This window comes from Pantoea sp. y20, from assembly GCF_054903455.1.
The window spans coordinates 2,935,734-2,990,932 of record NZ_CM142816.1 but is presented as its reverse complement, the minus strand read 5'-3'; the positions used below and the strand labels follow the sequence as shown (position 1 = coordinate 2,990,932).

Genomic DNA, 55,199 nt, shown 5'->3' with positions numbered 1-55,199 from the left:
AAAGAAGAGGGCAAAGGGCTAAAGATTCTGCGCCAGAGCCTGCCATACGGCAGCGCCAGTGGCACGCATGGGCTGTACTTCATCTCTTACTGCCATCGTCTCTACAATATTGAGCAGCAATTGCTGAGCATGTTCGGCGAGCGCGACGGCAAAATGGACGCCATGCTGCGCTTCACCAAACCGGTTAGCGGCAGCTACTTTTTTGCGCCGTCGCTGGATGCTTTGCAAACGCTGTAACCTCTTTGTATTAAGGTCAACCTGGCGCGATTCATCGCGCCGCTACGGATATCAGCCCTTATTTGTCGCGGCGCAATTTATTGCGCAATGAATCGCTTAATGCCGATTTACATTTCCATTCGCCGCATAAACTCTCCCTCCGTCTTATGCCTTTTTAGACTTTGAAATCCCTAAACGATATATAAAACCGTTACAGCTTTCCCCTGAGTTATAAATACACTGACAGCATCTAATGGCATTGGCTTAACTGCCGTCTTTCAGGGTGCAGCATGACACTTCCGATTTCGAAAAAATGGCTTGGCGGTATCGCGCTGTCGTGTGCTTTAGCCGGTGCGGCGCAAGCGACCGAGTTGCTGAATAGCTCTTACGACGTTTCGCGCGAACTGTTCGTTGCCCTGAATGCACCCTTTGAAAAACAGTGGGACGCTGCCCATCCTAATGACAAGCTGACCATCAAGCAGTCGCACGCCGGTTCCTCTAAGCAGGCGCTGGCGATTCTGCAAGGGCTGCGCGCCGATGTGGTGACCTACAATCAGGTGACCGATGTGCAGGTGCTGCACGACAAAGGCCAACTGATTCCCGCTGACTGGCAACAACGTCTGCCAAACAGCAGTTCACCGTTTTACTCCACCATGGCGTTTCTGGTGCGTAAAGGTAACCCGAAGCAGATTCACAGCTGGGCCGATCTGGCGCGCGATAACGTGAAGCTGATTTTCCCTAACCCAAAAACCTCGGGTAACGGCCGCTACACTTATCTCGCCGCGTGGGGCGCTGCCGATCAGGCGGATGGCAAAGATAAAGCCAAAACCAGAGCCTTTATGGCGAAGTTCCTCAAGAACGTTGAAGTGTTTGATACCGGCGGTCGCGGTGCGACCACCACCTTTGCCGAGCGCGGTCTGGGCGATGTGCTGATCAGCTTTGAATCGGAAGTGAATAACATCCGTAATCAGTACGGCAAAGACGACTACGAAGTGATCGTGCCAAAAACCAATATTCTGGCGGAGTTCCCGGTGGCGTGGGTCGACAAAAATGTCGAGCACAACGGCACCACCGACGCGGCCAAAGCCTATCTGAATTATCTCTACACGCCTGAAGCGCAGAAAATCATCACCAATTATTATTATCGCGTGAATAACCCGCAACTGATGGCGGAGCAGAAAGATCGCTTCCCGCAGACAGAACTGTTCAACGTCAAAGACGCCTTTGGCGGCTGGGATAACGTGATGAAAGTCCATTTTGCCAATGACGGTGAGCTGGACAAATTACTGGCAGCGGGGCGCGGTTAATGTTCGCGCTCGCTCAAAAACGTGTTTTGCCGGGCTTTGGACTGAGCCTCGGCACCAGCTTACTCTTCACCTGTCTGATTCTGCTGCTGCCGATCAGCGCGCTGCTGATGCAGCTGTCGCAAATGACGCTGGCGCAATACTGGGCGGTGATTAGCCATCCACAGCTGATCGCCGCCTATAAAGTGACGATTCTGGCGGCGGGCGTGGCCTCGCTGTTCAACGCCGTCTTCGGCATGCTGATGGCGTGGATTCTGACGCGTTATCGCTTCCCCGGCCGCACGCTGCTGGATGGTTTGATGGATCTGCCATTTGCGCTGCCGACTGCGGTGGCAGGTTTAACGCTGGCGGGCCTGTTTTCGGTCAACGGCTGGTACGGTCAGTGGCTGGCGCATTTTGATATCAAAGTCTCTTACACCTGGCTCGGCATCGCTGTGGCGATGGCCTTTACCAGCATTCCGTTTGTGGTGCGTACCGTGCAGCCGGTGCTGGAAGAGTTAGGTCCGGAATATGAAGAAGCCGCGGAAACGCTGGGCGCAACGCGCTGGCAGAGCTTCCGTCGCGTGGTGCTGCCAGAAGTGGCGCCGGCATTGCTGGCCGGCACTGCGCTGTCGTTTACCCGCAGCATCGGTGAGTTCGGCGCGGTGATCTTTATCGCCGGCAACATCGCCTGGAAGACGGAAGTGACCTCGCTGATGATTTTTGTGCGTCTGCAGGAGTTTGATTATCCGGCGGCGAGCGCCATCGCCTCGGTGATCATGGCGGCTTCCCTGCTGCTGCTGTTCGCGATTAACACCTTGCAGAGCCGCTTTGGCCGTCGCTTAGGAGGCCACTGATGGCGGAGATTTCACACATCAATCACGCCGACCGCCAGCCAATCAACTGGGGCAAGTGGCTGCTGATTGGCATCGGTGCGCTGGTTTCCATCCTGCTGCTGGTGGTGCCGATGGTTTCCATCTTCTGGGAAGCGCTCAACCAGGGTTGGGTTGCCTCGCTGAGTAACCTGAAAGATGGCGACATGCTGCACGCCATCTGGCTGACCCTTTTGGTGGCGCTGATTACCGTACCGGTCAACATGGTGTTCGGTACGCTGCTGGCGTGGCTGGTGACGCGCTTCACCTTTCCCGGCCGCCAGCTGCTGTTGACGCTGTTTGATATCCCGTTTGCCGTGTCGCCGGTGGTTGCCGGTTTGATGTATCTGCTGTTCTGGGGCGTCAACGGTCCTGCCGGTGGCTGGCTGGATGCGCATAATATTCAGATTATGTTCTCCTGGCCGGGCATGGTGCTGGCCACCATCTTCGTTACCTGTCCTTTTGTGGTGCGTGAGTTGGTGCCGGTGATGCTGAGCCAGGGCAGTCACGAAGATGAAGCGGCGGTGTTGCTCGGCGCATCCGGCTGGCAGATGTTCCGCCGCGTGACGTTGCCGAATATCCGCTGGGCGCTGATGTACGGCGTGGTGCTGACCAACGCACGTGCGATTGGCGAATTTGGTGCGGTCTCGGTGGTTTCGGGATCGATTCGCGGCGAAACCTATACCTTGCCGCTTCAGGTTGAATTACTGCATCAGGATTACAACACCGTGGGCGCCTTTACTGCCGCCGCTCTGCTGACCCTGATGGCAATCGTAACGCTGTTTCTGAAAAGCGTGGTGCAGTGGCGATTAGAGCATCAGCAGAAGCGCCTACAGGAGGAAAATCATGAGCATTGAGATTAAACAAATCAACAAATCGTTTGACCGCACATCGGTTCTTAACGACATCTCTCTGGATATTCCTTCCGGCAAGATGGTGGGGCTGCTGGGGCCATCCGGTTCTGGTAAAACCACGCTGCTGCGTATCATCGCTGGGCTGGAACATCAGAATAGCGGACAGATCCATTTCAATGGCAAAGACGTCAGCCGCATCCATGCGCGCGATCGTCAGGTGGGCTTTGTGTTCCAGCACTACGCGCTGTTCCGCCACATGACAGTGTTCGACAATATCGCCTTTGGCCTTACCGTTCTGCCACGTCGCGAACGTCCAGGTGCTGCTGAGATCAAACAGCGCGTTACGCGTCTGCTTGAGATGGTACAACTTTCCCATCTGGGCAACCGCTTCCCGGCGCAGTTGTCGGGTGGACAGAAGCAGCGTGTAGCGCTGGCGCGTGCACTGGCGGTAGAACCGCAAATCCTGCTGCTGGATGAGCCGTTTGGCGCGTTGGATGCGCAGGTGCGTAAAGAGTTGCGTCGCTGGCTGCGTCAGTTACATGAAGAGTTGAAATTCACCAGCGTGTTTGTAACCCACGACCAGGAAGAAGCGATGGAAGTGGCGGACACCGTGGTGGTGATGAGCCAGGGCAACATTGAACAGGTTGGTACGCCAGACGACGTATGGCGCGACCCATCGACGCGCTTTGTGCTGGAATTCCTTGGCGAAGTGAATCGCTTTACGGGCGAAGTACACGGCTCTCAGTTCCATGTGGCCGCGCATCGCTGGCCGCTGGGCTACACGCCTGCGCATCAGGGCGAAGTTGAACTGTTCCTGCGTCCGTGGGAAATCGATATTTCACGCCAGAGCAGCCTGGAAACGCCTTTGCCGGTGCAGGTGCTGGAGATCAGCCCGCGCGGCCACTTCTGGCAGTTGGTCGTTCAGCCGAGCGGCTGGCAGGGCGAGGTGTTCTCCGTGGTGTTCGACGGCGATCACCATGCGCCGATGCGTGGTGAACGCCTGTTCGTTGGCCTGCAACAGGCGCGAATTTACCATGGCACTACGCCGCTGCGCCCGGTTGCCTTTGCCGAGAGCGCCTGATATTTTTGACACTCCTTCGGGCGGGACTTTCCCGCCCGTTTTATTTGCCCCTCTTTCGTCTGGAATTAAACCGTGACCACACTGGAAAATACCATCGGCAATACGCCGTTGATAAAGTTGCAGCGCCTGACGCCTGATAACGGCAGCGAGATCTGGCTAAAGCTGGAAGGCAACAATCCAGCCGGTTCCGTCAAAGATCGTGCGGCCTGGTCGATGATTCATCAGGCGGAGTTGCGCGGTGACATTAAACCGGGCGATACCTTAATTGAAGCCACCAGCGGCAATACCGGCATTGCGCTGGCGATGATCGCGGCGATGAAGGGCTACAAGCTAAGCCTGCTGATGCCCGACAACATGAGCCAGGAGCGCCAGGATGCGATGCGCGCCTACGGCGCTGAATTGCTGCTGGTATCGCGCGAGCAGGGCATGGAAGGGGCACGCGATTTGGCGCAGGCGATGGCCGATCGCGGCGAAGGACGCGTGCTGGATCAGTTCAACAATCCCGATAATCCGCTGGGCCACTATCTCACCACGGGCCCGGAAATCTGGCAGCAAAGCGCTGGCCGCATGACGCATTTTGTCTCCAGCATGGGCACCACCGGCACCATTACCGGCGTTGGGCGTTACCTGAAAGAGTTCGCGCCAGCGGTGCAGATAATTGGCCTGCAGCCGCAAGAGGGCAGCAGCATTCCCGGTATACGTCGCTGGCCGGAAGCCTATCTGCCCGGCATTTTCCGTCCGGAGTTAGTGGATGAGGTAATAGATATGGCGCAGCGCGAGGCGGAAGAGACCATGCGCGCGCTGGCGCAGCGTGAAGGGATTTTCTGTGGCGTCAGCTCTGGCGGCGCGGTGGCCGGCGCATTGCGTATCGCCACGGCCCAGCCTGGCAGCGTGGTGGTGGCGATTGTGTGCGATCGCGGCGACCGCTATCTCTCAACCGGCGTTTTCCACTGATCCCACTTTCCCACCGATGATTTGGCCTGCGCGTACTGTGATGGTACGTCCAGGCCATTTTTGTCTATAGTCTTCGTAATAATCGTCTGACGTAAGCAACGTAAGGATCGCGTAAAACCGGCTGCGTTCGTTGTGGACTCAGGACAAAATAGCGGCAATTTACACGAGAGATAACGATGAAAATTCTGCTGGTTGATGATGATGTAGAACTTGGCACCATGTTGAGCCAATACCTGATTGCTGAAGGTTTTGAAACACAACTGGTTTTAACCGGTAGCGCCGGGGTGGAAGGCGCGTTATCGGGCAACTATACCGCAATGATTCTCGACATCATGCTGCCTGATATGAGCGGCATCGATGTGCTGCGCCAGGTGCGGCAGAACAGCCGATTACCGGTAATTATGCTGACGGCGAAAGGCGACAATATTGATCGGGTGATCGGCCTGGAAATGGGGGCGGATGATTACATGCCGAAACCGTGCTATCCGCGTGAACTGGTGGCCCGTCTGCGCGCCGTGCTGCGTCGTTTTGAAGATCAGACCCCGCTGCCGGATAAGAAAGAGCTGCTGCGCTGGGGCGATCTCAGCCTCAATCCCGCCACGCGTATTACCGAATGGCAGGGCAAAGCGTTCGATCTGACGGCTTCAGAGTTTAACTTGCTGGATCTGCTGCTGCGTGCGCCGGATCGCGTGGTGTCGAAAGATGAGCTGTCGGAAAAAGGCCTTGGCCGTCCGCGCGAAGCTTACGATCGTAGCGTTGATGTGCATATCAGCAACATCCGTCAAAAGCTGGCAGCGTTAACTGCCGACAGCGTCAACATTGAAACTGTGCGCAGTATTGGTTATCGCATTCGATGAAACACAGCTATCGTGGCCGCATGTTCTGGAAAATTTTGCTGGGCTTCTGGATTGTGTTTGTCATCATCAGCCAGCTGTTGTGGCTAGGCTTTACGCTCTCCGGTAATCGACATGAGCCGCCAGAGCTGGTGGCGATTCGGCGTATCGTTAATCTGCAAATGGCGTCAGCGGTTTCAGTGCTGGAGCGCGGTGGTCCCAGCTCGCTTGATGACATGATGGCCGACTGGGAACCGAACGATCGGCAATTCTTCTCGGTGATCCAGCACGAAAAGCCCGCTGCGACGCCCAACAATGCGCCGCCAGAAAGCATCAACGAACCCTTTCAGGGACCGTTTCCTGATGTGATTGTGCGTTGGGTAAAAGGGCAGGATGGCAAACAGTACGAGCTGCGTTACGACGTTAAAGGTCTGCGCGAAGACAGCTCAATGGGCGGCGGCCGCCCGCGCCGCATCCTGAATATCCCCGAACCGATGTTTACCTTCGCTGGCGCATTGGGGCTGCTGTTTAGCCTGCTGCTGGCGTGGAACCTGACGCGACCAATGCGGCAGCTGCGTGAGGGCTTTGCGCGCGTCTCCAGCGGTGATTTGTCGGTACGGCTCTATCCGGTGATGCGCAAACGCCATGATGAGCTCTCGAACGTTGCGCAGGATTTTGATGCGATGGTGGAGCGCCTCGATACGCTGGTGAAAGCGCGTGAGGAGCTGCTGCATGATATCTCCCACGAGCTGCGTTCACCGCTGGCGCGCTTGCAGCTGGCGACCGGCCTGGCGCGGCAGACGCCGGAATCCGTCGAATCCTCGCTCAATCGCATTGATGAGGAAGCCCGACGCCTCGACAAGATGATTGGCGAGCTGCTGACGCTTTCGCGCGCTGAGCACGAAAGTATGCCGGGAGAACAATATTTCGACCTTACCGGCCTGCTGCATGCGGTGGTGACCGATGTGCGCTACGAAGCGCAAATTCCCGGCGTGATTGTCGATTTCCAGGTGGATGAGAATGCCGATTACACCGTTCACGGCAATGCGGAACTGATTCGTCGTGGTGTGGAGAATGTGCTGCGCAATGCGCTGCGTTTCTCGCACAAAGGGCAGCACATCAACGTGCGGCTGCAGGCGGAAAATCAGTGGCTGGCAATTAGCGTGCGCGATCAAGGGCCGGGCGTGGACGATGAGAAGCTTTCGAGCATCTTCGATCCTTTTGTACGGGTTAATTCTCCGCTGATGGGCAAAGGCTACGGTTTGGGGCTATCGATTGTGCGTAAGGTGATTCTGGCGCATCACGGTGAAGTTCAGGCGGTAAATCGCCCGGAAGGTGGTCTGGAGTTAACGTTAAGGTTACCGCGCTGGAAACAGGAATAAGGCTTAGTGCAGTCGGTCAGGACAATGGGGCAGATCATAAAGACGGCATAAACCGTCCCTGGGCCTCGGCTCGCGCCTTCCCTGGCGCGAGACGCTTTACTCCTCTGCCCCGTCGTCCCGACCTCCTCCCGCATTGTGCGCGTTGAGAGATGCAAGAGTAGGGCAGACTTAAACAAAAAACGGCACCCTTTGGGTGCCGTTTTGCAATTCTCACGAATCAGCCGAAGCTTACTTTTTAATGCGGATAACCGGAGTCTCGCCCACAGTTACCTGACCGGAGAGTTTGATCAGGTCTTTAATCTCGTCCATGTTCGAGATTACAACCGGCGTCAGCGTGGATTTCGCTTTCTCTTCCAGCAGTGCCAGATCAAACTCGATCACCACGTCGCCTTTCTTAACCTTCTGGCCTTCTTCAGCGATGCGTTTGAAACCTTCACCTTTGAGCTCAACCGTGTCGATACCGAAGTGAACAAACAGTTCGATACCGTTATCAGACTCGATTGAAAATGCGTGGTTAGTTTCGAAAATCTTGCCGATAGTACCATCAACCGGTGCAACCATTTTGTTGCCGGTTGGTTTGATTGCGATACCGTCACCCACGATTTTCTCAGCGAATACCACATCAGGTACGTCTTCGATATTTACGATTTCGCCTGACAGAGGCGCAACGATATCAATAGTGCCTGACGCGCTCTCTGATTTTTCGCCAAAAAGTTTAGAAAACAAACCCATGATCTTCTCCTAAGCAGTAATTTGAGGCTAGCGTCCGTGGATCAGCAGAGCGTTTTTTCTTTAATGAACTTGTTGACCAAATTCATCAAATCATCCGCTGTTGGTTGATCCAGAGCCTGCTCCGCCAATGCCTTCGCATCTTCGAAATTAGTATTACGAATGATTTTCTTGATGCTTGGGATTGAAATGGCGCTCATGCTGAATTCGTCCAGCCCCATTCCCAGTAACAGTAGTGTAGCACGTTCATCACCAGCCAGCTCACCACACATGCCGGTCCATTTCCCTTCGGCATGTGATGCGTCGATCACTTGCTTAATGAGGCCAAGAACAGACGGCGTCATTGGGTTATAGAGGTGTGAAATCAAATCATTACCACGATCGACCGCCAGAGTATACTGCGTCAGGTCATTTGTCCCAATACTAAAGAAGTCGACTTCTTTCGCCAGATGGCGAGCAATCACTGCGGATGCTGGCGTTTCAACCATGATGCCGACTTCGATGGTCTCATCAAAGGATTTGCCTTCTTCACGCAGTTGCGCTTTCAACAGCTCCAGTTCGCCTTTCAGAATGCGAACTTCTTCTACTGAAATGATCATTGGGAACATGATGCGCAGTTTACCGAATGAGGATGCACGCAGAATCGCGCGCAGCTGCGCATGCAGAATCTCTTTACGGTCCATGGCGATACGAATCGCGCGCCAGCCGAGGAACGGGTTGTCTTCTTTCGGCAGGTTCATGTAAGGCAGATCTTTGTCGCCGCCGATGTCCATGGTACGCACGATAACCGCCTGCGAACCCACGGCTTCAGCCACGGCTTTATACGCCTGGAATTGTTCTTCTTCGGTTGGCAGTGAATCACGGTCCATAAACAGGAACTCGGTACGATACAGGCCAACACCTTCCGCACCGTTGCGTTCAGCACCGGCAACATCACGCACGGTACCGATGTTAGCGCAGACTTCAACCTGATGGCCGTCCAGCGTAATGGCTGGCAGATCTTTCAGTTTCGCCAGTTCATGCTTTTCAGACAGATATTGAGTCTGAATTGCTTTCAGTTCTTCCTGCACGTCATCAGTTGGATTGACGTAAATTTTGTTGTTCACGCCATCAATGATCAGGAAATCACCGTTTTTCACGGTGGCAGTCACGTTGCCGGTGCCGACAATCGCAGGCAGCTCAAGCGAACGCGCCATGATCGAGGTGTGAGATGTACGCCCACCCAGATCGGTAATAAAGCCCAGCACCTTTTTCAGGTTCAGCTGTGCGGTTTCTGACGGCGTTAAATCTTTCGCCACCAGAATAGATTCGTCAGCAATCGCGCTCAGGTCGACAATGTGCAGACCGAGAATGTTCTGCAGCAGACGCTTACCAATATCACGTACGTCAGCCGCACGCTCTTTCAGGTATTCGTCATCCAGTTCTTCCAGTGCAACGGCCTGGCCTTCAATCACGGTGTGAGCAGCGGCGTCCGCGGTAGCGTGGTCTTTCTTGATGAGGTCGATGATTTCCTGCTCAAGCTCTTCGTCTTCGAGCAGCATGATGTGACCTTCAAAGATCGCCGCTTTCTCTTCACCGAAGGTTTCACCGGCTTTAATGCGAATGGCTTCGAGCTGTGAAGCAGCTTTGCTGCGTCCATCGAGGAAGCGCTGAACTTCCTGCTCAACCTGATCGTCAGTAATTTTTTTACGGCTGATGACGATCTCATCTTCCTTCAGCAAAAGTGCGTTGCCGAAAGCGATACCCGGTGATGCTAAAATGCCTGAAATCATAACCCTACCTTTTAATCACGATGGCTCATTGACCCGATGCGTCGCCACTGTCGCGGAGCAGTACTCTAAAGATGCAATAACGCGGACAGATTGTCCGCGATCAAGATATTTGCACTCAATGGGGCAAAGGGGTCGGTTTAGTTGCGAACTGAGCCGGTTACTCCAGCTCAGCCATCAGCTTGACCAGGTGCTCAACCGCTTGCTGCTCGTCTTCACCTTCAGCAGACAGCGTAACAACCGTACCTTGAGTCAGACCCAAAGTCTGCAGTTTGAACAGGCTTTTCGCGCTGGCAGATTTGCCATTAGAGGTCACATTGATTTCTGAATTAAAAGCCTTTGCTTCTTTAACGAACTGGGCTGCAGGACGAGTATGAAGGCCGTTAGGTGCGGTAATGGTAACTTCTTGCTGGAACATTCTATTTCCCCAACTTTATCAGGTTTGGTGTTATGGATCTAAAGTCTAGCCTGGAGCCGTAACTTTAGCCTGTGTAGGTGCGCTGGTATGGCTTTAAGCTCACCATAAAATGCGCTCGAATGAGTACGTCATTAACAGTGACAGATCAAAAACTGCACGAATGCGTCACTCTTCTCATTATGCCGTGATTCGCCGTTTCGCCAAATCAGTAAATCGATTCAGCTTGATCCACTTCAAAGGCAGATTAATTTCAGGCACCGAAATAATTGGAAGCTTAAATACCAGAGCCGCATCACTGAAAGCAATCTGTCTGGTGATAAAAGTGAGATCTGCACCACAAAAAAGCACCCATTCGGGTGCTTTTTTCGTCAGTTTCAGACTTTAAGCATCACTGCTGGAGTTCTTTCTCAGTGAAGAGATCGGCAAACAGTGCGGTACTTAAATAACGTTCGCCAGAGGAGGGCAGAATCACCACGATGTTCTTGTTGGCGAAGGCTTCATCTTCTTGCAGCTTCAGCGCGGCAGCAACGGCAGCACCTGAAGAGATACCTGCTAAAATACCTTCTTCTTCCATCAGCTTACGGGCGGTGCTAATGGCTTCTTCATTGGTGATCGCCACTACGCGGTCGATCAATTCCAGATCAAGGTTGCCAGGAATGAAGCCGGCACCGATGCCCTGAATTTTATGTGGGCCTGGTTTGATCTCTTCGCCCGCCAGTGCCTGAGCAATAACCGGTGAATCGGTTGGCTCAACGGCAACGGTAATCAACTCGGTCTTGCCTTTGGTATTCTTGATGTAGCGGCTCACGCCTGTCAGCGTACCGCCGGTGCCCACGCCCGCAATAAACACGTCCACTTCGCCGTCGGTGTCTTCCCAAATTTCTGGACCGGTGGTTTTTTCGTGGATTTCCGGGTTGGCTGGGTTGCTGAACTGCTGCAACAGCACATATTTGTCCGGATCGCTGGCGACAATCTCTTCCGCCTTCGCGATGGCACCTTTCATGCCTTTGGGACCCTCGGTCAGCACCAGGTTAGCTCCCAGCGCTTTCAGCAGCTTGCGGCGCTCAATTGACATGGTTTCTGGCATGGTTAGCGTCAGCTTGTAACCGCGCGCTGCGGCGACGTAAGCCAGCGCAATACCGGTGTTACCGCTGGTTGGTTCAACCAGCTCAACGCCCGGCTTCAAAATACCGCGTTTTTCCGCGTCCCAAATCATATTGGCACCGATACGGCATTTGATGCTGAAGCTCGGGTTGCGCGACTCGACCTTAGCCAGAATGCGGCCGTTACCGATGCGGTTCAGTCGAACCAGCGGCGTATGACCAATTGTCAGAGAGTTGTCTTCATAGATCTTACTCATAGCTCGTCCTTAACTGTATGAAATATTGGGAACCCTCAGAGCATACCTTTTCTAATGATGTGCGGAAGGAAAGAAATCGCATATCTATATAGCGCACAACCATAAGCCTTACGCAAAAATGCATAAGACGATTTAAAGCTTTAGCGGCGTGCATGTTGTGCATGATAACGATCCACCCACATGGCCGTTGCACCGCATACCGCAACCGGCAGAATCGCCAGATTGATAATCGGGATCATGGTGAACAGGCTAACCAGCGCACCAAATTGCATATTTGCGCTTTTGTGCTGGCGCAACGCCTGGCGCATCTGCTGGAAACTCACTTTGTGGTTATCAAATGGGTAGTCGCAATACTGCACGGACAACATCCACGCACTGAATAAAAACCATAGAACTGGCGCCACCGTTTGTCCAAAGCCGGGGATAAAGTGCAGCAACAGCAAACCAAGCGCACGCGGCAAATAGTAGCCGAGCTTCTGAAACTCTCGCTTCATGATGCGCGGTATGTCTTTTATCAGGCCCACCCAACCGCTATCTGGTAATGGCGTTCCGGTCAATCGCCCTTCAAGTTGCTCGGCGAGCAAGCCACAGAAGGGCGCGGCAATCAGATTTGCCAGAGTCGAAAAGAAGTAACTGAATACCAACACAATCGAAATCACTGAGAGCGGCCATAGCAGATAACTCAGCCACTGCAGCCAGTCAGGGATATGTGACATTAAAGCCGGGATCCACTGCCCCAAGCGCTGAAACAACCAGATAAAGGCACCGCCAAGTAGCACGATGTTGATCAGTAGCGGCATGATGACATAGCGACGAATGCCGGGCAGGCGCACCAGTTTCCATCCTTCAGCGAAGTAGTGAACACCATTAAATGTTGAGACCGAATTTCCTGCGGGCATAGCGAGCCTTTCTCCTAAATATAGCGGCGCGACCATCATAACCTGGCTTTTTATCGGCTTCAGGCAGTGTTTGCGCGAAAAAACAGCAAAAAAGCGTGGGGCAGCTATCTAATTTGTCAGAAAATACTGCACAGACTTGCACTTGTTTAGCTGGGCAAATACAGTTAGAGGATAAAGTTTGCCGTGGTGGCAAGGTATTGGAACAACAGAGAATACAATGATGCAGGATTTGCGTCTGATATTAATCGTTGTTGGCGCGATCGCCATAATAGCGCTGCTACTTCATGGACTGTGGACCAGCCGTAAAGAGCGCTCCTCCGTGTTTCGTGATCGCCCGCACAAACGTCTGAAACAGCGCGAAGAAGCCGATGAAGATCTGCTGAGCGAAGAAGATGATGGCGTCGGCGAAGTCCGTGTACGTCGTCCTCGTGATGCGGATGAAGAACCTGAATTCACTGCACGTCCAGCGAGCGCGCCGCGTGCGCCTGAACCTGTACGTCAACCGGCATCACGTCAGGCTGACCCATTATTAGGCGATCCGCTGCTGGATAACGAGCCAGACGTGCGTAAGCCGGCTGCGCCGCAAGCGCCAGTGGCGAAGCCAGCGCCAGCGCCTGCACCACAACCAATTCAGGCCGATCCATTGCTGGATAACGAACCGCTTTCCGCGACTCAACCTGCACCTGAATTCCTCGCCGCAGAAGAGCCAGAATTCGAACCTGAAGCGCCAGTTGCACATCAACCAGAAGCGCCACAGCCAGCGGCTGCTGCGCCTGGCAGTAAAAAAGAGGCCGTATTAGTGCTGCACGTCGCTGCACATGCGGGCGGCGAACTGAACGGTGAAGCGCTGTTGCAGGGCATCCTGCAGGCCGGATTCCAGTTTGGTGAGATGAACATTTTCCATCGCCATCTTAGCCCAGCCGGCAGCGGTCCGGTGCTGTTTAGCCTGGCGAACATGGTGAAGCCGGGTTCATTCGATCCGGATCAAATGGGGAATTTCTCTACGCCTGGCGTCTCGATCTTCATGATGGTGCCGTCGTACGGCGATGCGAATCAGAACTTCAAGCTGATGCTGCAATCCGCGCAGCGTATCGCTGATGATGTAGGCGGCGTGGTGCTGGATGATGAGCGTCGCATGATGACGCCGCAGAAGCTGGAAACCTACAAAACGCGTATTCGCGAAGTTATCGGTTAATCGCCGTTAGCTGAGTCAAAACAAATATAACCCCCGCCTGTCGGGGGTTTTTTATCGGATAAGAGACTATGAAATCGGTTCAGGAGCAGATCACCGCGCTGCGCACCACGTTACGTCACCACGAATATCTCTACCACGTGATGGATACGCCGGAAATTCCGGATGCAGAGTATGACCGATTGATGGTTCAGCTGCGTGAGCTGGAAAGCGCACATCCTGATTTGATTACCCCTGATTCACCCACCCAACGCGTGGGCGCGGCACCGCTAGCCACTTTTGAGCAAGTGCGTCATGAAGTGCCGATGTTGTCGCTGGACAACACCTTTGATGAAGCGGGCTTCCTTGCCTTTAATAAACGCGTGCAGGATCGCCTTAAAAGCACTGACGAATTGACTTACTGCTGCGAGCTCAAGCTGGATGGTCTAGCCGTGAGCTTGCTGTATGAAGATGGCCTGCTGGTGCGTGCGGCGACGCGCGGAGATGGTACCACCGGCGAGAACATCACGGCGAACGTGCGCACAATTCACGCCATTCCGCTGCGTCTGCATGGCGATAACATCCCCGCACGCGTTGAAGTGCGTGGCGAAGTGTTTATCACCGAAAGCGGTTTTGAAAAGCTGAATGAAGAAGCGCGTCGCACCGGCGCGAAAGTCTTTGCTAACCCACGCAACGCCGCAGCCGGTTCACTGCGCCAGCTCGATCCACGCATCACCGCTAAACGTCCACTGACCTTCTTCTGCTACGGTTTTGGTCTGCTGGAAGGCGGTGAAATGCCTGCCAGCCATTGGCAACGTCTGCAACAGTTTAAGGCGTGGGGATTGCCAGTCACCGATCGTATTCGCCTGGCACACAGCGCCGATGAGGTGCTGGCGTTTTATCGTCAGGTTGAGCAGGAGCGCCCGTCGCTCGGCTTCGATATCGATGGCGTGGTTATCAAGGTCGATTCGCAGGCGCTGCAGGAGCAGCTCGGCTTTGTGGCGCGTGCGCCGCGCTGGGCTGTGGCCTTTAAATTCCCGGCGCAGGAACAGATGACGTTCGTGCGCGATGTCGAATTCCAGGTGGGCCGCACCGGCGCGATTACGCCCGTCGCGCGTCTGGAGCCGGTTCAGGTTGCGGGCGTTGTGGTAAGTAATGCCACGCTGCACAACGCCGATGAAATTGCCCGACTGGGTTTGCGCATTGGCGACAAGGTGGTGATTCGCCGCGCCGGTGACGTGATTCCGCAAGTGGTCAACGTGGTGGAATCGGAGCGCCCGGCAGAGACGCGTGAAATCGTCTTCCCAGGTCATTGCCCGGTGTGCGGTTCAGACGTTGAACGCGTGGAAGGTGAAGTCGTGACGCGCTGCACCGGCGGCCTGATTTGTGGCGCGCAGCGTAAAGAAGCGCTTAAACATTTCGTTTCGCGTCGTGCGATGGATGTCGATGGCATGGGCGATAAGATCATCGATCAGTTGGTGGAGAAAGAGTACGTCTTAACGCCAGCCGATCTGTTCCGCCTTACTGCCGGTAAGCTAACCGGACTCGATCGCATGGGCCCTAAATCGGCTCAGAACGTGGTTGATGCGCTGGAAAAGGCCAAATCCACCACGCTAGCACGTTTCCTCTATGCACTGGGTATTCGCGAAGTGGGCGAAGCCACAGCCGCCAACCTTGCCAATCACTTTGGCGAGCTGGAAAAGGTGATGAACGCCGATCTCGATGCGCTGATTGAAGTGCAGGATGTCGGCAAAGTGGTAGCGACGCATGTGCGTAACTTTATGGATGAAGAGAGCAACCGCGCCGTTATTCGCGATCTTACTGAAGAGATTGGCGTGCACTGGCCGCAGGTTGAAGTGGTCAATGTCGAAGAAATTGATAGTCCATTTGCCGGTAAAACCGTGGTACTGACCGGCTCTCTGTCGCAGATGAATCGCGATGATGCCAAAGAGCGTCTGGTAGCGTTGGGCGCTAAAGTGAGCGGTAGCGTGTCGAAGAAAACCGATTTGCTGATTGCGGGGGAAGCGGCCGGTTCCAAGCTGGCGAAAGCGCAGGAGCTCGGCATTCCGGTGATCGACGAAGCGGAAATGATTCGCCTGCTCGGAGCGTAATGTGGATAAACAGCAACTGGTTGAAATCGCCAATACCGTGATGCCGTTCGGCAAGTACAAGGGCAGAGCGCTGATTGATGTGCCGGAGGAGTATTTGCTGTGGTTCGCTCGCAAAGATGAATTCCCGGCCGGTAAGTTAGGCGAATTGATGCAGCTGACGCTGACCATCAAGATCGAAGGGCTGGAAGGTTTAATCAAACCGCTCAAGCGCAATGAATAACAAAACGGCCCGCTTTTGCGGGCCGTAATATTTAGGACTTCTGCGCTTCTACTTGCTGCTGCGCCAGCCGTTTTTCATTGCCGGCTTTGTAGCGCTGGGCAATGAAAGAACACACCATTAACTGCACCTGATGGAAAATCATCAGCGGCAGCACGATTATCCCCACGGAACTGGCCGGGAACAGGATGTTGGCCATCGGGACACCGTTCGCCAGACTCTTTTTCGAGCCACAGAACAGCACCACAATCTCGTCCGCACGGCTGAAGCCAAACAGGCGCGATGCCGCCAGGTTAATCGCCAGTGCGATAAACAGCACCAGCACGCTGCCAACCAGAATCCATAGCAAGGTATCCACGCCCACGCGATGCCAAATGCCGTTCACCACCGCTTCACTGAAGGCGGAGTAAACCACCAGCAGAATCGAGGTTTGGTCGGTTTTACCAATCAGGCTGCGATGCTTCTCGACCCACGCGCCAATCCAGCGACGCGACAGATGTCCTAAAACAAACGGCACCAGCAGTTGCAGCATAATTTTGCCAATCTGCTCCAGACCGTTGCCCGGCATTTCGCTATGCACATTCATCACCAGATTCACCAGCAGCGGCGAGACAAATACGCCGAGCAGGCTGGAGGCTGAAGCTGCACAGACCGCAGCGGCGACGTTGCCGCCCGCCATTGAGGTGAAGGCGATTGAGGATTGCACGGTCGCTGGCAGAATACACAGATAGATAAAGCCGGTGTAAATCTCCGGGCTGACGTTAACCGGATGCCACCAGACAATCAGCAAACCAATAATCGGGAAAATTACAAAGGTGCTGCACATAATCCACAAGTGCAAACGCCAGTGGCTGCTGCCGGCAATGATCTTCTCGCGCGACAGTTTGGCGCCATGCATAAAGAACAGCAGGGCGATGGCGGCGGTGGTCAGATATTCGAAGATATCGACAAAGACGCCTTTGGCAGGAATAAAGCTGGCCAGCAGCACGGTAATGATGAGTTTAATCATCATCGGATCGAGGCGTAAAAATCCCATTGTTAAAATCCGGTTAAATTTAAAAAAATGATGGTGCTGATTGTGCGCCTGCTGGGTTTAGAAATAAAATTGATTTATTGCATCAATCTATGAGCGATATCGATGAATTACACCTTACGTCAGTTGCGTACCTTTGTCGCGGTGGCGCATCACGGCAGCTTCAGTCTGGCCGGCCAAGCGATTGGTTTAAGTCAGTCGGCGGTCAGCCATAGCATTAAAGAGCTGGAAGCGGAAATGGGCGTGCGCTTACTCGATCGCACTACGCGGGAAGTAATGCTGACCGAGGCGGGGCAGCAGCTGGCCACACGGCTTAATCGTCTGCTGGACGACCTCAATACCACCGTGTTGGATGTGCGCAGCTATGGCGAACAGCGCAGCGGCACGGTGCGTGTTGCCGCCAGCCAAACGCCTTCTGCCCATCTGATGCCGCAGTGCCTGGCCAGCAGCCAGCAGCGCTATCCGGATATCCGCGTCATCCTGCATGACCGCGTACAGCAATGGGTGCTGCAAAGCGTACGCAATGCGGAGGTTGATTTTGGCATTGTAATTGGCCCGCTCAACGACACTGATTTCGACAGCGAAGAGATTTTGCAGGAGCCTTTTTTACTGCTGTGTCATGAAGATGACGAGCTGGCGCAAATTGAACAGGCGCAATGGTCGATGCTGGCGGGACGCAATATGGTGCTACAGGATTATGCTTCCGGCAGTCGCGTGTTAGTTGATGCCGCGCTGCAACAGCTGGCGTTGAGTGTGCATGTGGTGCAGGAAATCGGTCATCCCGCTACGCTTTATCCGATGGTGGAAGCGGGAATTGGCATCAGCATTCTGCCTGCGCTGGCCTTGCCGTTGCCGTCAGGACGCAAACTCACGGTGCGGCGTCTTTATCCGGAAATTAATCGCAGCCTGATGCTGATAAAGCGCAAAAACCGCTCGCTGACACCCGCCGCAGAAGCGATCTGGCAGGAAGTGCGCCAGCAGGCAGCCCTGCTGACGCAACAACGCATGCTAAAGCCGGCGTTTTAAACGTACACGTTGATTTGATTGGTATCAGTTGGGCGGTTAATACCATCAGCTTTGGTGGCCGCAGGTTGCTGTGCTTCCTGTTTCTGTTGCGCTTTCTCAGCTTGCTGCTGCTCAATTTGCGCGATTTGCGCTTCAATCATTTGAATCTGTGATTGCAGCATCTGCTCCTGTTCAGACTTTTGCTCATCGGTGAGCGTATCGTCGCTGGAAAGATCTTTCAGCTGCTTAGTGATGGATTGAATTTGTTTATAGAGGCTGGCGATTTCTGAGGTAGAACCGCCGCCGCTACTTGCGGTGCTGACACTACCTACGCTGGATATAGACATGGTTTTCTCCTTGCAATAGACCATTATCGTTATCGGTCAGAGTATAAGGAGGCTTGAGGGCAGGGAGTGTTAAACTTGCGAAAAGGGTTCGTTGGGATTTAACGCATTAACCACAGATTTAACGCATAGCAAAAAGGCGCCTTTAGGGCGCCTTTTTACATTGGTGGGTCGTGCAGGATTCGAACCTGCGACCAATTGATTAAAAGTCAACTGCTCTACCAACTGAGCTAACGACCCGAAGTGGTGGGTGATGACGGGCTCGAACCGCCGACCCCCTCCTTGTAAGGGAGATGCTCTACCAACTGAGCTAATCACCCACTTCGGTACTGCTTAACAAGAGTGTCATCTGACTAAGATATGGTGGGTGATGACGGGCTCGAACCGCCGACCCCCTCCTTGTAAGGGAGATGCTCTACCAACTGAGCTAATCACCCATATCTTATCTCTTGTTCACTGCGGGCCATCTTTAAACCTTCTAAAGAGTGGTGGGTGATGACGGGCTCGAACCGCCGACCCCCTCCTTGTAAGGGAGATGCTCTACCAACTGAGCTAATCACCCCCGCTGTGTGGAGTCGCATTATAGGGATCCTTCAAAGTGAGTCAACGGTTTTTAAAACTTAAATGTGCGTTCGCTTTAAAAATAATCATCGTGGGGCGCTTTTCGCCAATGTGCTGGTTTTATTAGCAGAAAAGCGCACAGCAAACCGGGATGCCACCGCGACAATCATTGAGGAATCAGCCTCACCTGCTAGAATGTGCGCACTGTTTTTTCGCGTTAACCCGTTTTTTTGTCATCCAGACAATCAAACCTGCGCATTTAAGGCAATGCTGAATGAAAATCAAAACTCGCTTCGCACCCAGCCCAACGGGCTATCTGCACGTAGGCGGTGCTCGTACTGCTCTTTACTCCTGGCTTTATGCTCGCCATAACAAAGGCGAATTCGTTCTGCGTATCGAAGATACCGATCTGGAGCGTTCCACACCGGAAGCCATTGAAGCCATCATGGATGGTATGAACTGGCTGAGCCTTAACTGGGATGAAGGTCCGTATTATCAGACCAAGCGTTTTGATCGCTACAACGCGGTGATCGACGACATGCTGGAAGCGGGCACGGCCTATAAATGCTACTGCAGCAAAGAACGTCTCGATGCGCTGCGTGAAGAGCAGATGGAAAAAGGCGAAAAACCGCGTTATGACGGTCGCTGCCGCGACAGCCATGAACATCACGCCGCTGATGAGCCGTGCGTGGTGCGCTTCCGCAACCCGCAGGACGGTTCTGTCATCTTTGACGATCAGATTCGTGGTCCGATTGAATTCAGCAATCAGGAACTGGATGACCTGATCATTCGCCGTACCGACGGTTCACCCACCTATAACTTCTGTGTGGTGGTGGATGACTGGGATATGGGCATCACTCACGTGATTCGTGGTGAAGACCATATCAACAACACGCCACGCCAGATCAATATTCTGAAAGCGATCGGTGCAGAAGTGCCAACCTACGCGCACGTATCAATGATCCTCGGCGATGACAGTAAGAAGTTGTCCAAACGTCATGGCGCTGTTGGCGTGATGCAGTATCGTGATGACGGTTATTTGCCGGAAGCGCTGCTCAACTATCTGGTACGTCTTGGCTGGTCACATGGCGATCAGGAAATTTTCAGCGTGCCGGAAATGGCAGAGCTGTTCACTCTGGATGCCGTGAGTAAGTCGGCCAGTGCTTTCAATACTGAAAAACTGCAGTGGCTGAATCATCACTACATTAATACGCTGCCGCCGGAGTACGTTGCTACGCAGCTGCAATGGCATATTGAACAGCAGAAGATTGATACCCGCACCGGTCCTGAGCTGGCAAAGCTGGTTACCTTGCTGGGCGAGCGTTGCAAAACCCTGGTAGAGATCGCGGCATCTTGTCGTTACTTCTATGAAGAGTTTGAAGCCTTTGATGCTGACGCGGCGAAGAAGCATCTGCGTCCGGTCGCGCGTCAGCCGCTGGAAGTGGTGCGCGACAAACTGGCTGCAATCAGCGACAGCAACTGGAAAGCAGAGAATGTGCATCATGCAATTCAGTCTGCGGCAGATGAGCTGGAGCTGGGGATGGGCAAAGTCGGTATGCCACTGCGTGTAGCGGTGACCGGTTCTGGTCAGTCACCGGCGCTGGATGTGACAGTGGAAGCGATTGGTCGCAGCCGCAGCGTTGCGCGAATCGAAAAAGCGCTGGCATTCATCGCGGAGCGCGAAGCAAACGCATAATATGAAAAAGCCGGAAGCATCTGCTTCCGGCTTATTTATTCTTCCTGAATCCCCAGACGTTCCAGTACGCCTCGAATTCCCTCCCGCAACAACAACGCCGCAAATTGCTCTTGCTCCGCTGCCGTCATTTGCTGGACAGAATTTATTAATAACGCAGGTAACGTATTTTGTTGTGCACCGTAATTAGCCGCCGGTTCGTTCGCGTGGCGGGTGGATTGAACAAAGCTCTTTACGCGCTCATCTATATGGATCAATCGCGCTTTACCGCCCTGAACACCGGGCTTTGGCGTGGTTGTCCAGTTTTCACGCTTGATCCATTTATTCACCGTTTGCCGACTGTAGCCCGTTTCCTGCGCGAGCTCCTCGGGGGTAAGCCATTCCTTTTTCACGATGCTGTCCCTGTTAAATACATTAGTTCTACATATTACAACAAAACGTAACGGGGAAAAGTAACCTGAACAGAAAATGCCTTCTGCTCTCCAACAAAAGGCAAAATTAGGTTATTGCGCCTGGCTCACTGCGGCTTGTTCCGGACGGAAAGCGATGAAATAGGTGAGGCCAACAAAAATTGCACCGCCCACGCCGTTACCGAGGAACACCGCGATCACGTTTGGCGCAAATTCCGCCCAGCTCATCTGCCCGGCAAAAATTGCTGCCGGAACAATAAACATGTTTGCGACGACGTGCTGGAAGCCAATCGCCACGAACGCCATCACCGGGAACCACATACCGAAAATTTTACCTACCACATCTTTACTGGCGAAGGCGAGCCACACCGCCAGACACACCAGCCAGTTGCAGCCCACGCCGGAAATAAAGGCGTGCAGGAAATCGGCATTCACTTTTGCGTGCGCAATCGCCACGGTTTTTTTCAGGTAATCGCCTTCGGTCATGCCCAGCATGTGACCAAAGAACCATGCAACCGCAACGCTGCCAATGAAATTGGCGAGGGTAACCCAAAACCAGTTACGCAGAACGCTGAAGCCACTGATGCGACGAGCGAACCAGGCGATGGGCATCGTCATCATATTGCCGGTCAGCAGCTCGCCGCCCGCCAGTACCGTCATGATCAACCCGACCGGGAACACCGCAGCGCCGAGCAGCACGCCGAATGAACCCCATTCAGCAGGCAGTTGGTTAATGACATGCAGATCGAGCAGGAAGCCAGTGGCGATAAACGCACCGGCCATAAAGCCAAGAATCAACAAGGTGGAGATAGGCAGGCGGCTTTTAGCCACGCCAGCTTGAATCGCCAGTTGGGCGATCTCTTTAGGTGTATGCAGCGACATAGTTCACTTTTCTTTTATGGATTAATGGGGACGTTGCTGGCCGGTCATTGAGAGAACACCCTGGTAGGATGACCGGTTAATTAGCGCGCTAAGTTTTACACGCACTTTTAACGAAAACAAGACTGCTTCTAACATCTTTAACCTAAAGTTAACGCAGGGTTGAGGTTGGAGTGGGGAAGCATTGCCGGATGGTGCATATAAATAGTCGCGAAGCGGGATGGCGTGTTGAAAAAAAAGCCATGCTGACGCGGGGTTGACGCCTTTTTCAGCGATCAAACACAGAACGAGAATTTGACGTTGACACTCAAGGGGCGGTTTCATATTATCCCGTCCGTCGAGTTTACTCGGCAGTTTTTCGGTTCGGGGGTATAGCTCAGCTGGGAGAGCGCTTGCATGGCATGCAAGAGGTCAGCGGTTCGATCCCGCTTATCTCCACCAAACCGCTCCCAACGGTTTGACCGAAAAATGATTTCCAGATGTGGGGGTATAGCTCAGCTGGGAGAGCGCTTGCATGGCATGCAAGAGGTCAGCGGTTCGATCCCGCTTATCTCCACCAAATCTCTGTTCTTTCTGAACACATTCAAAAAATCACCTTCTTAAACGCAACGCAGTAAATTGCGATTTTGTCGTTTGAAAGGCCGCCATTTTGGCGACCTCATCACTCACCACGCAAATTATCCTCAGGCCGAAACCGCCTGCGGCTGCCATTGCAGCACCCGGAAACCGTGCGTGCCATCGCGATCCAGCTGCGCCACCAAACCGTATTCCCAGTCCAGATACGCCTGCATCACGCCCGCTTCAATATCGGTGCCTTCATACGGGCGACGATAGCGATCAATGGCCGGGGACAGCAGTTGCTGCTCTCCTTGCTCCGTCGGCAAACCCGCTTCGCGCCAGGCAGCGTTACCGCCCTCCAGCACAAACACCGGCTTGCCGGTCAGCTCAGCCACTTGTTGCACCGCATAACCCGCTAGCAGGCTGCTGCCGCAGGTCAGAACATAGCGACGTGCCTCCGGCAACAATGCTTTGCCTTGCTGCTGCAGGGTAGAGCGCAGCAACCAGGCCGCGCCCGGAATATGGTTGTGGAGATGGTTCGCGCGCGTGGTGAAATCCAGTACCTGCGTTTGCCCTTCCTGCAACCATTCCGCTAACTGCTGCGGTGAGATGAATTCAGGTTGAGCGACGGGCGGCACCTGCGCTTTCCAGTTACCGCGTTCACTGAAATCACTGGCCTGCAGCTCCTCCAGCACCGAAACCTGCCAGCCAAGCTGCGCCAGCCAGGATGCGGTCATATTGGCACGCACGCCGTCATCATCAATTAGCACAATGCGCGCACCGCGCACGCTGGCGTAATGATCGGTCTCCTGCACCAGTTGACCTCCCGGCACATGGCGGCTGCCAGGCAGATGCCCGGCGGCGTATTCGTCGGCATCACGCACATCAAACAGATAAGTGGTGCGCGTCTCCTGCTGCCAGCGTTTCAGCTTGGCGAGTGGGATACGTTCCACACCGGCGCGATCGGCGATGATGCGCGCATTGTTCGCCGCCTGACGCTGTGCGGTTTCGCTGGCCTCACCGTAGCGGCGCGACTGGCCTTTATCCAGCGCATGCCCGGCCAGCGTCCAGCCGATGGTACCATTACGCAGTGCGAACACCGGATTGCGAATCCCGGCGTTCACCAGCGATTGCGTACCAATGATACTGCGCGTGCGGCCGGCGCAGTTCACTATCACCGTGGTCTCCGGCGATGGCGCGATGTCACGTACGCGCAGCACCAGTTCACCGCCCGGCACACTGGTGGCGCCTGGAATACTCATGGTTTGATATTCATCGAAACGACGCGCATCGAGCACCACCACGTTAGCATCGCTGTTAATCAGCTGATGCACCTCGTCCGCAGACAAAGAAGGTGTGTGATTGTGATGCTCAACCAGCTCGCCAAAGGCTTTGCTGGGTGAATTCACGTCGATAAACAGTTCGCCGCCCGCCGCTTGCCAGCCGGCCAAATCATCTGCCAGCAGCGCGACATGGCTGTAACCCAGCGCGGCAATCCGTTCGGCAGCGGTTTGCGCCAGGCCTTCGTTACCGTCATACAGCGTGATCGCGGTGGTGCGCTGTGGAATGCGGTCCAGCAGCTCAAGCTCCAGTTTTGACAGTGGAATATTCACCGCAAACAACGGATGCGCGGTGGCAAACAGCGCTTCATCGCGCACATCGACAATCGCCACTTCCTGCTGCTGACGCAGGGCCTCAATAATTTCCGCCGCCTGGCGTAAAGGGAAAACCGGTTTAGTCATGTGAAAGGTCCCAAATGTTCGGTAAGTAACGGTTGCTGTAACCGGAGATAAACGTTTTTTCACTGCCGTCTTCGCGGTAGACCGCGCGTTTGACCGCGCCAATGTTGGCGCCATAAACGTGAATGCTGATGGAGACGCGGTCGTCATAGGCGTTGCTGACGCGATGAATATCGCCTACCGTCGGCGACACCGCTTCAACGCGGCCGGGATCGAGTCGGACTGGCGCGCCTTCCGGCTGCAATCCGTTTGGCCCCGGCTGCCAGGATTGTGAAATCTCTGCGCCGCGCAGCATGCCAATCAATCCCCATACACGATGGTCGTGAATCGGCGTTTGCTGGCCTGGCCCCCAGACGAAACTCACCACCGAAAAGCGCTGCTGCGCATCGGCATACAACAAATATTGTTGATAGTGTTCGGGATGAGGTTGGGTAAAGGCGTCGTCCAGCCAGTCGTCGTGGCGAATCAACTCGCCAAGCCACGTGCTGCCACGTTGCAACACCGTGGCCTCCTCCGGCTGCGCATCCAGCAGGTTGGCAAGATTGGCGACAAAATCACGCAGGCGCTGGTGCTGATACTGGCTCATAAGCTTCAGGCGCTCCTTTTATCGGCGGCTGAGAGCGCATCGATTTTCTCGCGCGTCAGCGGAATCAGCTCGCGGCCATATTCCACCGCATCGTTAAGCGGATCGAAGCCGCGAATCAGCACGCTATGAATGCCAAGGCGATAATATTCCAGCAGTGCATCGGAAACTTGCTCCGGCGTTCCCACCAGCGCAGTGGAGTTGTAGCCGCCCTGAACCAGTTTTGCGACGCCGGTCCACAGCACTTTATCCAGACGATCGCCTTCATTGGCGGCGGCGAGTAAACGCTGCGCGCCAACGCTCTGCGGCTTCGCCTTACCAAAGGCAAAGCCACTTTCGTTAAGCTGTTTTTCGGCCGTGGCGCGGATGTGCTCCGCACGTTCCCAGGCTTCTTTTTCAGTTGTACCAAGAATCGGCCGGAACGAGATGTTGAAGTTAATTTCGCGGCCCTGTCTGGCGGCAGCGGCACGCACGTTGCGTACCGTCTCTTCCGCGCCTTTCAGCGGCTCGCCCCACAGCGCAAACACATCGGCATGGCGTGCTGCAACATCAATCGCCTCCTGCGACGATCCGCCAAAATAGATGGGCAGTTTATTCTGCAGCGGTTTGATGGCTGAGAACGCCTGCTCGGCCTGATAAAACCGGCCTTGATGATCGTACGGCTGCGCGGATTCGAGACTCTGCTTCAATACGGTGAGGAACTCATCGCTACGCGCATAGCGCTCGGCTTTATTGAGGAAGTCACCGTCGCGGCGCTGCTCGGCATCGCTGCCGCCGCTGATGATGTGCACCGCTAAGCGACCGTCGGTGAGGTGATCAAGCGAAGCCAGTTTGCGCGCCGCTAGCGTCGGCGAGACAAAGCCGGGACGATGCGCCAGCAAAAATTTCAGCGTCGAGGTGTGCGCCGCCGCGTGCGCGGTGACCAGAAAACCATCCGGCTGATCCGACCAATAGCCCACCAGAATACGATCAAAACCGGCGTCTTCATGCGCCCGCGCAAAACGCGCAATGTACTCTTTATCGAACAGCGGGCCGCTAGCCGGAATGATTTCGGAAGCGAGGCGGTGGCCTATCATGCCTAGGAATTGAATGCTCATGCGGTTCTCCTGAAGTGACGTCATGGAGAAAAACTACGGGCGCAGGCGGTGTGAACGGAAATTCAATATTGTGCAAAGGTTTTGCGTTTAACAGTGAAGCGGGTGATAGCGGGGGAAAAGCGGAAGCGACGCGGATTAGAACTGATGGAAATAATTAAGAACAGAAGGGCGAGCCGCAGCTCGCCCCGTATATCAGAAGGCCAACACCAGACCAGCGATAGCGGCTGACAGCACGCTCACCAGCGTTGAACCGTACAGCAGTTTCAGGCCGAAGCGTGAAACCACGTTACCTTGCTCTTCGTGCAGACCTTTAATCGCGCCCGCCACAATCCCGATAGAGGAGAAGTTAGCAAAGGAGACCAGGAACACCGAGAGAATACCTTCCGAGTGTGGCGACAGCTGACCGGCGATTTTCTGCAGATCCATCATTGCCACGAATTCGTTGGAAACCAGTTTGGTGGCCATGATGCTGCCCACCTGCAGCGCTTCGTGTGAAGGAACACCCATCACCCATGCAAATGGATAGAACACATAACCCAGCACGCCCTGGAAGCTGATGCCGAAAATCAGGTCGAACAGCGCGTTCAGACCGGTGATCAAGGCGATAAAACCAATCAGCATAGCGGCAACAATCATTGCAACTTTAAAACCGGCGAGGATGTATTCGCCCAGCATTTCGAAGAAGCTCTGGCCTTTATGCAGGTCCTGCAATTGCAGATCTTCTTCGCTATCCACGCGGTACGGGTTAATCAGCGACAGCACAATAAAGGTGCTGAACATGTTCAATACCAGCGCGGCCACCACATATTTTGGCTGCAGCATGGTCATGTAGGCGCCGACAATTGACATCGAAACCGTCGACATGGCAGTCGCTGCCATGGTGTACATACGGCGCTGTGACATTTTGCCAAGGATATCTTTGTAAGCGATGAAGTTTTCTGACTGTCCCAAAATCAGAGAGCTCACGGCGTTAAAGGATTCCAGTTTGCCCATACCGTTTACTTTGGACAGCACGGTACCAATGCCGCGAATCACCCACGGCAAGATGCGGAAATGCTGCAAAATACCGATTAACGCAGAGATGAAAATGATGGGGCAAAGCACGTTGAGGAAGAAGAAAGCGAGACCTTTTTCGCTCATATTGCCAAACACGAAGTTGGTGCCTTCGGCGGCATATTTGAGCAGATGATCAAAGAATCCTGCGAAGCCCTGCACAAAGCCGAGACCGATGGAGGAGTTCAGGAAGAACCAGGCCAGCAGAATTTCGATTACCAGAAGTTGAACGATATAACGAAGACGGATGCTTTTACGATCGTGGCTGACCAGCAAGGCCAGCACCGCTACCACCACTAGTGCTAAAAGAAAATGCAAAACATGGGACATGTCGGCTCCAAATTTGAGGAGGGTTGTATTTTGTTGCGTATTCTATGTAACGCGTTACTTAAAAACGAGATCAAAACCACATTATAAGTATTCGCTATCGCGTTTTTTCTCAGATAAGTCTGACCGCTCACAACCCTATTACAAATTCATCACAAGAAATATCCACAAAAACATTGTCTATAAAATAACCCAAGAGTAGAGTCTTTTGCGTTGCACTTGTTTTTAGCAAGAACTGACTTTACCGCAATATATAGCAATGGCTATACTTTATAGCACCATCTATTACTACAATAACTATAACCAAATTTCATCTGCCTTGAATGACCCTTAATCTGGACAGGTCAACAAGCATTAGGACAGGGTAAAACTATGCTAGAAAGCCGCACCGCCGAGCGCGCCGCTCGCGGAGCCAGAAAGATCAAACTCGCGCTGCTGGGCCCCGCCTTTATTGCGGCGATTGGCTACATCGATCCCGGCAACTTCGCGACCAACATTCAGGCCGGCGCCGCCTACGGCTACAAGCTGTTATGGGTGGTGGTGTGGGCCAACGTCATGGCGATGCTGATCCAGCTGATGTCCGCCAAGCTGGGCATTGCTACCGGCAAAAATCTTGCAGAACACATCCGCGATCGCTTCCCGCGCCCGGCGGTGTGGTTCTATTGGGTGCAGGCGGAAATCATCGCCATGGCCACCGATCTCGCTGAATTTATCGGCGCGGCGCTCGGCTTCAAGCTATTACTTGGCATTTCCCTGCTGCAGGGTGCGGTGTTAACCGGTATCGCGACCTACCTGATTCTGATGCTGCAAAGTCGCGGGCAGAAGCCGCTGGAACTGGTGATTGGCGGTCTGCTGCTGTTTGTAGCGGCGGCTTATATTGTGGAGCTGTTTTTCTCCCAGCCTAAAGTGAGTGAGCTGGTGGTTGGCATGGCGCTGCCATCGCTGCCAACATCGGATGCGGTATTCCTCGCTGCTGGTGTGTTAGGCGCCACCATTATGCCGCACGTGATTTATCTGCACTCGGCGCTGACGCAGCACGGCAATAAAGGCAGCAAGGCGCAACGTTACAGTTCAACCAAGCTGGATGTGGCTATCGCCATGACCATCGCTGGCTTTGTGAATCTGGCGATGATGGCCACCGCCGCCGCGGCGTTTCACTTTAGCGGTCACTCCAGCATCGTCGATCTCGATCAGGCATACCTAACGCTGCAACCGCTGTTGGGTGAAGCGGCAGCAATTGTGTTTGGTTTGAGTCTGGTGGCTGCCGGTCTCTCCTCAACCGTGGTTGGCACGCTGGCGGGACAAGTGGTGATGCAGGGCTTTATCCGTTTCCACATTCCGCTGTGGTTCCGCCGCACTATCACCATGTTGCCCTCTTTTATAGTAATTTGGGCGGGCTGGGATCCCACGCGCATTCTGGTAATGAGTCAGGTGCTGTTGAGTTTTGGTATCGCGCTGGCGCTGATTCCGCTGCTCTCCTTTACCGGCAACCGCGAATTGATGGGCGATGAGATGGTGAACTCGCGCCTGATGCAAAATGCCGGGCGGCTGATTGTGGTGCTGGTGATCGCCCTCAATCTCTATTTGCTGGTCGGCGAAGCGCTCGGTTGGTAACTGCCAGAGAAAAGAAAAATCCCGCCATTGTGCGGGATTTTATGTTTAGTGATGATGGTGATCGTGGTGACCTCGACGATCATCATGGCGATGATCGTGGCGGTGATGTTCACGACGTTCACGCTCATGCCAGCGGCGTTCGCGCTCACGTTCATAGGCGCGATGACGTTTCCACTCTTCGTGACGCCACCAGCGATGATCGTTGTACTGATAACGATCGTTCCACCAGCGCGGCTCGCGCCAGCGACCGCCGTCCCAGTAATTACCGTGACGATCGCGATCGCCGAGATGCAGCGTAACGCCCGGACCCAAATTGATGGTGGTGCTGTCGGCTTGTGCTGTGCTGATAGCCAATGGGGATAAGGTTGCCAGCAAGGCGGCAAACAAAATGGCACGTTTCATAACTTCTCCTTTTCAGTAGCTTATAACTGCCACCGTTGCGCTAGTTTGCCACATCGGACCAGGGAAGCCTTGAGAATCCGTCTGAAAACGCTGAGGGAAATCTGAAATGAGAATTTTCTGCTGCGGAAAACGCCCGACAAATGCCGGGCAGGTAAACGTTTACACTAAGATATTGTGGATAGCGTCGATCTCATCCTGGTTTAGTTCCGGCTGGCTCAACATCTCAACCGCATCATCAATTTGCGCGGTTTTACTGGCGCCAATCAGCACCGAGGTGACACGCGCATCGCGCAGCACCCAGCTCAGCGCCATCTGCGCCAGCTTCTGGCCGCGCTGTTGGGCAATCGCCTGCAGCTGACGCACTTTTTCCATCTTCTCTTGCGTCAGCTGGTTTTCATTCAGGAACTTACTGCCGCTGGCGATGCGCGAGTCTTGTGGAATACCCTGCAAATAGCGGTCGGTTAACACGCCTCCCGCCAGCGGCGAGAAGGCGATGCAACCAACGCCGTTGTCGCCCAGCACATCCAGTAAACCCTGCTCAGGCGTACGTTCAAACATCGAATAACGCGGCTGGTGGATCAGGAAAGGCGTGCCGAGATCGCGCAGAATCGCAATCGCTTCGGCGGCTTTGTCTGCCGGATAGTTGGAGATGGCGGCATACAGCGCTTTGCCCTGACGCACCACCTGATCCAGCGCACGCATGGTCTCTTCCAGCGGCGTTTCGGGATCGGGGCGGTGATGATAGAAGATATCAACGTACTCCAATCCCATGCGCTTCAGGCTTTGATCGAGACTGGAAATCAGATACTTGCGCGAACCCCAATCGCCGTATGGGCCGTCCCACATGGTGTAACCGGCTTTAGTTGAAATCACCAGCTCGTCGCGCAGTCCCTGAAAATCCTCGCGCAGAATGCGACCAAAGTTGGATTCCGCCGATCCCGGCGGCGGGCCGTAATTATTGGCGAGATCGAAATGGGTAATACCGCGATCGAAGGCGTGGCGGAGCAGTTCACGGCTGTTATCGACGCGCGTACTGTCGCCAAAGTTATGCCACAAACCCAGTGAAATCGCCGGTAACTTCAGGCCGCTACGGCCACTGCGGCGGTATTGCATCTGTTGATAACGTTCGGGATGGGGAAAAGCACTCATGCAGCGTTCCTGTCTCATAGGGGAGAAAGTGACATCAGCATATCAGTGTATGCGTTTACACTAAGGTGAAACGCGCCGAAGATCGCAACTTACAGAATTATCTGTCGTCGTAACGAATGCTTGCCACAAATCACCACGCCACGATGATGAATATCTCGCCAATTCAGCCACATCGCTAATACTCCTGATTATCCCCTTAACAAGGAGCTGTCGATGAAAAACCCGAACGTTGGCGATTATTTACTGCACCGATTACAGCAAGCTGGCATCCGTCATCTGTTCGGCGTGCCCGGCGATTACAACCTGCAATTTCTCGACAGCGTGATTGCGCATCCCGATATTGCCTGGGTTGGCTGTGCCAATGAACTGAATGCGGCGTATGCGGCGGATGGTTACGGGCGCTGCAACGGTGCGGCGGCACTGCTGACCACCTTTGGCGTCGGCGAGCTCAGCGCTATCAACGGCATCGCCGGCAGCTATGCCGAATATGTGCCGGTGATTCATATCGTTGGCGCGCCCGCCAGTCAGGCGCAACAGCAGGGCGATTGTGTGCACCATTCGCTGGGCGACGGCGATTTTGGTCACTTCCTGCGTATGGCGCAGGAAGTGAGTGTGGCATCGGCGGTGCTGACGGCGGAAAACGCAGTGACTGAGATTGATCGCGTTATCAGCGAGGCGCTAACGCAACATCGCCCCGGCTATTTATTGCTGGCGGTGGATGTGGCGGCGGCTGAGATTTCGCTATCAGAGGAAAAAGCCACAGCCGCAGATAACCATCAGCAGGTTGCCGTGGCCTTTGCCGATGCGGCAGAACGCTTGCTGGCACCGGCACAGCGCGTGGCGCTGTTGGCTGATTTCCTGGCCTCACGCTGGCAGTTGCAGCCGCAGCTTGAGGCGTTGCGCCAGCTGCGTGCGATTCCTGCCGCCACCTTGTTGATGGGCAAGGGCGTGCTGAACGAGCAGCAGCCGGGCTTCGTCGGTACGTACGCCGCGCAAGGCAGCAGCGATGCGGTGCGTCAGGCCATCGAAGATACCGACGTTACGCTGTGCGTCGGCGTGCGGTTTACCGACACCTTAACCACCGGCTTCACACAAAATCTGCCCGCCGAGCGCGTGATCGATCTGCAGCCGTTTCAGGCCACGGTCGCTGGCGAGGTGTTTGCGCCGTTGAGCATGCAGCAGGCGCTGGCGGCGCTGACGCCGATTTATCAGCGTCACTGCGCGCACTGGCGGCTGGCAGATGCGCCTGAGTGCGAGGAAAGTGAGCAAATTGCTGCGGCGGTAATCAGTCAGCAGGCATTCTGGCAGGCCATGCAGCGCTTCCTGCAACCCGGTGATATTATCCTTGCCGATCAAGGCACTGCGGCCTTTGGCGCGGCGGCGCTGCGTTTACCGCAGGATGCACAACTGTTGGTGCAACCGCTGTGGGGATCGATTGGCTATACTTTACCCGCCACTTTTGGTGCGCAAACCGCGCAGCCAGATCGGCGGGTCATCCTGATCATTGGCGATGGCTCTGCGCAGCTGACGATTCAGGAGTTAGGTTCGATGCTACGCGACGGTCAGCAGCCGATTATCTTCTTGATTAATAACGATGGTTATACCGTTGAGCGCGCGATTCACGGTGCTGAGCAACGTTACAATGATATCGCGCAATGGAACTGGACCGCGCTACCGCAGGCGCTGAGCCAGCACTGTGCGGCGCAAAGCTGGCGCGTCAGCGAAACGGTGCAACTCGACGCGGTGATGGAACAATTAATGCGGAATCGACGTCTGTCGCTGGTGGAAGTGGTGATGGACAAACAGGACTTGCCGCCGCTGCTGCGTAAGGTCACCGCCGCATTGCATCAGCGTAATAGTGGCTAAATTTCGGAAAGTTGCCGCTGGGAAGTCGGGCAGGTGATCGGTAGGCTGTGCAGCATCTTTGAATGGATTACGCCCATCGTGCAGGTGGGCGTTGTTGTTTTATTGGCAGGCTTTTATAGTGTCCTGCAATTGTTTATGACCCAAGCGGAGCAGCAGAAGAATGACAACATACGCCCTGGTCGGCGATGTGGGCGGTACCAATGCCCGTCTCGCATTGTGTGAGGTAGAAAACGGCGCTATCTCGCAAGCCCAAACTTTCTCAACATCAGACTACGACAATCTCGAAGCGGTGATTCGCCACTATCTGGACGAGCAAAAACAGGATATTAAGCACGCCTGTATCGCTATTGCCTGTCCGATTACCGGCGATTGGGTGGAGATGACCAACCACGATTGGGCGTTCTCGACCAAAGTGATGAAAGAGCATCTGGCGCTGGAAAGCCTGGAAATCATCAATGATTTCACCGCCGTTTCCATGGCGATTCCGATGCTGAGCGAACAGGAAGTGATTCAGTTTGGCGGTAGAGCGCCGGTTGAAGGCAAGCCTATCGCGATTTATGGTGCGGGTACCGGCCTCGGCGTCAGCCATTTAGTGCACGTGGATAAGCGCTGGATCAGCTTGCCGGGCGAGGGCGGTCACGTTGACTTCGCGCCAAATAGCGAAGAAGAGGGTGAAATTCTCGAAGTGCTGCGCGCGGAGATTGGCCACGTTTCGGCGGAACGCGTGCTGTCCGGTGCCGGTTTGGTCAATCTGTATCGCGCCATCGTGAAGTCTGATGAGCGTGAGCCAGAAAACCTCAAGCCTAAAGATGTTACCGAACGCGCATTAAAAGATACCTGCATTGATTGCCGTCGCGCGCTGTCGCTGTTCTGCGTGATTATGGGCCGTTTTGGCGGCAACCTGGCGCTGAATCTGGGCACCTTCGGCGGCGTTTATATCGCGGGCGGTATTGTGCCGCGCTTCCTCGATTTCTTTAAAGCCTCCGGTTTCCGCGCGGCATTTGAAGATAAAGGTCGCTTCCGCGATTACCTGGTCGATATTCCGGTATATATGATCACCCACGATCAGCCGGGCTTACTCGGCGCCGGTGCGCACCTGCGTCAGGTGTTGGGCCGCGAGCTGTAAACACGCAGGCGAGCGGCATCCGCCGTTCGCCTTATAATCTCATCAACTGCCGGAAGGCTTTCACCTTGCTGCGACTCACCGGCACCTGCGCATCCAGATCACGCAACTTCACCAAATAGGTATTGTTAAACCACGGCTCGATTTCACGAATCTTGCTCAGGTTGACGCAGTAAGAGCGATGGCAGCGGAAGAACTGCTGTTCCGGCAAACGGCTGCAAAACTCACTGATCACCATCGACATCACATAGGCTTCGCGCCGCGTATACACAAACGTCAACTTCTCGTGCGCCTCAACGTAATAGATCTCGTTGATATCGGTGACGATAATGCGTTCGTCTTTCACCAGATTGACGGTTTGTGGCGAGTTGGCCGCCGCGTTTTGTGGTTGCAACTGTTGTTGCGCGCTGGCTTCTAGTTTTTGCAGCATGGTCATGATGCGCGACTCATGATACGGCTTGAGAATGTAGTCAAACGCGTCCAGCTCAAATGCTTCAACCGCATGCTCTTTCCACGCGGTGATAAACACAATCAATGGCTTATGAGCAAACTGATTGATGTTTTGCGCCAGCAGCATGCCATCAAGCGAAGGAATGTTGATATCGAGGAAAATCACATCCACACGATGGTTCTGCAGATATTTCAGCACTTCCAGCCCATCATCAAAGCAGGCCTCAACGCTGATTTGGCTATGTTGCTGAATCATCCAGCTTAACTCTTGCTGGGCGAGAAATTCGTCTTCAACGATGATGGCTTTCACGTGGCGGTTTCCGTGGTGGGGCGCAGCGGGGCAGGCAGCCGCTGGCCATTCTTGCTAAGCGTAAAGGCGATTTCCGTGCCGGGATGATGGCGGGTGATGACCAAACCCTGGCCGGAGAGCAGCTTAACGCGATGATGCACATTCAGCAGACCAATTTTGTTGCCGGGCATCTCGTTTCGCGCCACGCGGCTCATCACATCATCGCTGATGCCATCACCGGTATCGCGCACCGCAACGCGCACCCGATCGCCTAAATCCTTCACGCTCAGCGTCACTACGCCTTTGCCGCGGCAAGGCTGAATGCCGTGCACAATCGCGTTCTCTACCAGCGGCTGAATCAGCAGGCTGGGCAGCGTGAAGTGCAGATCTTCATCCACGTCATAAATCATCGACAGCTTATCGCCGAAACGCGCCTGCTCAATCGCGATGTAATCCTTCACCTGCCACAACTCTTTCTTGATATCGATAAGCTCGTCATCGTTGAGTTCGAGGTTGTAACGCAGATAACGTGACAAATTGATCACCAACTGGCGCGCGGTGTCCGGATTAAGGCGAATCGAAGAGGAAATAGCATTCAGGGCGTTAAACAGGAAATGCGGGTTAATTTTGCTCTGCAGTGCGCGCAATTCTGCCTTGTTCGCCATCTCACGCAGCTGTTCAGCCCGCGAGACTTCCAGCTGGGTGGAGATGATTTGCGACAGCCCAATCGCCATCTCTTTCAGCGACCCGGTGATGCGATGCGCTCGGCGATAATAGATTTTTAGCGTGCCTGTCACTTCCCCTTTTTCCCAAAGGGGAATAACCAGCATCGAGTGAATATCTTTGGTGCGATGCGCCTCGTCGTTGTTCTTAATAATGATTTTACCGCTGGCGATCGCCTGCGCGGTGGTCGGGCTGATGGCATCATCGCCGTTGTGATAGTTCTGCTCGCCGTAACCGACATAGGCGAGAATCTGTTTGTTATTGGTGATGGCGACCGCATCGGCGTGAATGTCGGTGCGGATGATATCGCACACTTTATGCAGCGACTGGCTATCAACCTGGCGAAACAGCGGCAATGTTTTGTTGGCGATCTCCAGTGCTAGCTTGGCCTGACGCGCCGCAATCGCCTCTTTTTCACCTTCGACGCTCTGCACCAGCAGCACGATTAAACCGATGCTTGATGCGCCCAAAATCATCGGCAGCGCAATCTCGGACACGATCGCCAGTCCCAGCGTCATTGGCTTGGCCCACAGCACAATCAGCAGCATGGTCAGGCTTTCGCACAACATGCCGCCAAGAATACCGGCGCGCCAGCGCTGCTCTTTATTCACCCGGCGGTTGATCACGCCCGAAGCGATGCCAGCAATGATGCTGGTGATCAGGCAAGGCACCGCCGTGACGCCATCCATATCAATCAGATAGCGATGCAAACCGGCAATCACGCCGGTGGCGATGCCTACCCACGGACCAAACAGAATGCCGCCGGACATCACTGCAATCACGCGCACATTGAGCAGCGAGCCGTCGACGTTAATGCCTGACCAGGTGCTGAACAGCGCAAACAGCGAGAATATTGCCGTCACCACCAGTTTTTCGCGCACCGAATGCTCATCTTTTTGCAACAGCTGACGAAACACCCGCGTGCGCGTGAGGAAGAACAGACAGATCAGCATCAGCGCCGCGCGGTCAAAAACCGCCAGCAGCATGTCGAAGTGGGAAGGCAAGGGCATCTCTCAGGCAAGAAACGGGAGGCTATGATAAAAAATGTGGTCACGATCCGCCAGCCTCACGGCAATCTGCAGACCTTTCTCGTAGCCGGGATCAATTTTGAGCATGCCTGATCGCCATAAATAGCGACATCCGCCAAAAGAGGAAAACTTGAGTAACAAAAAGAGGATTAGCGAAAGCGTGCGCCGATCGCTGGTTGTCAATACGCCGGTTTGCTATGTTGCCGGATAAAAAGGGGAGCTTAGCCATGCAATTACTCACGCCACGTTTGTCCCTCAGTCGACTTCAACCTGAAGACTGGCGGATTTTCAAAGCGGTACATCAGGACCGCGCGACCATGACGTGGGTCAGTGAAATCCCGGATGAAAACGATATTCGTCAACGCTTTACTGAGCGTCTGGCGCCATGGCAGGCGAGCAGTTTTCATATGCTGTGTCTGGTGGCGCGCATCCGGGAAACCGGCGAGCCGATTGGCCTGTTTGGCTGTAGCGCCGAGTGGCATCCTTATCGTCAGGCCGAAGTGGGTTACATGCTGCGTGCGGCGTTTACCGGAATGGGTTATGGCAGTGAAGCGCTCGACGCGCTGTGCCAGTTTTTGCTACAGGCAGAATTTCATAAGCTGAAAGCGATGGTGATTGAGGGGAATTGGCCGTCGCGCCGCATTCTTGAGAAGAATGGTTTCGTCCTTGAGGGTACGCTGCGGGATAATTATCTGCTAAACGGCCAATGGGTAAGCGATTGGGTGTTTGGCCGCCTGAATCCGCAACATTAAAAAAATTTCCGTCTGCTCTCGACAATCTTGTTATCAGCGCGTTATGTTCTTGATGCGGTCACCACAGTGACCCACGTCGCTCGGACGGTCCGGGCGCTAACGTAAACCAGAGGACATCATGGCTGATAACAGCACACCCCGTCGTTTCTCGCGTATTGAACGCCTTCCCCCGTATGTTTTTAACATTACCGCTGAATTGAAGATGGCTGCGCGTCGGCGCGGCGAAGACATCATCGATTTTTCGATGGGCAATCCGGATGGCCCCACGCCGCCGCACATCGTCGAAAAGCTCTGCCAGGTAGCGCAGCGCGAAGACACGCACGGTTACTCAACCTCGAAAGGTATTCCCCGTTTGCGTCGCGCGATTTCGCGCTGGTACGCAGATCGTTATCAGGTGGAGATCGATCCGGAATCGGAGGCGATTGTCACCATCGGCTCCAAAGAGGGTTTGGCGCACTTGATGCTGGCCACGCTCGACCACGGCGACACCGTGCTGGTGCCAAACCCCAGCTATCCGATTCACATTTACGGCGCGGTGATTGCCGGCGCGCAGGTGCGTTCTGTTCCGCTGGTAGCGGGCGTTGATTTCTTCAACGAGCTGGAGCGGGCGATTCGCGAAAGCTATCCCAAACCGAAAATGATGATTCTCGGCTTCCCGTCGAACCCTACAGCGCAATGCGTTGAGCTCGACTTCTTTGAGCGCGTCATCACGCTGGCGAAGCAGTACAACGTGCTGGTCATCCACGATCTCGCCTACGCTGATATCACCTACGATGGCTGGAAAGCGCCGTCGATTATGCAGGTGCCAGGCGCGCGTGATGTGGCGGTAGAATTCTTTACCCTGTCGAAAAGCTACAACATGGCGGGCTGGCGCATCGGCTTTATGGTCGGTAACAAAGAGCTGGTCTCCGCGCTGGCGCGCATCAAAAGTTATCACGATTACGGCACCTTCACGCCACTGCAGGTCGCGGCGATTGCGGCGCTGGAAGGCGATCAACAGTGCGTGCGCGATATTGCTGAACAGTACAAACGCCGTCGTGATGTCTTGGTGAAAGGCCTGCACGAAGCGGGCTGGATGGTCGATCTGCCGAAGGCGTCGATGTACGTCTGGGCGAAAATTCCCGATCACTACGCGCATCTCGGCTCGCTGGAGTTCGCCAAATTACTGATGCAGGAGGCCAAAGTGTGCGTCTCGCCGGGCGTCGGTTTCGGTGATTACGGGGATACCCACGTGCGTTTCGCGCTGATTGAAAACAGCGATCGTATTCGTCAGGCGGTGCGGGGGATTAAATCGATGTTCCGTGCCGATGGCATTTTGCCGGGAACGGTGAAAGCGCTGGAAGAAGAAGAGGAATAACCATTAAGTGGGGCGACTCAGCGTCGCCCCGCCTGGCGGCTCTACAGCATCAGTACAAAAGTACCGACCCAAAGCAACAGGAAGAAAGAAATTCCCATCAAAGCGTATCTCACAAAACAACTCCTCTGAGCGGCTACCCGGCGGGCGATCCCAAACCCGCGTAACCCGAACAGAATAAGAGAAAGGTGGAGTTCATCATCGCTACACGCTTTCTTCTCAGGTCGCTCCGGGCAAGCCCGGAACAGGATCGAGGGCTAATTTACGCGGAATTGTCCCAAAAATAAATAGGCCGCTTCTGAGATATCGCTCACATTTTCAGCGGGTCTCAATCTCCGGTATCGCCGACATTCCCACGCGCAGTTTTGCCAGATCCGGCTGGTTCTCATCGAGCACAATTTTCACCGGTAAACGCTGTACCACTTTGGTGTAATTGCCGGTGGCGTTGTCCGGCGAAATGGCGGAAAAGGTCGCGCCCGTAGCTGGAGCAATGCTGTCGACGTGACCGCTAAATACCTTGCCCGGCAAGGCATCCACCTTCACGCTCACTTTCTGCCCTTGCTGCACATCCGCCAGCTGCGTTTCCAGATAATTAGCGGTGATATAGGTTTGCTGCAGCGGCACCACCGCCAGCAAACGCGTGCCTGCGCTAACGTAGGCGCCGAGGCGCACCGAACGCTGACCGACCATGCCATCCACCGGCGCCACAATCCGCGTGTAGGAAAGATTGAGCTGCGCCTGATCGACGCTGGCCTGCGCGGCAGCGACATCGGCAGCGGCCTGACGCACCGCAGCTTGTAGCACGCCAACTTGCTTGACGGCGGAAGCTAGCGCCGCTTCGCTCTGGCGGACGGTAGCCGAAGCGGATCGCTGCGTTGAGTTGGCTTTTTGCTGATCGTCTGCGGCGATGGTGCCACTTTTATACAGCTGGTTGTAACGCGCGGCGCTTTGTCCGGCGTACTGCGCTGAAGCCTGGCTCGCCGCTAACGTGGCCTTCGCCTGGTCGATAGTGGATTGCTGCTGTTCCAGCTGCGCCTGGCTACTCAAACGCTTCGCCTCGCTGACCTGCAAATTGGCCTGCGCGGTCTCTAACGCCACGCGGTAATCGCGATCGTCGAGTGTCGCCAGCAGTTCGCCGGCCTTTACGCGCTGGTTGTCTTGCACGTTGACGCTGGCGATGTAGCCGGAAACTTTCGGCGCAACCAGCGTATAATCGGCATTCACATAGGCATCGGTGGTGCGGTGATCGTTGCCGGTCATCGATGACCAGACAAAAAAGGCCATCGCTAATAACACCAGTAATAAGGCGCTCAACAGCACCGTTCTCTTCAAAGCAAAAGCTTGCATATCAATTATCTCGACGTCGTCGTAACAGGTTGAATCAGTGTTTGTGGTGGCCAGACGCGTTTTGGCAGCCAGGCGGTTAACAGTACAAGCAGGGCGGCGAAGGCAATCAGCATCTGGTAGCAATCACTCAGGCTCAGCACCATCGCCTGCTGTTTTAGCAAGGTGGCGAAGCCGCTGAGGTTCTCCGCGCTGCTGGCGCTGCCGTCCGGCAGCAATGGCATGCTGCTGCTGGATTGTGCGCTGTTCGGTGCCGTCATCAGCCATGAACGGCTGGCGGCGCTATCGACCAGCACGTTGGAGTGGAATTTTTCACGGTGGCTGATAAACCATTCCACCAGCGTGCTGGCGGCGATGCTGGAGAAACCGCGCACCGTGTTGAACATCGCCGAGGCAAAGGGGCCTTCTGGTGGTGCAACCACACTGGTGGCACTCATCAGCACCGGCAAAATCACCATGGGCTGGCCGAACGCCTGCAAAATCTGAATCAGCCAGAAATTCTGCCGCGCCCAATCGGTGGTGATGTGCATGCCCATCAGGCAGGACGTCACCAACAGCGCTACGCCCGCTGTCAACATCCAGCGGCAATCCACCCAGCGAATATTCAGTAGCGCGGCAACAAAAGGCGCGATCAGCAACTGCGGCAATCCGATGGTCAACGCCAGCGGGGCGAACTGCAGCGTGCGGAAGCCTTGCACCTGCGCCAGATAGGCCGACGGCAGCGCCGAACCTGACAGCGACAGAATCAGCACGCCCGCCAGCACCAGCAAGCCGTGCGCGAGATTGCGCCGCCCCAGCATCTGCAATTTGAACAGCGGTAGCGGATGAAACCATTCATTAATAAAGAACACAGTCAGCAACGCCAGCGCGCTGAATAATAGGCCGCAGAATAACGGCGATTCGAGCCAGTCGAGTCGCTCGCCCTGCGTCAGCGCCAGAATCAGCAGCGCCATACCCGAACAGCCGGTCAGCATGCCGAACAGGTCGATCTGTTTAAAACGCTCAAGGCGCAGCGGATCCTGCGGCAAACCCCAGCTAATCAGCAGCATGGCAATCAGCATGGCGGGCACCACTTGCCAGAAGACAAACAGCCAGCTGACGTCATCGGTCCAGAACGCCGCCAGCGAAGCGGCCATATTCGGACCGAAGGTGGCGGTCAGCGCATATCCGGCTAAACCGTATAATTTGATCGGCGGCGGAAGAAAGCGCAGCGCAACGGTCATCAGCATTGGCGGCAGCGCGCCGCCAAATAACCCCTGCACCACGCGCAAGGCGATAAACAGCGTGGCGTTAGGCATCAGCGGCAGCAGCAGACCGCTCAGCATAAAACCAGCGGAGACGGTGAGCGCAAAGCGGCGCAGCGAAAAGGTGACGGCGAACCAGGGCGCAATCATCATTGCCGCCACTTCAGCGGCCTGATACGCGGAAATGATCCAGCTGCCTTGATCGTAACTGATGCCGATGGCAGCGCGGATATCGGCTAACGCGATATCGGTGACGCGATCGTTTAATCCCGATGTGAGCGCGGCAATCAGCACGCCAACCAATCCCAGCGCCAGGCGCAGAGTAAACGGATGGGGGGCCGGAGCCGCAATGGGCTGGGCGTTCATAGCAGGCTTCTCGTTATAATGTTGGTGCAGTGTATTGCGATGTGATACAGATGGTATCTTACATATCGATATGCTGTATTGCAATGTGATACAGGGTGTAAAAGTGCGATCATTCGCGTTAAAGTAGGGCAGGCCAAAAAGGAACGCATCATGGTTGAACTTCCCTCAAGCCGTGAGGATGAAAAAGCGGGTGGCATTCAGGTCATCGCGCGTGCGGCAAAAATTCTGAACGCGCTGGGTGAGCATCCCGGCGGCATGAGTTTGGGTGAAATTGCGCAGGTGGTTGATCTGCCGCGCTCGACGGTGCAGCGCATTATTGGTGCGCTGGACAGCGCACAGCTGGTGCGCAGCAGTGGTGCCGGCGGGTTACGTCTTGGTCCGGCGCTGCTCAAGCTGATCTCCAGCGTGCACAGTGACGTGGTGGAAATCGTGCGTCCATTCCTCGAACAACTCTCTGCAGAGATTAATGAAACGGTATCGCTGGCGCGGGCCAGCGGCACGCAGCTGGCGATCGTGCATTATGTGGTGGCCTCGCGCGAACTGCGCGTGGTGCCGCGCATCGGGCTGAATCTGCCGCTTTACAGCACATCGGGCGGCCGCGCGTTGCTGGCGCTGGAGAGCGATGAAGATGTGCGCGTGATGGTGGGCGAAGCCTATAAAGAGTTAACCGAGATGACGGTGAAAACGCTGCCGCAATTGCTGGAGCTGATTGCCGAGGTACGCGCCAGCGGATTGGCGATTGATCGCGGTGAGACGCTGGAGGGCATTTCGACCATGGCGGTCGCCATTGATACGCTGTTTGGCCGCTTCTCCATCTCATTACTGGTGCCGACCGCGCGTTTTCATAAGCAGGAAGCGCATTATCGTGAGCAAATCATCAAGTGCAAAGACGCCTTGATTCGTGAAATTGGCAAAATGACCGCTGTGGAAGGATAACCAACTGATGAAAACTTTGCTGATGGCCATCGATAACTCTCCGGTGGCGGAAAAAGTGATTGCGTTGACCATTGAACAAGCGCTGGCGCATCAGGCACAGGTCACGGTGCTGTGCTGCGTTGATCCCGCATACTCCTCCTGCAATCAACCGATAGAGATTGATGCCGGTGAAGATCCGGATGATTTTGTGGCGGCGAAAGATGAACAGAACACCGCCGAAATGGTGGTGCGCCACGCGCTGGCGCCGCTTTTGCGTGCGGGCGTGGCGGCAAAGGGTTTGATTCTGGCGGGGGAAGCGGCGGAAACCATTGTGGCGCAATCCACACTTTTGCATGCCAGCATGATCATCATGGGACGCCGTCATCTGTCGCCGTTTAATCGTCTGCTGAAAGGTTCGGTCAGCGCTGCGGTGATTGAACGCGCCAATTGCCCCGTTTTAATTGATGTGCGTAAGGATTAACCCCGCTCGATGCTCTCGCTTTTTCCGATTACGCTAGCGGCGTTCGCGCTGCTGGCGATCATTATTATTCTGCTGGTGCGCACCACCTCGCTGCGACTGTGGCAAGGCGTGCTGTTATTTATCTTGCCGCTAATACTGGCGAATTTACTGTGGTTCAGCTGGCTTCATCCACGTCAGGAGCGGCAGGCGCTGATGGAAGAGGTCGCAACCCAACTCAGCCTTGCGCCCGGTTATCGTCTGCTAAAAATTCAGGAACCCGCATTGTGGCAGTTGCTTAATCGCGAGCTGCTGCATAAACGGCTGGAAGGTGTTCCCGCCAATCAGGCGCTGGGGGATATGCGCGGCTGGTTGATGGATCTGGTTAATCAGCGTCTGACGCGCGCCAGCGATGCGGCGATCATTGATTACATCCGCGTCTCGGTCGAGGAGATGCGGGCGTTGCAGCAGCAGGAACCGCAGCGCTGCTTCCGTTTCCTCTATCCGCAGGTGAATGGCGGCGTCAATTTGCAACAGGTGTTGTCACCGGAACTGAATCAGCGCGATGCGCAAGCACTCGAAACGCTGCTGCAGCAAAGTACCGGCAATGAACAGCCGCTGGATCAGGCTGCGGCGCAGCGCGATTTACAAAGCGTGGTGGAAAAACTGTATGGCAAGTGGGGCGATCGGCTGCAACAGCTGAATATGCCGGCGGATACCGCGGTTGATCGCGGCGCAATGTGCGCGATGTCGATTGATCTCTATAGCGGCATTCTCGCATTGCCTGACAAACAAGCGGCCAATCTTTTACGTAAGATGGTCAGCCTGACCGGTTAGCAGGCAAAAAAAAAGCCCGCTCAGCGCGGGCATGAAGGTCATTATCAGTATGTTTATTATTAATTCACCTGGTGTGGTGCAGACTTCGTTTTGTCTGAACAGATAATCGCACCCTTACCTTGATAAGTGAAACCGTTTGGTTTTATCGATTTGATTGGCGAAAGCTTCACTAATCCCGGACATTTCGCGCTTTATTCCTATAGATAAGCGCGGCGTTGCCTTTTAGACTGCTACGCTCAAGAGGAAACCCTAATGAAAAAAATGCTTATTAGCGCATTGGCGCTTTTTATGTTGGCGGGTTGTAGCGTCAGCAAACCAGGAGGATTTGAGCGTGTTGATGAAGATACCAGCTCAAATACCGTGCAGTATCGTTACGATCCGCACACGCTGAATAAAGACGCAATGGAGATCGACCTTGCGAATTATTGCAGCCAGCGTGGATTTGATAAGGTGGAATCACTGCCGTCGCAAAATAGCCATTTGCCCGGACTTAAGAAAGCCTGGTATCAATGTAATTACGCGGTAAAAAGCTAAAAAAATAGGGCGGGATAATTTCCCGCCCTTTTTATTTTCTTATTATTTGCTGTGTGTGCTTTGCCCAACTATCTGCGGTGTCCATGACCGCCGTGCCCATGATGCCAGCCGCCACCACCACCATGATGGCCCCAGCCTGGGCCGCCGCCTCCACGATGATGATCGATAATACAGCCACTCAACATCGTCATAATGGCTACAACCGATGCAAGCTTAATTACTTTCTTCATGGAGAGTCCTCCTCTGTTCCAATGACGCCAGATTACAGGGGAATAGTGGAGTGAAGATGCAGGAAATGTAGAGTTATTACGGAATGTATTACGGAGTGTGTCAATTAAATGCTAAAAAAGTCGCGGGGTAAAATAAACCAATCGGAATAAGCTGAATGCCTGATAATAATAACGAGATTACTCCGAAAGGCAAGGCTTAATAATAGTGGTTCTCAATTAACGTTTTATTGTGGATCAATTGTGGAGAAATGGGATACCGCATATTCATGCGGCATCCCAGCGAACTTAATTATGCAGTAAAGGTTCTGCCACGTTTTGGCGATTTGGCAGACGGATGCTCAGCGACAACACCAGCGAAATCACCAGCAAGGTCATAATCAGGCTGAAGGTGACGGTGAAGCCGCCAAAGGCGGAAGCAACCAGCGAACCCAGCACGCTGCCGATACCGAAGCCCAGGTAAATCAGACCATAGTTTTTGGTCAGGTTGTTCAGGCCAAAGAAATCGCTGACCAGCGATGGGAACACGGTAATGGTGCCGCCGAAGCTGAAGGCCACGCAGGCTAAGGAGAGGAAGAAGCTCGATTCACTCATATGGGTGAACAGCAAAATGCTCATGCCCACCAGCGAGACGATTTGCGCCAGCGTAATCACGCGGATGCGCGCCATTTTATCCGATAGCACGCCAAGAATCAGACGGCCGCTGAGGTTGGCAATCGCAATCACCGTGACCGCATTGGCGGCGGTTTGCGCGCTCAGATGCACCATGCCTTCACCGATATCTTTCGCCACGCCAATCACGTACAGGCCGCTCATGCAGGCAGTCAGGAACATCAGCGCCAGCATCCAGTACTGCGGTAAACGCACCGATTGCGCCAGCGTGTAATCTTTGGCTTCCAGCTGCGTATTACCTCTGTTCTTCTGCATCGGTGCGTCACGCATCAGCAACGCGCCGACAATAATCATGCTCATCGCCAGCACGCCCCAGATCATGAAGGTATTCTCCAGACCTTGTGCGCTCAGCAGTGCGCCGCAGATGAATTTAAAGCCGAGGCTGCCCAAACCGTACGCACCAATCGAGCAGGCGGAAATGAGCCCTTTGCGCTCCGGGAACCACTTCACGCAGTTAGAGAGCGTCATCAGATAACCGGCGCCATCGGCCAATCCCACCAGAATCCCCGCGCTGAGGTAGAGCATCATCAGATTATCGGCATGCGCGGTCAGCCAGAAACCTACCGCCATCAGCATGCCCGCACCGATGGTGACGTTGCGCACGCCAAAGCGCTCCTGCAATTTCCCGGCAAGCGATGACGCAATCGCCAGGCCAAGACTGAGTAAACCGAACGAGAAAGCCACTTCACTGATCGGCGCATTCAGCTTATTTGCCAGCGGGCCGTTAAACAGGCTCCAGGTATAAACCGAGCCCAAAGCGAACTGGGTGATAATAGTGCCGATAAGGGTGAGCATGCGGGTACGTTGGTCATTCGCGGGGGTTGCTGTTGTCATTTTTATCTCTCACTCGAGAAAGCGGAATCTGTGGAGATAATAAATTGCTCTCGCGCGTGCGGGAGATGCAGAGGCGTGAATGAACCGGATGGTGGAACGAAATGCAGTAAAGCGGGTATGAATGGCATTGTGATGACAGTAAGTGATGTCATTTAAGCCGTAGCGGTTGCTACGGGTAACCATCTGTAAGTGTTTGTATCGATCGCGCCATATCGCCTGCAAAGTTGTGGATGTTTGCCAGGCTTAGAATTCATTCAAAAGGAGGAAATATGAAAGACCGAACATATGAATCCGCGTCAAATGAGGATGAGGTTTGCTGCATTATCGGTCAGGCGGTGATCGAGTTAAGCGATGAGCATCAACCAGTGAATAAATCCACGTTGTCGCTGAAATTACTGGCAATGGCCGACCGCGACAAAGATGATGAACGCGTCCTGCTTTACTGGATTGCCAGAAAAGCCATAACTAAACCTCACCAGCTCAATATCGGCGTTCAGGGCTGGCGTTAGAGGAACAAAAGAGCGGGCGCAATGCCCGCTCTCGTTATTTATGCAGTCCGTAATCGGCCCATCGTCGGCCAGCGTACAAACATCACCATGTTCCCCGCCAGAATCATCACCAATCCGATAATCGCATTACTATGCCAGTGATAACCTTCATAAAGCGTGGAGAGCGTTAGCGCCACCAGCGGGAACAGCAAAGTACTGTAAGCGGCCTGACTGGCACCAATACGGCCCACCAGCGTGAAATAGGCGCCAAATCCCACGACCGAACCAAATATCGCCAGGTAGCTCATCGCGCCTAACCATTGCATATTCAGCGCTGGCGCCAGCGAATCGCCGTTAATTAATGCCAGTGCGGCCATCACCAAAGCGCCATACAGCATCGCGTAGCTATTGGTGGTCAACACATCACGCTGACGGCGTTGATGGCGCAGCGAAATCATATTGCCGAAGGAGAAGCCCAGCGTGCCAAGCGCGCTGAGGCCCACGCCCCACAGCAACTGTGGAGCCGGATGCGCCGCCTGAATATCATTCCAGAACAGTGCGACAATACCGCCCAGGCCAAGCACCGCCGCTGGCAACAGGCGAAACGATGGACGCTGACGGAAGAAGATCCAGCTGTTAAGCGCGTTATACAGCACGGCCATCGAGAATATCACCGACTCGAGTCCGCTGCTGATCCACGCGGCAGCATGATAGAAGCAGACAAAGTTGAAGCCAAACACGCAGCAGCCCTGCAGCAGACAAAACAGATGATCGCGCTTATCCAACGTTCGTAGCCGATGCAGCAGTTTGAGGATCACCAGCATCACCAGCGACGCCAGTAAGAAACGCCAAAATACCGCCACCAAAACGGGCGTATCGCCCGCTTCCTGCTGCAGGAAAATGGCAATCCAGGTGGTTCCCCAAATCATCACCACGGCAAGGTATAACATCACATTCATAACGCACTCTCCGACATAATCTGGCCCGCAGTGTGGCGTGAAAAGCAACCTGCGGCTTGCACGTTTTTGCGCGGCAATTGCAAAATCTTGCGCTTTTTACTTCTGTGTCCGGCTGTGACCTGTTTTCTGTCTGCGGAGATCCGTACACTGGGCGCTCATGAACTTCGAGTGATATGAACCATGGCCGATTACCAGACCTTCAACATGCTGCAGCGCCACAAAGCGCAGCTGCGCGACAGTGTGCAGTTGTCGAGCGGCATTAAGCTGGCGGCCTGGTTTAACAGCGGCGATCGCGTCACCAATCTTAGCGATCATCATACGCTGAGCCTGTATACCGCAGACGGCTATGAAACCTGGCATAAAACCCAAAACGGCTGGCGCAACGGCGGCGGCCCGGATCGCTTTTGCCTGATGCCCAGCGGGGTAGAATCGGTGTGGGATATTCGCGCCGATTTGTCGTTTGTGCATCTCTATTGCACCGACGAACATCTGCGGCATTTGGGCGAGCAGATTTGGGATCGCAGTCCGTCGCAGCTTAATCTGCATGAAAAGATCTTCGCGGCGGACGATCGCATCACTCAACTATATCGCCACTTCTTGCTGAGCACCGACTGGCAACAGCCGGCGAACCAATTGATGCTCAGCAGCGCATCAACGTTGCTGATGACGCATCTGCTGCAACGCTACAGCGATGTGCAATGGCAAGCGCCGCAGGTGCGTGGCGGACTGGCGCCCGCCGTGTTGCGGCGAGTCATGGCGTATATTGATGCGCAGCTCGATCAGCCATTAACGCTGGCGCAACTGGCAGCTGAAGCGGCGCTGAGCGAATACCATTTTGCCCGCATGTTCCGCAGCAGCTTTGGCGAGGCCCCGCATCAATATGTGATGCGCCGCCGCATGGATGCGGCGCTGCAGCTGCTGAAATTCAGCCGTTTACCGCTAACAGAAATCGCACTGCGCTGCGGTTTTCACTCCTCGAGTCACTTCAGTAACCGCTTCCGTCAGCTGCATGGCGTGACGCCATCGGCATGGCGCCAAGATCACGTCTAATTACGATCTCACTTTTAAAACGTTGTAATCGGCTGCAAGAACCCCTGTTTTTTTCTGAACACACCTCTCAATTAGGCATTCTCACACTCAGTGAGGCATTTTTTCGATGGATTTCGGAGTAGGATGCTTTGCAGGAAATTCAATCTATCCCATTGATTAAAATAACAAGTTACGAGAAGCCATAATTATGGAAAAGCGCGTGTCAAAGCTGGAAGCGGATATTCATGAAATGAAAATGGATATCGCGGTGATCAAATCGAATTACGTCACCAAAAGCGATCTTTATCAGGAGATCGGCAAAGTGCATCAGGATATTGGGAGAATTCATCAGGAGTTGAGCAAACAGACAAAATGGATAGTCGCGGGGATGCTGAGTACCGCAGGTATGACGCTGGCACTGGCTCGCTGGTTGTTTTGAGTGAATTGATGATCAAGGAGTGAACATGGAAAAGCGCGTTTCAAAGCTTGAAGCGGATATCGACGATATCAAAACCGATATGGCGCTGATGAAAACGGATATTGCGGAGATTAAATCGAACTACGCCACTAAAAGCGATCTTCATCAGGCGATAAATCAACAAACGAAATGGATTGTGGCGGGAATAATGAGCACCGCTGGACTGACACTTGCTCTGGCGAGATGGCTGTTTTAGGCGGGAGAACGATGAAAATCTGGTGTCCCCTGCAGGAATCGAACCTGCAACTAGCCCTTAGGAGGGGCTCGTTATATCCATTTAACTAAGGAGACGCCGGGCGCGCAGTATAGCGCACCGCGAACCTGATTTTAACTATGCAGCGGTTGTTTGCTCAATCTATCAGCAATTTAAGACCAGGCTTACGCCTGTTTTTGCTTCTCTTTCCGCTTCTGTTCCGCACGCGCTTTGGCTTTCGCCGCTTCACTCATATCGTTACGAATCTGCGCATGGCTGATCAACGCAAATATCAGCGTACCGCCCGTGATGTTGCCAAGCAGCGTAGGCAAGGCAAATGGCCAAAAGAATTCGTACCACGGCAGCGTGCCCGCAAACACCAGATACAGCACCTCGACTGAACCGACCACGATATGCGCTAAATCACCTAACGCCACCAGCCAGGTCATCATCACAATCACTACAATCTTTGCGCCACCCGCATACGGGAACATCCATACCATGGTGGCGATAATCCAGCCTGATATCACCGCATTAGCGAACATTTCGCTTGGGGAGTTCACCATCACTTTTTCACTGATGGCGGTAAAGGCCTGACGCGTCGCATCGTCGAATATTGGCATATGATTAAAGGCCAGCGCCCCCAATGCAGTGCCAATCAGATTGCCGAGCAGCACCACGCACCAGAGCCGTAACAGCAGCGCAAAGTTGCTGCCGGTCGGTTTGTGCATCACCGGCAAAACGGCGGTAACGGTATTCTCGGTAAACAGTTGCTGGCGCGCCATAATCACGATGACAAAGCCAAAGGTATAACCCAAATTTTCCAGTAAAAATGCGCCCGGCACGCCTTTAAGATGGACCTGAAAAATGCCTTTCGCCATCAGCGAAGCGCTCATTGACAGTCCCGCCGCAACCGCGGACCAGAGCAGCGCCATGCCGTCACGCTCGAGTTCTTTTTCCCCATCCTGGCGTATCTCTTCATGAATCGCCGCAGCCTGCGAGGGCAGGGCATCTTCATCGACTTCTATCTCCTTGCCTTGCTCCTTCTCATCACTCTCTACATCGTTGTCACTGTTTGAAATCGATGGTGATTGTTTCATGTTTTCCTCAGGTGATAATGCCATTGCGTCATAAGCGTAGCTGGTTTTTGCAAGGTCGATTTGTTACGAAGATTCAAATTAAGAGTAACGAAATTTTAACTGAGTTGGATTTTTGAGCAATTTGTTGATCTGGGGCGCACGAATACCCCATTTGGGGTAAGTGGGAGCCAGCTCACAGACTTCGGCCCACAGATTCAATGTGGTATTATCCCCGCCTCATTCATTGCCGCGATTCTCCCTTCTATGCTCGAAGTCATTAATCTCTCATGCGTTCGTGATGAGCGAACCTTGTTTCATGGGTTGAGCTTCCGCGTGCAACCGGGTGACATTGTGCAAATTGAAGGGCCAAACGGAGCCGGGAAAACTTCGCTGTTGCGCCTGCTGGCCGGATTAAGCCGGGCGGAAGAGGGCGACGTAACGTGGCAGTCACAGCCCCTTCGTCAACAGCGCGAAGTATGGCAACAAAATCTGCTCTATCTTGGCCATCACCCCGGCGTGAAATCGGTACTCTCACCGCTAGAGAACCTGCATTTCTGGCACGGTAGCAGCAAAGAAGACGCGATTTTTGCTGCGCTCGAGCAGGTCGATCTGCTGGGTTTTGAAGAGGTGCCGGTGGCACAACTCTCCGCCGGACAGCAGCGGCGCGTGGCATTAGCACGCTTATGGCTTAGCCCAGCGTCGATATGGATCCTCGATGAACCCTTAACCGCCATCGATAAAGGCGGTGTGGAAAAATTAATGGCGCGATTCGTCAGCCATGCCGATAACGGCGGAGCGGTGATTCTGACCACGCATCAGGATCTGCCCGATCACAGCGCGCGCGTGCGTAAAATTCGTCTTACTTCGGAGTGGGCTTGATGTTAGGCCGGGTCATTCAGCGTGAATTAAAAATCGCCTTTCGTAGCGGCGGGGAAGTGATCAATCCGCTGTGGTTTTTCCTGATTGTTATCACGCTGTTTCCGTTAGGTATCGGACCGGAGCCACAGCAGCTGGCGCGGATTGCGCCGGGCGTGGCGTGGGTTGCCGCGTTACTCGCCTCATTGCTGGCGCTGGAACGGCTGTTTCGTGACGATTTTCTTGATGGTTCGCTTGAGCAACTACTTCTGTTGCCGACGCCGCTGCCGATCACGGTGCTGGGCAAAGTGATTGCGCACTGGCTGATTACCGGGCTACCGCTGATTTTATTGTCGCCGCTGGCGGCATTGTTGCTGTCGCTGGATTTTGCCGGCTGGCGCGCGATGGCATTGACGTTATTACTTGGCACGCCAACGCTGAGTTTTCTCGGCGCGATTGGTACCGGATTAACCGTTGGGTTGCGGCGCGGCGGCGTATTACTGAGTTTGCTGGTATTGCCGTTGTCGATACCGGTTTTGATATTTGCCAGCGCGGCGATTGATGCCGCCGCAATGGGATTGCCGATCGGGGGTTATCTGGCGATTCTTGGCGCGATGCTGGCGGTAAGCGCAACGCTGTCGCCGTTCGCGACGGCAGCGGCCTTGCGTATCAGTCTGCATTAATTCGTGCCGCCCCAGAGCGGTCGAAACCTGAATTCTCTTTATTGTGAGCTATGCAAAATGTGGAAATGGTTACACCAGTGGGCAAAGCCTGAGCGGCTTTACCAGCTATGCGGTCGCTTTATTCCGTGGTTCGCGGTGCTGGGTGTTGGCACGCTGTTACTCGGTTGGGTCTGGGGATTCGGCTTTGCACCGGCGGATTATCAGCAGGGCAACAGCTTCCGGATTATGTACATTCATGTGCCTGCAGCGATGTGGTCGATGGGCGTGTATGCATCAATGGCTATTGCGGCATTTATCGGCCTGGTGTGGCAGATGAAGATGGCCGATCTGGTCTCAGCGGCGATGGCGCCGATTGGCGCGGTGTTCACCTTTATCGCGCTGATTACCGGTTCCGCTTGGGGTAAACCGATGTGGGGAACCTGGTGGATCTGGGATGCACGCCTGACATCTGAGCTGGTGCTGCTGTTCCTCTATATGGGCGTTATCGCGCTGTATCACTCCTTTGAAGACCGCCGCACCGCCGGGCGCGCCGCCGGCATTTTGATTCTGGTTGGCGTGGTTAATCTGCCGATCATTCACTTCTCGGTGCAATGGTGGAACACGCTGCATCAGGGCTCATCAGGCATTCTGCAGCAGGCTATCGATCCAAGCATGCGCACACCGCTGCGCTGGTCCATTCTCGGTTACCTGCTGGTGTTTGGTGCGCTGACCTTAATGCGCCTGCGCAATTTGATTCTATTCACCGAGCGTCATCGTCCGTGGGCGATTGATGTGGCGCAGGGAGGAAGCAAATTATGACGCCAGCCTTTGCATCGTGGAGCGATTTCTTCGCCATGGGCGGCTATGCCTTTTACGTCTGGCTCGCCGTTATCCTCACGTTGATCCCGTTATTCGGTCTGGTGCTGCACACCGTGCTGTTCCGCCGCCGTTTGCTGGCGGAAATTCGCCAGCGTCAGTCCAGGGATCGCCGCATTCGCGTGGCTAAATCGAAAAAAGCTGCCAGTGGAGCAGCGGGAGAATCCGTGTGAATATCCGTCGTCGTAATCGCCTCTATGTGGCGATCGCGGTGTTGATCGGGCTTGGCCTGGCGACCGCGCTGGTGATGTACGCGCTGCGTTCCAACATCGACCTGTTTTATACCCCGAGTGAAATTATCAACGGCAAAGGTGAAGATCATCAGAAGCCTGAGCCGGGCCAGCGCTTGCGCATTGGCGGCATGGTGATGCCGGGCAGCGTAAAGCGCGATCCGAAAACGCTCGCCGTCTCTTTCAAACTGTATGACGCCAACGGCGTGGTCAGTGTGACCTATGAAGGCATTCTGCCGGACCTGTTCCGTGAAGGGCAAGGCGTGGTAGCGCAAGGCGTGCTGGAAGAGGGCAATCTGGTGAACGCCAAAGAAGTGCTGGCGAAACACGATGAAAAATATACGCCTCCCGAAATTGAAGATGCCATGAAGAAGAATCACACAGGACCTGCAGCAGCCTATCAGCAGTCGGGTGCGCAATCATGATGCCGGAAATTGGTAGCTTTCTGCTGTGTCTGGCGCTGGCTTTAGCGCTCCTGTTGAGCGTCTATCCGTTGTGGGGCGCTGCGCGGCAGGATGCGCGTTTGATGGCCATGGCGCGCCCGTTAACCTGGGGCATGTTTATCTGTGTCGCCGCCTCTTTTGTGGTGTTGGTGCACGCCTTTGTGGTGAATGACTTTACCGTTGGCTATGTCGCCACCAACTCCAACACCTTGCTGCCGGTCTATTATCGCATCGCGGCAACCTGGGGTGCGCACGAAGGTTCACTGCTGTTGTGGGTGCTGCTGCTCAGCACCTGGACGCTGGCGGTGGCGATCTTCAGTCGCGGGATGCCGCAGGATGCGCTAGCACGCGTGCTGGCGGTGATGGGCATGATTAATCTCGGCTTCCTGCTGTTTATCATTCTCACCTCGAATCCATTTACCCGCACCTTGCCAAACTTCCCGATTGACGGGCGCGATCTCAACCCGATGCTGCAGGATATCGGGCTGATCTTCCATCCGCCGCTGCTGTACATGGGTTATGTCGGCTTCTCGGTGGCCTTTGCGTTTGCTATTGCCTCGCTGATGGCCGGACGTCTGGATACCGCATGGGCGCGCTGGTCACGTCCGTGGACTACCGCCGCGTGGGTCTTCCTGACCATCGGCATCGTGCTCGGTTCGGCGTGGGCTTATTACGAACTCGGCTGGGGCGGCTGGTGGTTCTGGGATCCGGTCGAAAACGCCTCCTTTATGCCGTGGCTGGCTGGTACCGCGCTGATGCACTCGCTGGCGGTGACAGAAAAGCGCGGCAGCTTCAAGTCCTGGACGGTGTTACTGGCGATTACCGCGTTCTCGTTAAGCCTGCTTGGCACTTTCCTCGTGCGCTCCGGCGTGCTGGTTTCCGTGCACTCGTTCGCCTCCGATCCGGCGCGCGGCATGTTTATTCTCGCCTTCCTGGTGATTGTGATTGGCAGCTCGCTGCTGCTGTACGCGCTGAAAGGTGGTCAGGTGCGCAGCCGCGTACAGAGCGAAGCCTGGTCACGCGAATCCTTCCTGCTGGGTAATAACGTGCTGCTGATCGCCGCGATGCTGGTGGTATTACTCGGTACGCTGCTGCCGCTGGTGCATAAACAGCTCGGTCTCGGCAGCATCTCGGTGGGCGAACCGTTTTTCAACACCATGTTTACCTGGCTGATGGCACCGCTCGCGCTGATGCTCGGTATCGGTCCGCTGGTGCGCTGGCGTCGTGACCAACCACAGAAACTGTGGAAACGCCTTGGCGTGGGCCTGTTGGTGACGCTGATTCTGTCGATCGCCCTGCCGTGGCTGCTGCAGGATCGCATTGAGGCGATGACGGTTATCGGCCTGCTGATGTCGATCTGGGTGATCATGCTGACGTTGATGGAACTGCACGAGCGCGCCACCCATCGCCACTCTTTCTTCAAAGGTTTACGACATCTATCGCGCAGCCATTGGGGCATGGTGCTGGGGCATTTAGGCGTGGCGGTGACCGTGGTTGGTATCGCCTTTAGCACCCAGTACAGCGTTGAGCGTGATGTGCGCATGAAGGCGGGCGATACCGTTGATATCCACAATTATCACTTTACCTTCCACGGCGTGCGCAACCTGCAAGGGCCGAACTACAGCGGCGGCGTGGCGGTGATTGAAGTGACGCGCAACGGCAAGCTGGAGGCGGTGATGCAGGCGGAAAAACGCTTCTATGCAGCCGCGCGCACCATGATGACCGAAGCGGCGATCAGCGGCGGTTTCACCCGCGATCTGTATGCGGCGCTGGGCGAAGAGCTGGATGACGGTTCGTGGGCGGTGCGGATTTACTACAAACCGTTTGTGCGCTGGATCTGGTACGGCGGCGTGTTTATGGCGGTGGGCGGCTTGTTCTGCCTGTTCGATCCGCGCTATCGCTCACGCAAAAAAGAGCAGCGCGAGGAGCTGGCATGAACAAAAAAATCCTGTTTATCCCGTTAGTTCTGTTTTTGCTGCTGGCCGCGGCGCTGCTGTGGCAGCTGTCGCGCAACGCCAACGGCGATGATCCAACGCGTCTCGAATCGGCATTGATCGGCAAGCCGGTACCCGTATTCAAACTGGAAGCGCTCGATCAGCCCGGCAAAATCTACGATCAGCAGGTGCTGACCGACGGCAAACCGATTCTGCTCAACGTCTGGGCAACCTGGTGCCCAACCTGCCGCGCGGAGCATCAATACCTCAATACGCTGGCGGAAAAAGGCATTCGCGTGGTTGGCCTCAATTATAAAGACGATCGCACTAAAGCGGTGACCTGGCTGAACACGCTGGGCAAT

General features: G+C 54.7%; 56 protein-coding genes and 7 tRNA genes (2 of these 63 cut by a window edge). 35 read left to right on the top strand and 28 right to left on the bottom strand.

From position 1 onward, the window contains the following. From ACYAC5_RS13965 to ACYAC5_RS13930, 8 genes are all read left to right on the top strand, one after another. A protein-coding gene (locus tag ACYAC5_RS13965) for a Dyp-type peroxidase (RefSeq protein ID WP_462061922.1) crosses the window boundary here: on the top strand, positions 1-237 show its final stretch. It extends 660 nt beyond the left edge of the window; the window shows 237 of its 897 coding nt (coding positions 661-897); its start codon lies beyond the left edge, outside the window; its stop codon occupies positions 235-237. A 269-nt stretch (positions 238-506) separates the two neighbouring features. Further along, the gene (locus ACYAC5_RS13960; protein WP_217548928.1) at positions 507-1,523 is read left to right on the top strand and encodes a sulfate ABC transporter substrate-binding protein; all 1,017 of its coding nucleotides are present in this window, start codon (positions 507-509) and stop codon (positions 1,521-1,523) included. Next, complete coding sequence (gene cysT / locus ACYAC5_RS13955) at positions 1,523-2,356, top strand: sulfate/thiosulfate ABC transporter permease CysT (protein WP_064739484.1); 834 nt, start codon at positions 1,523-1,525, stop codon at positions 2,354-2,356. Before ACYAC5_RS13960 ends, cysT begins: the two co-directional genes overlap by 1 nt. After that, positions 2,356-3,228, top strand: a complete 873-nt coding sequence (gene cysW, locus ACYAC5_RS13950; RefSeq protein WP_309833753.1) for a sulfate/thiosulfate ABC transporter permease CysW — start codon at positions 2,356-2,358, stop codon at positions 3,226-3,228. Before cysT ends, cysW begins: the two co-directional genes overlap by 1 nt. Then, the gene (gene cysA, locus ACYAC5_RS13945) at positions 3,218-4,306 is read left to right on the top strand and encodes a sulfate/thiosulfate ABC transporter ATP-binding protein CysA (RefSeq protein ID WP_101763572.1); all 1,089 of its coding nucleotides are present in this window, start codon (positions 3,218-3,220) and stop codon (positions 4,304-4,306) included. The genes cysW and cysA overlap by 11 nt, the downstream gene beginning before the upstream one ends. 72 nt (positions 4,307-4,378) lie before the next feature. Then, complete coding sequence (gene cysM, locus ACYAC5_RS13940) at positions 4,379-5,260, top strand: cysteine synthase CysM (protein ID WP_462061921.1); 882 nt, start codon at positions 4,379-4,381, stop codon at positions 5,258-5,260. A 176-nt stretch (positions 5,261-5,436) separates the two neighbouring features. After that, positions 5,437-6,117: a response regulator transcription factor gene (locus ACYAC5_RS13935; RefSeq protein WP_008107810.1), complete on the top strand. Its 681-nt coding sequence runs from the start codon at positions 5,437-5,439 to the stop codon at positions 6,115-6,117. After that, the gene (locus tag ACYAC5_RS13930; protein WP_101763574.1) at positions 6,114-7,475 is read left to right on the top strand and encodes an ATP-binding protein; all 1,362 of its coding nucleotides are present in this window, start codon (positions 6,114-6,116) and stop codon (positions 7,473-7,475) included. The genes ACYAC5_RS13935 and ACYAC5_RS13930 overlap by 4 nt, the downstream gene beginning before the upstream one ends. A gap of 228 nt (positions 7,476-7,703) precedes the next feature. Here ACYAC5_RS13930 and crr read toward each other — a convergent pair whose 3' ends face one another. From crr to cysZ, 5 genes are all read right to left on the bottom strand, one after another. Then, a complete protein-coding gene (gene crr / locus ACYAC5_RS13925) occupies positions 7,704-8,207 on the bottom strand; it encodes a PTS glucose transporter subunit IIA (protein WP_008107804.1) in 504 nt (167 codons plus the stop codon). A 41-nt stretch (positions 8,208-8,248) separates the two neighbouring features. Then, on the bottom strand, positions 8,249-9,976 hold the full coding sequence (gene ptsI / locus ACYAC5_RS13920) for a phosphoenolpyruvate-protein phosphotransferase PtsI (RefSeq protein ID WP_110866519.1): 1,728 nt from the start codon (positions 9,974-9,976) through the stop codon (positions 8,249-8,251). Between the two features lie 157 nt (positions 9,977-10,133). After that, positions 10,134-10,391, bottom strand: coding sequence for a phosphocarrier protein Hpr (gene ptsH / locus ACYAC5_RS13915; RefSeq protein WP_137386243.1), 258 nt, complete (start codon positions 10,389-10,391; stop codon positions 10,134-10,136). A 388-nt stretch (positions 10,392-10,779) separates the two neighbouring features. Beyond that, positions 10,780-11,751, bottom strand: coding sequence for a cysteine synthase A (gene cysK / locus ACYAC5_RS13910; protein ID WP_101763577.1), 972 nt, complete (start codon positions 11,749-11,751; stop codon positions 10,780-10,782). 140 nt (positions 11,752-11,891) lie between these two features. Further along, a complete protein-coding gene (gene cysZ / locus ACYAC5_RS13905; protein ID WP_101763578.1) occupies positions 11,892-12,650 on the bottom strand; it encodes a sulfate transporter CysZ in 759 nt (252 codons plus the stop codon). Between the two features lie 217 nt (positions 12,651-12,867). Between cysZ and zipA the strand changes: the two genes are divergently transcribed. The 3 genes from zipA to ACYAC5_RS13890 all read left to right on the top strand — a co-directional run bounded on the left by zipA (position 12,868) and on the right by ACYAC5_RS13890 (position 16,152). Continuing rightward, a complete protein-coding gene (gene zipA, locus ACYAC5_RS13900) occupies positions 12,868-13,845 on the top strand; it encodes a cell division protein ZipA (RefSeq protein ID WP_137386242.1) in 978 nt (325 codons plus the stop codon). A 68-nt stretch (positions 13,846-13,913) separates the two neighbouring features. Then, positions 13,914-15,932 (top strand): NAD-dependent DNA ligase LigA, encoded by a 2,019-nt coding sequence (gene ligA, locus ACYAC5_RS13895; protein ID WP_137386241.1) that lies wholly within the window; start codon positions 13,914-13,916, stop codon positions 15,930-15,932. Position 15,933: 1 nt separating this feature from the next. After that, positions 15,934-16,152 (top strand): DUF3820 family protein, encoded by a 219-nt coding sequence (locus ACYAC5_RS13890; protein WP_101763581.1) that lies wholly within the window; start codon positions 15,934-15,936, stop codon positions 16,150-16,152. Between the two features lie 31 nt (positions 16,153-16,183). On the opposite strand, the gene ACYAC5_RS13885 is transcribed toward ACYAC5_RS13890, so the two are convergent. Then, complete coding sequence (locus tag ACYAC5_RS13885; protein ID WP_101763582.1) at positions 16,184-17,185, bottom strand: bile acid:sodium symporter family protein; 1,002 nt, start codon at positions 17,183-17,185, stop codon at positions 16,184-16,186. 102 nt (positions 17,186-17,287) lie between these two features. Here ACYAC5_RS13885 and ACYAC5_RS13880 point away from each other — a divergent pair, with 102 nt between their 5' ends. Next, complete coding sequence (locus ACYAC5_RS13880) at positions 17,288-18,208, top strand: LysR family transcriptional regulator (RefSeq protein WP_101763583.1); 921 nt, start codon at positions 17,288-17,290, stop codon at positions 18,206-18,208. Here the strand turns inward: ACYAC5_RS13880 and ACYAC5_RS13875 are convergent. From ACYAC5_RS13875 to ACYAC5_RS13855, 5 genes are all read right to left on the bottom strand, one after another. Then, entirely contained in the window at positions 18,205-18,534 is a 330-nt protein-coding gene (locus tag ACYAC5_RS13875; RefSeq protein WP_101763584.1) for a FlxA-like family protein, read from the bottom strand. The two genes, ACYAC5_RS13880 and ACYAC5_RS13875, sit on opposite strands and share 4 nt — an antisense overlap. Before the next feature lie 161 nt (positions 18,535-18,695). Continuing rightward, positions 18,696-18,771, bottom strand: a tRNA-Lys gene (locus tag ACYAC5_RS13870). 4 nt (positions 18,772-18,775) lie between these two features. Then, positions 18,776-18,851, bottom strand: a tRNA-Val gene (locus ACYAC5_RS13865). A gap of 41 nt (positions 18,852-18,892) precedes the next feature. Then, positions 18,893-18,968: transfer RNA gene (locus tag ACYAC5_RS13860), tRNA-Val, on the bottom strand. Between the two features lie 49 nt (positions 18,969-19,017). After that, a tRNA-Val gene (locus ACYAC5_RS13855) sits at positions 19,018-19,093 on the bottom strand. A gap of 273 nt (positions 19,094-19,366) precedes the next feature. On the opposite strand from ACYAC5_RS13855, the gene gltX reads away from it, so the two are divergent. Continuing rightward, entirely contained in the window at positions 19,367-20,788 is a 1,422-nt protein-coding gene (gltX, locus tag ACYAC5_RS13850) for a glutamate--tRNA ligase (RefSeq protein ID WP_309833773.1), read from the top strand. A gap of 35 nt (positions 20,789-20,823) precedes the next feature. Here gltX and ACYAC5_RS13845 read toward each other — a convergent pair whose 3' ends face one another. Next, positions 20,824-21,177 (bottom strand): YfeC-like transcriptional regulator, encoded by a 354-nt coding sequence (locus ACYAC5_RS13845; RefSeq protein WP_110866524.1) that lies wholly within the window; start codon positions 21,175-21,177, stop codon positions 20,824-20,826. A gap of 111 nt (positions 21,178-21,288) precedes the next feature. Continuing rightward, positions 21,289-22,077, bottom strand: a complete 789-nt coding sequence (locus ACYAC5_RS13840) for a formate/nitrite transporter family protein (RefSeq protein ID WP_222184561.1) — start codon at positions 22,075-22,077, stop codon at positions 21,289-21,291. 362 nt (positions 22,078-22,439) lie between these two features. Here ACYAC5_RS13840 and ACYAC5_RS13835 point away from each other — a divergent pair. After that, positions 22,440-22,515: transfer RNA gene (locus tag ACYAC5_RS13835), tRNA-Ala, on the top strand. A 42-nt stretch (positions 22,516-22,557) separates the two neighbouring features. Then, positions 22,558-22,633, top strand: a tRNA-Ala gene (locus ACYAC5_RS13830). 124 nt (positions 22,634-22,757) lie between these two features. Here ACYAC5_RS13830 and ACYAC5_RS13825 read toward each other — a convergent pair. From ACYAC5_RS13825 to ACYAC5_RS13810, 4 genes are all read right to left on the bottom strand, one after another. Then, complete coding sequence (locus tag ACYAC5_RS13825; RefSeq protein ID WP_277973926.1) at positions 22,758-24,374, bottom strand: rhodanese homology domain-containing protein; 1,617 nt, start codon at positions 24,372-24,374, stop codon at positions 22,758-22,760. Then, entirely contained in the window at positions 24,367-24,957 is a 591-nt protein-coding gene (locus ACYAC5_RS13820; RefSeq protein WP_192233097.1) for a cysteine dioxygenase family protein, read from the bottom strand. Before ACYAC5_RS13820 ends, ACYAC5_RS13825 begins: the two co-directional genes overlap by 8 nt. A 5-nt stretch (positions 24,958-24,962) precedes the next feature. Continuing rightward, positions 24,963-26,051 (bottom strand): LLM class flavin-dependent oxidoreductase, encoded by a 1,089-nt coding sequence (locus ACYAC5_RS13815; RefSeq protein ID WP_462061920.1) that lies wholly within the window; start codon positions 26,049-26,051, stop codon positions 24,963-24,965. Between the two features lie 192 nt (positions 26,052-26,243). Further along, the gene (locus ACYAC5_RS13810; protein WP_101763591.1) at positions 26,244-27,434 is read right to left on the bottom strand and encodes a NupC/NupG family nucleoside CNT transporter; all 1,191 of its coding nucleotides are present in this window, start codon (positions 27,432-27,434) and stop codon (positions 26,244-26,246) included. Positions 27,435-27,803: 369 nt separating this feature from the next. On the opposite strand from ACYAC5_RS13810, the gene ACYAC5_RS13805 reads away from it, so the two are divergent. Continuing rightward, complete coding sequence (locus ACYAC5_RS13805; protein ID WP_008101352.1) at positions 27,804-29,045, top strand: Nramp family divalent metal transporter; 1,242 nt, start codon at positions 27,804-27,806, stop codon at positions 29,043-29,045. Positions 29,046-29,090: 45 nt separating this feature from the next. On the opposite strand, the gene ACYAC5_RS13800 is transcribed toward ACYAC5_RS13805, so the two are convergent. Both ACYAC5_RS13800 and mgrA read right to left on the bottom strand, forming a co-directional pair. Continuing rightward, entirely contained in the window at positions 29,091-29,447 is a 357-nt protein-coding gene (locus ACYAC5_RS13800; protein ID WP_462061918.1) for a DUF2502 domain-containing protein, read from the bottom strand. Positions 29,448-29,606: 159 nt separating this feature from the next. Next, positions 29,607-30,596 carry an L-glyceraldehyde 3-phosphate reductase gene (gene mgrA, locus ACYAC5_RS13795; RefSeq protein ID WP_462061917.1) on the bottom strand — a complete coding sequence of 330 codons (990 nt, stop codon included), beginning with the start codon at positions 30,594-30,596 and terminating at the stop codon, positions 29,607-29,609. 213 nt (positions 30,597-30,809) lie between these two features. Here mgrA and ACYAC5_RS13790 point away from each other — a divergent pair, with 213 nt between their 5' ends. Then, a complete protein-coding gene (locus ACYAC5_RS13790; protein WP_462061916.1) occupies positions 30,810-32,462 on the top strand; it encodes an alpha-keto acid decarboxylase family protein in 1,653 nt (550 codons plus the stop codon). 160 nt (positions 32,463-32,622) lie between these two features. Beyond that, entirely contained in the window at positions 32,623-33,588 is a 966-nt protein-coding gene (gene glk, locus ACYAC5_RS13785) for a glucokinase (protein WP_101763595.1), read from the top strand. 31 nt (positions 33,589-33,619) lie between these two features. Here the strand turns inward: glk and ACYAC5_RS13780 are convergent, their stop codons facing one another. Both ACYAC5_RS13780 and ACYAC5_RS13775 read right to left on the bottom strand, forming a co-directional pair. Beyond that, positions 33,620-34,345 (bottom strand): LytR/AlgR family response regulator transcription factor, encoded by a 726-nt coding sequence (locus ACYAC5_RS13780; protein ID WP_277973922.1) that lies wholly within the window; start codon positions 34,343-34,345, stop codon positions 33,620-33,622. Further along, positions 34,342-36,033, bottom strand: coding sequence for a sensor histidine kinase (locus tag ACYAC5_RS13775; RefSeq protein WP_110866529.1), 1,692 nt, complete (start codon positions 36,031-36,033; stop codon positions 34,342-34,344). Before ACYAC5_RS13775 ends, ACYAC5_RS13780 begins: the two co-directional genes overlap by 4 nt. Positions 36,034-36,302: 269 nt before the next feature. On the opposite strand from ACYAC5_RS13775, the gene ACYAC5_RS13770 reads away from it, so the two are divergent. Together ACYAC5_RS13770 and alaC are read left to right on the top strand one after the other, a co-directional pair. Next, positions 36,303-36,827: a GNAT family N-acetyltransferase gene (locus ACYAC5_RS13770; RefSeq protein WP_101763598.1), complete on the top strand. Its 525-nt coding sequence runs from the start codon at positions 36,303-36,305 to the stop codon at positions 36,825-36,827. Positions 36,828-36,945: 118 nt separating this feature from the next. Further along, positions 36,946-38,184 (top strand): alanine transaminase, encoded by a 1,239-nt coding sequence (gene alaC, locus ACYAC5_RS13765; RefSeq protein WP_192411436.1) that lies wholly within the window; start codon positions 36,946-36,948, stop codon positions 38,182-38,184. Between the two features lie 41 nt (positions 38,185-38,225). On the opposite strand, the gene ypdK is transcribed toward alaC, so the two are convergent. From ypdK to ACYAC5_RS13750, 3 genes are all read right to left on the bottom strand, one after another. Then, complete coding sequence (gene ypdK / locus ACYAC5_RS13760; RefSeq protein WP_099686956.1) at positions 38,226-38,297, bottom strand: membrane protein YpdK; 72 nt, start codon at positions 38,295-38,297, stop codon at positions 38,226-38,228. Positions 38,298-38,499: 202 nt separating this feature from the next. Beyond that, the gene (locus ACYAC5_RS13755; protein ID WP_110866531.1) at positions 38,500-39,528 is read right to left on the bottom strand and encodes an HlyD family secretion protein; all 1,029 of its coding nucleotides are present in this window, start codon (positions 39,526-39,528) and stop codon (positions 38,500-38,502) included. Positions 39,529-39,533: 5 nt separating this feature from the next. Continuing rightward, on the bottom strand, positions 39,534-41,135 hold the full coding sequence (locus tag ACYAC5_RS13750; protein ID WP_192411437.1) for an MFS transporter: 1,602 nt from the start codon (positions 41,133-41,135) through the stop codon (positions 39,534-39,536). A gap of 150 nt (positions 41,136-41,285) precedes the next feature. Here ACYAC5_RS13750 and ACYAC5_RS13745 point away from each other — a divergent pair, with 150 nt between their 5' ends. The 4 genes from ACYAC5_RS13745 (at position 41,286) to ACYAC5_RS13730 (ending at position 43,878) form a co-directional block, all read left to right on the top strand. Beyond that, a complete protein-coding gene (locus ACYAC5_RS13745) occupies positions 41,286-42,071 on the top strand; it encodes an IclR family transcriptional regulator (protein ID WP_008101326.1) in 786 nt (261 codons plus the stop codon). A gap of 7 nt (positions 42,072-42,078) precedes the next feature. Then, positions 42,079-42,531, top strand: a complete 453-nt coding sequence (locus tag ACYAC5_RS13740; RefSeq protein WP_101763602.1) for a universal stress protein — start codon at positions 42,079-42,081, stop codon at positions 42,529-42,531. A 9-nt stretch (positions 42,532-42,540) separates the two neighbouring features. Further along, a complete protein-coding gene (locus ACYAC5_RS13735; RefSeq protein ID WP_101763603.1) occupies positions 42,541-43,344 on the top strand; it encodes a hypothetical protein in 804 nt (267 codons plus the stop codon). A 252-nt stretch (positions 43,345-43,596) separates the two neighbouring features. Then, a complete protein-coding gene (locus ACYAC5_RS13730; protein WP_008101319.1) occupies positions 43,597-43,878 on the top strand; it encodes a putative periplasmic lipoprotein in 282 nt (93 codons plus the stop codon). A 515-nt stretch (positions 43,879-44,393) separates the two neighbouring features. Here ACYAC5_RS13730 and ACYAC5_RS13725 read toward each other — a convergent pair. Beyond that, positions 44,394-45,611, bottom strand: a complete 1,218-nt coding sequence (locus ACYAC5_RS13725) for an L-lactate MFS transporter (RefSeq protein ID WP_192411438.1) — start codon at positions 45,609-45,611, stop codon at positions 44,394-44,396. Positions 45,612-45,880: 269 nt separating this feature from the next. Here ACYAC5_RS13725 and ACYAC5_RS13720 point away from each other — a divergent pair, with 269 nt between their 5' ends. Next, a complete protein-coding gene (locus tag ACYAC5_RS13720) occupies positions 45,881-46,120 on the top strand; it encodes a hypothetical protein (RefSeq protein WP_008101313.1) in 240 nt (79 codons plus the stop codon). A 38-nt stretch (positions 46,121-46,158) separates the two neighbouring features. Here ACYAC5_RS13720 and ACYAC5_RS13715 read toward each other — a convergent pair whose 3' ends face one another. Next, entirely contained in the window at positions 46,159-47,058 is a 900-nt protein-coding gene (locus ACYAC5_RS13715; protein WP_192411439.1) for a DMT family transporter, read from the bottom strand. A gap of 180 nt (positions 47,059-47,238) precedes the next feature. Between ACYAC5_RS13715 and ACYAC5_RS13710 the strand changes: the two genes are divergently transcribed. From ACYAC5_RS13710 to ACYAC5_RS13700, 3 genes are all read left to right on the top strand, one after another. Continuing rightward, positions 47,239-48,108 carry an AraC family transcriptional regulator gene (locus ACYAC5_RS13710; protein WP_192411440.1) on the top strand — a complete coding sequence of 290 codons (870 nt, stop codon included), beginning with the start codon at positions 47,239-47,241 and terminating at the stop codon, positions 48,106-48,108. 187 nt (positions 48,109-48,295) lie between these two features. Beyond that, positions 48,296-48,526: a hypothetical protein gene (locus tag ACYAC5_RS13705; protein WP_137386900.1), complete on the top strand. Its 231-nt coding sequence runs from the start codon at positions 48,296-48,298 to the stop codon at positions 48,524-48,526. A gap of 25 nt (positions 48,527-48,551) precedes the next feature. After that, positions 48,552-48,761 carry a hypothetical protein gene (locus tag ACYAC5_RS13700; RefSeq protein ID WP_192411441.1) on the top strand — a complete coding sequence of 70 codons (210 nt, stop codon included), beginning with the start codon at positions 48,552-48,554 and terminating at the stop codon, positions 48,759-48,761. A gap of 20 nt (positions 48,762-48,781) precedes the next feature. On the opposite strand, the gene ACYAC5_RS13695 is transcribed toward ACYAC5_RS13700, so the two are convergent. Together ACYAC5_RS13695 and ACYAC5_RS13690 are read right to left on the bottom strand one after the other, a co-directional pair. Further along, positions 48,782-48,856: transfer RNA gene (locus ACYAC5_RS13695), tRNA-Arg, on the bottom strand. A gap of 87 nt (positions 48,857-48,943) precedes the next feature. Beyond that, a complete protein-coding gene (locus ACYAC5_RS13690; RefSeq protein WP_137386225.1) occupies positions 48,944-49,858 on the bottom strand; it encodes a formate/nitrite transporter family protein in 915 nt (304 codons plus the stop codon). Between the two features lie 243 nt (positions 49,859-50,101). Here ACYAC5_RS13690 and ccmA point away from each other — a divergent pair, with 243 nt between their 5' ends. The 7 genes in view from ccmA to ACYAC5_RS13655 are tightly spaced (at most 57 nt apart) and all read left to right on the top strand, a layout consistent with a single transcriptional unit that may run on beyond the window. Further along, positions 50,102-50,716, top strand: coding sequence for a cytochrome c biogenesis heme-transporting ATPase CcmA (gene ccmA, locus ACYAC5_RS13685; protein WP_192411448.1), 615 nt, complete (start codon positions 50,102-50,104; stop codon positions 50,714-50,716). Further along, positions 50,716-51,375 (top strand): heme exporter protein CcmB, encoded by a 660-nt coding sequence (ccmB, locus tag ACYAC5_RS13680; RefSeq protein ID WP_192411449.1) that lies wholly within the window; start codon positions 50,716-50,718, stop codon positions 51,373-51,375. Before ccmA ends, ccmB begins: the two co-directional genes overlap by 1 nt. Positions 51,376-51,432: 57 nt before the next feature. Next, positions 51,433-52,173, top strand: a complete 741-nt coding sequence (locus tag ACYAC5_RS13675) for a heme ABC transporter permease (protein WP_277973854.1) — start codon at positions 51,433-51,435, stop codon at positions 52,171-52,173. Continuing rightward, positions 52,170-52,403, top strand: a complete 234-nt coding sequence (gene ccmD, locus ACYAC5_RS13670; RefSeq protein ID WP_462061913.1) for a heme exporter protein CcmD — start codon at positions 52,170-52,172, stop codon at positions 52,401-52,403. Before ACYAC5_RS13675 ends, ccmD begins: the two co-directional genes overlap by 4 nt. Next, entirely contained in the window at positions 52,400-52,885 is a 486-nt protein-coding gene (gene ccmE, locus ACYAC5_RS13665) for a cytochrome c maturation protein CcmE (RefSeq protein ID WP_008101293.1), read from the top strand. Before ccmD ends, ccmE begins: the two co-directional genes overlap by 4 nt. Next, positions 52,882-54,840 carry a heme lyase CcmF/NrfE family subunit gene (locus ACYAC5_RS13660; protein WP_462061912.1) on the top strand — a complete coding sequence of 653 codons (1,959 nt, stop codon included), beginning with the start codon at positions 52,882-52,884 and terminating at the stop codon, positions 54,838-54,840. The genes ccmE and ACYAC5_RS13660 overlap by 4 nt, the downstream gene beginning before the upstream one ends. Continuing rightward, positions 54,837-55,199 carry the 5' portion of a DsbE family thiol:disulfide interchange protein gene (locus ACYAC5_RS13655; protein ID WP_101763614.1) on the top strand. Its footprint extends 195 nt past the window's final position, so the window shows 363 of its 558 coding nt (coding positions 1-363); the start codon lies at positions 54,837-54,839; the stop codon falls past the right edge of the window. The genes ACYAC5_RS13660 and ACYAC5_RS13655 overlap by 4 nt, the downstream gene beginning before the upstream one ends.

Excerpts from the sequence above, each read along its gene's own strand:
- ACYAC5_RS13960 (WP_217548928.1), top strand. The coding sequence starts at position 507 with ATGACACTTCCGATTTCGAAAAAATGGCTTGGCGGTATCGCGCTGTCG.
- cysT (WP_064739484.1), top strand. The coding sequence starts at position 1,523 with ATGTTCGCGCTCGCTCAAAAACGTGTTTTGCCGGGCTTTGGACTGAGC.
- cysW (WP_309833753.1), top strand. The coding sequence starts at position 2,356 with ATGGCGGAGATTTCACACATCAATCACGCCGACCGCCAGCCAATCAAC.
- cysA (WP_101763572.1), top strand. The coding sequence starts at position 3,218 with ATGAGCATTGAGATTAAACAAATCAACAAATCGTTTGACCGCACATCG.
- ACYAC5_RS13935 (WP_008107810.1), top strand. The coding sequence starts at position 5,437 with ATGAAAATTCTGCTGGTTGATGATGATGTAGAACTTGGCACCATGTTG.
- ACYAC5_RS13930 (WP_101763574.1), top strand. The coding sequence starts at position 6,114 with ATGAAACACAGCTATCGTGGCCGCATGTTCTGGAAAATTTTGCTGGGC.
- crr (WP_008107804.1), bottom strand. The coding sequence starts at position 8,207 with ATGGGTTTGTTTTCTAAACTTTTTGGCGAAAAATCAGAGAGCGCGTCA.
- ptsI (WP_110866519.1), bottom strand. The coding sequence starts at position 9,976 with ATGATTTCAGGCATTTTAGCATCACCGGGTATCGCTTTCGGCAACGCA.
- ptsH (WP_137386243.1), bottom strand. The coding sequence starts at position 10,391 with ATGTTCCAGCAAGAAGTTACCATTACCGCACCTAACGGCCTTCATACT.
- cysK (WP_101763577.1), bottom strand. The coding sequence starts at position 11,751 with ATGAGTAAGATCTATGAAGACAACTCTCTGACAATTGGTCATACGCCG.
- cysZ (WP_101763578.1), bottom strand. The coding sequence starts at position 12,650 with ATGCCCGCAGGAAATTCGGTCTCAACATTTAATGGTGTTCACTACTTC.
- zipA (WP_137386242.1), top strand. The coding sequence starts at position 12,868 with ATGATGCAGGATTTGCGTCTGATATTAATCGTTGTTGGCGCGATCGCC.
- ligA (WP_137386241.1), top strand. The coding sequence starts at position 13,914 with ATGAAATCGGTTCAGGAGCAGATCACCGCGCTGCGCACCACGTTACGT.
- ACYAC5_RS13885 (WP_101763582.1), bottom strand. The coding sequence starts at position 17,185 with ATGGGATTTTTACGCCTCGATCCGATGATGATTAAACTCATCATTACC.
- ACYAC5_RS13880 (WP_101763583.1), top strand. The coding sequence starts at position 17,288 with ATGAATTACACCTTACGTCAGTTGCGTACCTTTGTCGCGGTGGCGCAT.
- ACYAC5_RS13875 (WP_101763584.1), bottom strand. The coding sequence starts at position 18,534 with ATGTCTATATCCAGCGTAGGTAGTGTCAGCACCGCAAGTAGCGGCGGC.
- gltX (WP_309833773.1), top strand. The coding sequence starts at position 19,367 with ATGAAAATCAAAACTCGCTTCGCACCCAGCCCAACGGGCTATCTGCAC.
- ACYAC5_RS13840 (WP_222184561.1), bottom strand. The coding sequence starts at position 22,077 with ATGTCGCTGCATACACCTAAAGAGATCGCCCAACTGGCGATTCAAGCT.
- ACYAC5_RS13825 (WP_277973926.1), bottom strand. The coding sequence starts at position 24,374 with ATGACTAAACCGGTTTTCCCTTTACGCCAGGCGGCGGAAATTATTGAG.
- ACYAC5_RS13820 (WP_192233097.1), bottom strand. The coding sequence starts at position 24,957 with ATGAGCCAGTATCAGCACCAGCGCCTGCGTGATTTTGTCGCCAATCTT.
- ACYAC5_RS13815 (WP_462061920.1), bottom strand. The coding sequence starts at position 26,051 with ATGAGCATTCAATTCCTAGGCATGATAGGCCACCGCCTCGCTTCCGAA.
- ACYAC5_RS13810 (WP_101763591.1), bottom strand. The coding sequence starts at position 27,434 with ATGTCCCATGTTTTGCATTTTCTTTTAGCACTAGTGGTGGTAGCGGTG.
- ACYAC5_RS13805 (WP_008101352.1), top strand. The coding sequence starts at position 27,804 with ATGCTAGAAAGCCGCACCGCCGAGCGCGCCGCTCGCGGAGCCAGAAAG.
- ACYAC5_RS13800 (WP_462061918.1), bottom strand. The coding sequence starts at position 29,447 with ATGAAACGTGCCATTTTGTTTGCCGCCTTGCTGGCAACCTTATCCCCA.
- mgrA (WP_462061917.1), bottom strand. The coding sequence starts at position 30,596 with ATGAGTGCTTTTCCCCATCCCGAACGTTATCAACAGATGCAATACCGC.
- ACYAC5_RS13790 (WP_462061916.1), top strand. The coding sequence starts at position 30,810 with ATGAAAAACCCGAACGTTGGCGATTATTTACTGCACCGATTACAGCAA.
- glk (WP_101763595.1), top strand. The coding sequence starts at position 32,623 with ATGACAACATACGCCCTGGTCGGCGATGTGGGCGGTACCAATGCCCGT.
- ACYAC5_RS13775 (WP_110866529.1), bottom strand. The coding sequence starts at position 36,033 with ATGCTGCTGGCGGTTTTTGACCGCGCGGCGCTGATGCTGATCTGTCTG.
- ACYAC5_RS13770 (WP_101763598.1), top strand. The coding sequence starts at position 36,303 with ATGCAATTACTCACGCCACGTTTGTCCCTCAGTCGACTTCAACCTGAA.
- alaC (WP_192411436.1), top strand. The coding sequence starts at position 36,946 with ATGGCTGATAACAGCACACCCCGTCGTTTCTCGCGTATTGAACGCCTT.
- ACYAC5_RS13755 (WP_110866531.1), bottom strand. The coding sequence starts at position 39,528 with ATGCAAGCTTTTGCTTTGAAGAGAACGGTGCTGTTGAGCGCCTTATTA.
- ACYAC5_RS13750 (WP_192411437.1), bottom strand. The coding sequence starts at position 41,135 with ATGAACGCCCAGCCCATTGCGGCTCCGGCCCCCCATCCGTTTACTCTG.
- ACYAC5_RS13745 (WP_008101326.1), top strand. The coding sequence starts at position 41,286 with ATGGTTGAACTTCCCTCAAGCCGTGAGGATGAAAAAGCGGGTGGCATT.
- ACYAC5_RS13740 (WP_101763602.1), top strand. The coding sequence starts at position 42,079 with ATGAAAACTTTGCTGATGGCCATCGATAACTCTCCGGTGGCGGAAAAA.
- ACYAC5_RS13735 (WP_101763603.1), top strand. The coding sequence starts at position 42,541 with ATGCTCTCGCTTTTTCCGATTACGCTAGCGGCGTTCGCGCTGCTGGCG.
- ACYAC5_RS13730 (WP_008101319.1), top strand. The coding sequence starts at position 43,597 with ATGAAAAAAATGCTTATTAGCGCATTGGCGCTTTTTATGTTGGCGGGT.
- ACYAC5_RS13725 (WP_192411438.1), bottom strand. The coding sequence starts at position 45,611 with ATGACAACAGCAACCCCCGCGAATGACCAACGTACCCGCATGCTCACC.
- ACYAC5_RS13720 (WP_008101313.1), top strand. The coding sequence starts at position 45,881 with ATGAAAGACCGAACATATGAATCCGCGTCAAATGAGGATGAGGTTTGC.
- ACYAC5_RS13715 (WP_192411439.1), bottom strand. The coding sequence starts at position 47,058 with ATGAATGTGATGTTATACCTTGCCGTGGTGATGATTTGGGGAACCACC.
- ACYAC5_RS13710 (WP_192411440.1), top strand. The coding sequence starts at position 47,239 with ATGGCCGATTACCAGACCTTCAACATGCTGCAGCGCCACAAAGCGCAG.
- ACYAC5_RS13705 (WP_137386900.1), top strand. The coding sequence starts at position 48,296 with ATGGAAAAGCGCGTGTCAAAGCTGGAAGCGGATATTCATGAAATGAAA.
- ACYAC5_RS13700 (WP_192411441.1), top strand. The coding sequence starts at position 48,552 with ATGGAAAAGCGCGTTTCAAAGCTTGAAGCGGATATCGACGATATCAAA.
- ACYAC5_RS13690 (WP_137386225.1), bottom strand. The coding sequence starts at position 49,858 with ATGAAACAATCACCATCGATTTCAAACAGTGACAACGATGTAGAGAGT.
- ccmA (WP_192411448.1), top strand. The coding sequence starts at position 50,102 with ATGCTCGAAGTCATTAATCTCTCATGCGTTCGTGATGAGCGAACCTTG.
- ccmB (WP_192411449.1), top strand. The coding sequence starts at position 50,716 with ATGTTAGGCCGGGTCATTCAGCGTGAATTAAAAATCGCCTTTCGTAGC.
- ACYAC5_RS13675 (WP_277973854.1), top strand. The coding sequence starts at position 51,433 with ATGTGGAAATGGTTACACCAGTGGGCAAAGCCTGAGCGGCTTTACCAG.
- ccmD (WP_462061913.1), top strand. The coding sequence starts at position 52,170 with ATGACGCCAGCCTTTGCATCGTGGAGCGATTTCTTCGCCATGGGCGGC.
- ACYAC5_RS13660 (WP_462061912.1), top strand. The coding sequence starts at position 52,882 with ATGATGCCGGAAATTGGTAGCTTTCTGCTGTGTCTGGCGCTGGCTTTA.